This window comes from Trichocoleus sp. ST-U2, from assembly GCF_039961875.1.
In the GTDB taxonomy this organism is placed as follows: Bacteria; Cyanobacteriota; Cyanobacteriia; order Cyanobacteriales; family FACHB-T130; genus FACHB-T130.
This window is the reverse complement of the sequence record NZ_JAMPJY010000051.1, coordinates 1-40,807: the sequence shown is the minus strand read 5'-3', so window position 1 is coordinate 40,807 and position 40,807 is coordinate 1. Positions and strand designations below refer to the sequence as shown.

The 40,807-nt window shown below is 47.8% G+C and carries 33 protein-coding genes; 12 read left to right on the top strand and 21 right to left on the bottom strand.

Annotation, left to right across the window (positions count from 1 at the left end; translation table 11 throughout):
* Positions 1–112: 112 nt before the first annotated feature.
* The 4 genes from NC996_RS23985 to NC996_RS23970 form a co-directional block, all read right to left on the bottom strand.
* A complete protein-coding gene (locus NC996_RS23985) occupies positions 113–427 on the bottom strand; it encodes a patatin-like phospholipase family protein (RefSeq protein WP_190686183.1) in 315 nt (104 codons plus the stop codon).
* Between the two features lie 359 nt (positions 428–786).
* On the bottom strand, positions 787–945 hold the full coding sequence (locus NC996_RS23980) for a hypothetical protein (RefSeq protein WP_190431998.1): 159 nt from the start codon (positions 943–945) through the stop codon (positions 787–789).
* Positions 890–1,732: an SDR family oxidoreductase gene (locus NC996_RS23975; protein ID WP_190431996.1), complete on the bottom strand. Its 843-nt coding sequence runs from the start codon at positions 1,730–1,732 to the stop codon at positions 890–892. The genes NC996_RS23980 and NC996_RS23975 overlap by 56 nt, the downstream gene beginning before the upstream one ends.
* A gap of 203 nt (positions 1,733–1,935) precedes the next feature.
* A complete protein-coding gene (locus NC996_RS23970; protein ID WP_242037563.1) occupies positions 1,936–5,385 on the bottom strand; it encodes a lipoxygenase family protein in 3,450 nt (1,149 codons plus the stop codon).
* A gap of 793 nt (positions 5,386–6,178) precedes the next feature.
* Here NC996_RS23970 and NC996_RS23965 point away from each other — a divergent pair.
* A complete protein-coding gene (locus NC996_RS23965) occupies positions 6,179–7,594 on the top strand; it encodes an NB-ARC domain-containing protein (RefSeq protein WP_190686180.1) in 1,416 nt (471 codons plus the stop codon).
* Between the two features lie 10 nt (positions 7,595–7,604).
* Here the strand turns inward: NC996_RS23965 and NC996_RS23960 are convergent, their stop codons facing one another.
* The 6 genes from NC996_RS23960 to pstC all read right to left on the bottom strand — a co-directional run bounded on the left by NC996_RS23960 (position 7,605) and on the right by pstC (position 13,449).
* Complete coding sequence (locus NC996_RS23960) at positions 7,605–9,137, bottom strand: family 10 glycosylhydrolase (RefSeq protein WP_347277789.1); 1,533 nt, start codon at positions 9,135–9,137, stop codon at positions 7,605–7,607.
* Positions 9,138–9,407: 270 nt separating this feature from the next.
* A complete protein-coding gene (locus NC996_RS23955) occupies positions 9,408–9,542 on the bottom strand; it encodes a hypothetical protein (protein WP_277877665.1) in 135 nt (44 codons plus the stop codon).
* A gap of 135 nt (positions 9,543–9,677) precedes the next feature.
* Positions 9,678–10,079 carry a photosystem II protein Psb27 gene (gene psb27 / locus NC996_RS23950; RefSeq protein ID WP_190414987.1) on the bottom strand — a complete coding sequence of 134 codons (402 nt, stop codon included), beginning with the start codon at positions 10,077–10,079 and terminating at the stop codon, positions 9,678–9,680.
* A gap of 384 nt (positions 10,080–10,463) precedes the next feature.
* Entirely contained in the window at positions 10,464–11,270 is an 807-nt protein-coding gene (gene pstB / locus NC996_RS23945; RefSeq protein WP_190414986.1) for a phosphate ABC transporter ATP-binding protein PstB, read from the bottom strand.
* 230 nt (positions 11,271–11,500) lie between these two features.
* The gene (gene pstA, locus NC996_RS23940) at positions 11,501–12,403 is read right to left on the bottom strand and encodes a phosphate ABC transporter permease PstA (RefSeq protein WP_190432156.1); all 903 of its coding nucleotides are present in this window, start codon (positions 12,401–12,403) and stop codon (positions 11,501–11,503) included.
* Positions 12,404–12,531: 128 nt separating this feature from the next.
* Complete coding sequence (gene pstC / locus NC996_RS23935; protein ID WP_190415044.1) at positions 12,532–13,449, bottom strand: phosphate ABC transporter permease subunit PstC; 918 nt, start codon at positions 13,447–13,449, stop codon at positions 12,532–12,534.
* A gap of 299 nt (positions 13,450–13,748) precedes the next feature.
* On the opposite strand from pstC, the gene bioB reads away from it, so the two are divergent.
* From bioB to NC996_RS23915, 4 genes are all read left to right on the top strand, one after another.
* On the top strand, positions 13,749–14,834 hold the full coding sequence (gene bioB, locus NC996_RS23930) for a biotin synthase BioB (RefSeq protein ID WP_190686174.1): 1,086 nt from the start codon (positions 13,749–13,751) through the stop codon (positions 14,832–14,834).
* Between the two features lie 212 nt (positions 14,835–15,046).
* A complete protein-coding gene (locus NC996_RS23925; RefSeq protein ID WP_190414984.1) occupies positions 15,047–15,631 on the top strand; it encodes a biotin transporter BioY in 585 nt (194 codons plus the stop codon).
* A 133-nt stretch (positions 15,632–15,764) separates the two neighbouring features.
* Positions 15,765–16,268 (top strand): signal peptidase II, encoded by a 504-nt coding sequence (gene lspA, locus NC996_RS23920; protein WP_190686171.1) that lies wholly within the window; start codon positions 15,765–15,767, stop codon positions 16,266–16,268.
* 216 nt (positions 16,269–16,484) lie between these two features.
* The gene (locus NC996_RS23915; protein WP_190686168.1) at positions 16,485–18,734 is read left to right on the top strand and encodes a transglycosylase domain-containing protein; all 2,250 of its coding nucleotides are present in this window, start codon (positions 16,485–16,487) and stop codon (positions 18,732–18,734) included.
* Between the two features lie 84 nt (positions 18,735–18,818).
* On the opposite strand, the gene NC996_RS23910 is transcribed toward NC996_RS23915, so the two are convergent.
* Positions 18,819–19,418, bottom strand: coding sequence for a Uma2 family endonuclease (locus tag NC996_RS23910; RefSeq protein WP_190686163.1), 600 nt, complete (start codon positions 19,416–19,418; stop codon positions 18,819–18,821).
* A 517-nt stretch (positions 19,419–19,935) separates the two neighbouring features.
* Between NC996_RS23910 and NC996_RS23905 the strand changes: the two genes are divergently transcribed.
* Positions 19,936–20,409 (top strand): ATP-binding protein, encoded by a 474-nt coding sequence (locus tag NC996_RS23905; RefSeq protein WP_190686160.1) that lies wholly within the window; start codon positions 19,936–19,938, stop codon positions 20,407–20,409.
* Between the two features lie 122 nt (positions 20,410–20,531).
* Here the strand turns inward: NC996_RS23905 and NC996_RS23900 are convergent, their stop codons facing one another.
* The 3 genes from NC996_RS23900 to dapF form a co-directional block, all read right to left on the bottom strand.
* A complete protein-coding gene (locus NC996_RS23900) occupies positions 20,532–21,650 on the bottom strand; it encodes a hypothetical protein (RefSeq protein WP_190686156.1) in 1,119 nt (372 codons plus the stop codon).
* A 194-nt stretch (positions 21,651–21,844) separates the two neighbouring features.
* The gene (locus tag NC996_RS23895; RefSeq protein ID WP_190686153.1) at positions 21,845–22,615 is read right to left on the bottom strand and encodes a glutathione S-transferase family protein; all 771 of its coding nucleotides are present in this window, start codon (positions 22,613–22,615) and stop codon (positions 21,845–21,847) included.
* Between the two features lie 144 nt (positions 22,616–22,759).
* Positions 22,760–23,599: a diaminopimelate epimerase gene (gene dapF, locus NC996_RS23890; protein WP_190686151.1), complete on the bottom strand. Its 840-nt coding sequence runs from the start codon at positions 23,597–23,599 to the stop codon at positions 22,760–22,762.
* A 116-nt stretch (positions 23,600–23,715) separates the two neighbouring features.
* On the opposite strand from dapF, the gene NC996_RS23885 reads away from it, so the two are divergent.
* Entirely contained in the window at positions 23,716–23,928 is a 213-nt protein-coding gene (locus NC996_RS23885) for an RNA chaperone Hfq (RefSeq protein ID WP_190414975.1), read from the top strand.
* Between the two features lie 40 nt (positions 23,929–23,968).
* Here NC996_RS23885 and NC996_RS23880 read toward each other — a convergent pair whose 3' ends face one another.
* Entirely contained in the window at positions 23,969–26,311 is a 2,343-nt protein-coding gene (locus NC996_RS23880) for a cation:proton antiporter (RefSeq protein WP_190672149.1), read from the bottom strand.
* Positions 26,312–26,538: 227 nt separating this feature from the next.
* Here NC996_RS23880 and NC996_RS23875 point away from each other — a divergent pair, with 227 nt between their 5' ends.
* Positions 26,539–27,477 carry a M23 family metallopeptidase gene (locus NC996_RS23875; RefSeq protein WP_190426143.1) on the top strand — a complete coding sequence of 313 codons (939 nt, stop codon included), beginning with the start codon at positions 26,539–26,541 and terminating at the stop codon, positions 27,475–27,477.
* A gap of 497 nt (positions 27,478–27,974) precedes the next feature.
* Entirely contained in the window at positions 27,975–28,532 is a 558-nt protein-coding gene (locus NC996_RS23870; RefSeq protein WP_190414972.1) for a late competence development ComFB family protein, read from the top strand.
* A 74-nt stretch (positions 28,533–28,606) separates the two neighbouring features.
* On the opposite strand, the gene NC996_RS23865 is transcribed toward NC996_RS23870, so the two are convergent.
* Together NC996_RS23865 and NC996_RS23860 are read right to left on the bottom strand one after the other, a co-directional pair.
* Entirely contained in the window at positions 28,607–29,029 is a 423-nt protein-coding gene (locus NC996_RS23865; protein ID WP_348260029.1) for a L,D-transpeptidase, read from the bottom strand.
* Positions 29,030–29,380: 351 nt separating this feature from the next.
* The gene (locus tag NC996_RS23860; protein ID WP_190686148.1) at positions 29,381–31,345 is read right to left on the bottom strand and encodes a DUF1565 domain-containing protein; all 1,965 of its coding nucleotides are present in this window, start codon (positions 31,343–31,345) and stop codon (positions 29,381–29,383) included.
* Between the two features lie 565 nt (positions 31,346–31,910).
* On the opposite strand from NC996_RS23860, the gene NC996_RS23855 reads away from it, so the two are divergent.
* The 3 genes from NC996_RS23855 (at position 31,911) to NC996_RS23845 (ending at position 34,578) form a co-directional block, all read left to right on the top strand.
* Entirely contained in the window at positions 31,911–33,020 is a 1,110-nt protein-coding gene (locus NC996_RS23855) for a thiamine phosphate synthase (RefSeq protein WP_190686188.1), read from the top strand.
* Positions 33,013–33,234, top strand: coding sequence for a sulfur carrier protein ThiS (thiS, locus tag NC996_RS23850; RefSeq protein WP_190414969.1), 222 nt, complete (start codon positions 33,013–33,015; stop codon positions 33,232–33,234). The genes NC996_RS23855 and thiS overlap by 8 nt, the downstream gene beginning before the upstream one ends.
* Before the next feature lie 339 nt (positions 33,235–33,573).
* Positions 33,574–34,578: a DUF1517 domain-containing protein gene (locus tag NC996_RS23845; RefSeq protein ID WP_190414968.1), complete on the top strand. Its 1,005-nt coding sequence runs from the start codon at positions 33,574–33,576 to the stop codon at positions 34,576–34,578.
* A 335-nt stretch (positions 34,579–34,913) separates the two neighbouring features.
* On the opposite strand, the gene NC996_RS23840 is transcribed toward NC996_RS23845, so the two are convergent.
* From NC996_RS23840 to NC996_RS23825, 4 genes are all read right to left on the bottom strand, one after another.
* Positions 34,914–35,765, bottom strand: a complete 852-nt coding sequence (locus NC996_RS23840; RefSeq protein WP_190686145.1) for an ABC transporter permease — start codon at positions 35,763–35,765, stop codon at positions 34,914–34,916.
* 327 nt (positions 35,766–36,092) lie between these two features.
* Positions 36,093–37,853, bottom strand: coding sequence for a bifunctional serine/threonine-protein kinase/formylglycine-generating enzyme family protein (locus tag NC996_RS23835; RefSeq protein ID WP_190686142.1), 1,761 nt, complete (start codon positions 37,851–37,853; stop codon positions 36,093–36,095).
* 317 nt (positions 37,854–38,170) lie between these two features.
* Positions 38,171–39,031: an ABC transporter permease gene (locus tag NC996_RS23830; protein WP_190686185.1), complete on the bottom strand. Its 861-nt coding sequence runs from the start codon at positions 39,029–39,031 to the stop codon at positions 38,171–38,173.
* Positions 39,032–39,220: 189 nt separating this feature from the next.
* Positions 39,221–40,258, bottom strand: coding sequence for a spermidine/putrescine ABC transporter substrate-binding protein (locus NC996_RS23825; protein ID WP_190426070.1), 1,038 nt, complete (start codon positions 40,256–40,258; stop codon positions 39,221–39,223).
* Positions 40,259–40,807 lie beyond the last annotated feature (549 nt).

Genomic DNA, 40,807 nt, shown 5'->3' with positions numbered 1-40,807 from the left:
CGCTTTTATAGGCTTTTCTAGTCATAGCCGCAGTTTTAGGCAACATCCACTTATGGTATTGGCGGCATTGCTATCCACTCCCTGTCTTCAGATTTACTTTATAAATCAGCTCTTAATCGTACTTTGACCACAGTTGCCCGAGCAGCCAACGTTTACTAAACATTGTCTGAGCATCGTTATAAAAAATATCACGCAATTCTCGTGCTGACATTCCTTTAGCGAGTCCTGCGACTAAAATTGAGCCTGCACTCGTGCCGCCAATGAAGTCGAAGTAATCAGCCAAACACTTCCAAGGCGAATTAGGTTGGTTGCAGAGTATGTCTTCTAACTTAATTAGAATTTCAACCACAATTAGTCCACGAATACCGCCACCATCCATTGGCAGTAAGCGCTTGGGTCGTTTTAAATTCAATTTGTTCAAGGTCATTGCTTATTCCTTATTTAAGGATTTTTTTAAAAAGTCAAGTGAAAAAAAATAATATCCCACAGCTTTAAATTGCATATTTATTCGGTTATATTGGTGTTTTTAGAGCCATTAAATTATCAATTTTCAACGTTTTAACTGAGTCCTAAAAAATATTTTAAATTAAGTTTGTCTCGGCTTATACCTTGTCTCTTGTTGCTAAAAAGCATTTCCTCTTGAGCGGTAACTAAACATCACTTCTGGATGTTGGTAATTGAGAATAGGTAATGGGTCATTAAGGAAACCAATTACCTATTACTAGCCACTAAAAGGAGGATTGATTTTAACCACATTGCAGACCTGCTCTGGCTATGCCAGTCAGATTAAAGTTCGTTGAAGTTATCGTGTGACGGCGGCGCGATCGCAATTTCTACCAATAAGGGGACGAGGGGAGAATTGCGTCGCAGGTGGTGTTTGAAATCCTCGTCAAGGCAGGCGATCGCCTGAAAACTCGACCACCGAATCGCCCGTGGGATCGACATATTTGCTTGAGACAAGACCACGGATGAGGTCGGACGTCTGGTATCTGAAATGTGGCACATCGGCGGTGGCAGCTTCGGCAATGACTTTTGCAATATCGTCACCTGTCTGCCCTATTGTGGAAAAGACTTGCTCCGTTGCGGCGAGGTATGCATCGAGCATCTTACTATATGCTTCGGGAACGGGCCGCTGCAAATTTGCTCTAGTCTCTAGGACGGATGCGACGAACTCTGTGTTGATCGCGCCCGGTTCGATGAGGGACACAGAGATACCGAGGCGTTTAACAACGGGAGCAAGACTCTCCATAAAACCCTCGACCGCAAATTTAGCGGCGCAATACGCATCGTTGAATGGGTGCCCGATGAGACCGCCGACGCTGGTAACTGTAATGATTCGCCCCGAACCGGCAGAGCGCATCAGCGGTAGGACAGCTTGGGTGACACGCCAGACGCCGAAAAAATTGACATCCATTGTTTGATTTAGATCGTCAATCGATGTTTGCTCAAGGGTTCCTAGGTAGCCAGCGCCTGCATTATTGACAAGCACATCGATCCGACCGTAATCGCGGACAACAGAGTTTACGCACTCGTCAATGGAGGCTGCGTCCTGAACATCCAGTCTACGCACTTCGAGCGTAACATTTTCCGTCTTTGCTCGCGTTTCAAGAGGATTACGCTTTTCTAGGTTACGCATGGTCGCAACGACGGTGAAGCCTGACTGCGCTAGTAACACCGCCGTACTCAATCCGACGCCCGATGATGTGCCTGTGACGAGTGCGATTCGATTCATTATTTTCCTCCGTAAATCCGTAAGACTGCTGCCCGTTTCGTTTGCCGCCTAACTATTTAATTAAACTGACTAAGTCAAAACTGACTAAGTCAGTCTAACTTCCCCAATGGGGTTCGCCGTAGCTTTATAGCAGAATTTAGTAGTAGGTACAGAAGTATCTACTACTAAGTTGTTGTGGCAGTGTTGTACCAGTTCCCTAAGTCCTAAATATCAGTGCTGTAGGCAATCTGCTTGGGTGACAGGTAGGGATAGGGAATTTTACCTTCCTGTTCCAGCTTTTTGTTCCGTTCCTCAATCTCCACTGCTATCAGATTTAGCTTCGCCATAAAAATAGCGTGGATTGAGGAGAACCGATCGTTTGCTAACGGTAATTGGAACAGTAGATGCAAAGACGGGGTGGTGAGCAGGTAGGAGAAAGAAACTTCAAAGTGAGAAATTGTAATGCTCTGCAAAGCTTCCATCACGTATTCCATTGTGATATCGCCTTCAGTTTCAGGTACTGGCTTATCCAGAACGTTGGGTCGGTTGGGGATATACGCTAGGTATTCCTTTTGGGGGAAGTTGACTGCGGAATGTTGGGCACTGGCTAGAAAAATAATGTTGGTTAGAGTTTTCACCAACAGCTCCCGCGTTTCAATAGCAGCCGGAAAACCAGAAACAGCTCCACGCTCCGGATCGGCAGTTTCCTGCGCCCAAGCTTGGATAACTTTATCTGCTGCCACTGCGGCATCATCCTTATACACAGCCGCTACAATATTGCCGACATAGTCAGTAATTGCATTCCAAATCTTGAACCCATCGTCGCGGAAGTAGTAGTCTTCAACGCCGTCCGAACCCTTCTCATCAAATCCGCGTGATAATAGCTCTTGCGGGAAGCTCATACCAGAAAAGTCCCACTTCTTCAATGCCTTCAGCAATAGCTGCATCGCTCCCGCAGTGCCCGTGGCGAAGGTTTGATTAGTAAAGGGAGCAATGTAAGAAACCAAAGTTTGACGAGCAAAGTAGTTGATGCCGATGGTGTCTTCAAAGTGCGGCTTCAGCAGTTGACCAATTGGGTGATCTTTGGGAAAGGCGTTGTGATGGCTGATGGCAAAAGGTTCTATAACCAAGTGCGTGAAGCCCAAGTGGTAGATAAACTGGTGGTACTGGTTGTCAGCACAGACTGCATGAATCTTCGCTAGTAAATACTTGTTGGGATAGGGTGAGTTAGGAGTGTAAACCTCGTTTTTACGGTCTTTATGGCGCGTTAGTTGGATGCCGAGAATGTTCAGCCGCGACTTTCCATCTTCCAGTAGTTCCCGGTATACCAACACGAATGCGGGATAGAAAACTTTACTGCAAAGTTGAGGGATATCTTCTAGATATCCGTAATCCAGCAAGAACAAGCGTTTTTGGGCGATCAGCTCAGGGATAGTTTTCCCTTGCGCCGTCAGGTGTGCCATGTCTTTGGGGATAACACTTTCGTCTGTGCAGAGTGTAATGCACATCGGGTTAACCCCTTGGATTAGCTGGCGGCAGAATTCCACATCATCCTTCCAAATTTTTGGAAGGTTATATGGCTGGTCGATCCAGCCAGAGAAGAAGGCTGTCCACGGATCGCCGCCCTCCTTCTGGATCTTCTCTAGCCTTTGTAAAAATCCCACCTGTGAGTAGAGGTACTCAGAGGCACGCTGCGAAATTAATCCCAGTTTCTGTGGTGGTAGCACTTCTCCTGGCGGTAGACCTTTCACCATGCGTGGCAAGTCCTCCATTGCCACGTCAGGTGCATCTTTCCGACGAGGATACTTTTGATATTCATACTTTTGGTCTTCACCACCGGCATACTGCTGCACGATTTGCAAAACTTGCTGCTTAACCTCATCCAAAATCCCAGTCAGGAATGCGATCGCGTGTTGCTGCTGCATTTGTTTGGTGTCGGGCAGTTTTTCCCCTGAATCCAGCAACAGCCGCAAGGAAACGACAATCTCTCCACGCTCGGTACGCTGTAACGGTAGCGTTTTACGTGTTAATTGACCAGATTTCAACTCGTGCAAATCAACTTCGGCAGTACCCATAAACTCATCTTTGCCGAGGTTGGCGTCCCAAACGCTGAAACGCAGCTTGCCCTCAATGCTCACCAACTCAAAGGTGAACTTTTCATTCCACAAGGGGTTGCAAGTCTGCAAACAAGCCTTCGATTCTTGTGGCTTCGCCTCGTCAAGATCGATTACGACAAAAGGATCGGGATTAAACAAGCCAGTTTTGAGCAAATCTTTGCCACTAATCACTTCAATTTCCAGCTTGCCAATACTGGGATTAAAGTGCTTATCCAGAGATTTGATCGCTTCAGTGTAAGTTTTTTCCTGACCGCTAGTAATTTGTCCGGCAAATACGGGGCTGACTTCAGTTTCAGAAAACCAATGAATCACCGTCTCCGTCGGACTCTTGGCTGACATCTCGACAGTTGTGATAGCACTCGTGATGGGAAGACTAGGTTTAACTTCGACAAAGGAATATTTCAAGGTGTGCTTCTGGTCGTCGCGCATCTCCAGACGCTCTTTATATTCGCGCCCTGAGAGAGTCTTGAAGGAGCGTATCGCCCCAACTTCGTCTTTGCCTGGGGCATCCAATTTAACCCACTCATAAATAGGCCACCATTTCATAATCTCCTGACCAAAGGGTCTGAAGACCGCCCACACTTTGTCAATGGGGGCGCGAACGATACCTGTGACATTTGCGCGGCTAGTTTTTTGCTGGGTGTCTTTGCGAGTGTCAAATTGCGATTTGACCCACTCAAATCGCTGGTTGAACATCTTTTCAATGCTGGCTTTGAGTTGCTGGGCATCTTGCCCCTCTTCAGGGATGAAGATGTTCTCATAGTTCACTTTGGTGACTTCGGCATTCACCTCAGAAAGCTTGACTGTAGCCCTGTAGAGATTGATCGGCATCGAAGCACTTTTGGTCATTTCATAGGCTAAGGTTCGCTCTTCGTTCGAGCAAGACACGAGGCTCTCCTCGACAACTCCACCGTTCGGGAAGAGGATCTGCCGCTTATTGTCAGGCTCTATTTTCACCCCAGTGGCGTATTGCACCCACGAGACATCCTGCCAATTGCCAACGACAGCCCACAACTTATCTACGGGACAGTGGACATCAAACTCGAACGAACACTTGATTCCGTCTCTTCGGAGGATGAAATTAGTGACTTCAGGGATGCGCGTTGGCAGGAAGTTTTCCATAATCTTGAGTGCTTTTGCCCGATCTTCTCGGTTCTCGCTCCGCATCACGACTTCCATCGTCAGCGACACTTCTGGACCAGTCTCCGTGTCGTATACCCGCGCGGTAGCTTCGTAGAACGTGAACAGCACATTCGGCTCTGGTATGTCGATCTTCCAGACGTGGGTTTGATCGTCCTTGACGACCAGCCGTTCGCGAGTGATCCCACCCCCGAACTCGAATCGGATGATGGCTCCCACGCCATTTTCCGGTTTTCCATCCCCAGTTTCCAGTTCAGTATTTTCGTGTGCGCCGAGAACTTTCTGCAACGAGAGATAGTCATCGAACCCAGACCAAAACTGGTTTACCGAAATGGGTATCTTTTGGACGTTCGTTCGCGAGACGTGTTTGCCAAACTCCAGATCGTCTGTCGAATTTAAAGTACTTAGTGAGGTCATTGCGAATGTCTCCATAAATGAACGCGATGGACTGTTGATGAAAATAAAATTGCTAAATTAAGCTTTGTTGAGGTAGGTACACGACTTTTACTTAGCTGTGATTTGGTAAATTTTGCAAGTCTTACATACTGATTCCAGCGCTCCTCCCAGGGAGATTTAAGTATTTTTTACGGCTGGTTTTATTGTGGGGTTTAAAAGAGTAGATTTATCCGGTTCTTTTCTAACTCATGATTCTGGCGATTTGCCTAATGTCAACATAATCGTTTGCGAAAAAAGTATCCTACCCATGATTCATCGCGGATACTGGTACGCAAAAGAACTTGAGAGCTTGCCTCGGAAGAAAACCACAATCCCCAGCCAATCAATTCCTGAAAATCTTATCCAACAAAGTGTTCCTGCCTGAACGAGCAAAATTCATTGATGTTTTCATAAGTCAAGTTTGCCGCGTCCATCAAATATCAGCCACCGAAGTTTAGGATCTAAACAAAGAACTTAAATATTTCTGCCGATCAAGTTTTTGAAGCCAGACATGGTAAGCTTTTCATCCGAGAAAAAATTAAGAGGCTAACTTTGCGAAGTTACTTAAAATCGGAAAATTTATTAATCTTCGGATCGAACAGCCTATAGCTTTGCCATAATCGGGGTGATTAAATTCTCTGAGGTTCAGGAAATCTATATCCGAAGTTTGTAGCAGTCTATTTAGTGGGGTGGAACCTATTACCCACAGACCATATACACCGGGTTTTGCCTGCCCCACAGGTTGCTGTGTTTGTTAAACTCAGATATTTCTCTGATGAATTTACAACAACAAAAACGTAGGCGTGGTGTGATTCTCACGCCCCAAGGATTAAAGAAACTCCAGGCTGCAAAATCTGAAGCGGAAAGTTGCGAAAAATCTAACAATCGGTACACTCTGGAAGCGTTAAGCGATCGCACTGGCTTAGATCCAGATACCCTGATGAAGGTATTTGCTTGTGAAGCTGGGGTTGATAAGCGCACCCTAAGTCGCTGCTTCAGAGCTTTTAACCTCTTGTTGGAACAAAGTGATTACGATTTACCCGCTTCTAAGATTGAGACGGTTGCCGAGAGAGGAAGTGCAACGACGAAAGAAGGACGACAAGATTGGGGGGAGGCACCTGAGTATGGTGTTTTCTCCGGGCGCACAGAAGAACTGGCAACATTAACGCACTGGATTTTATCGGAACGCTGCCGATTGGTGACGCTGTTAGGAATCGGCGGAATCGGAAAAACCTGTTTGTCGGTGAAACTAGGCCATCAAATTCAAGATCGATTCGAGTTTGCGATCTGGCGAAGTCTACGCAATGCTCCGCCCATCAACGAGATGCTAGCAGAGCTAATCCGATTTCTATCAAATGAGCGGGAAACTGATTTACCGGCAACGGTAGACGGGAGAATTTCGCTACTGATTTGTTATTTAAAGCTTTCTCGCTGTCTATTGGTATTCGATAATGTTCAGACAGTTCTGCACGGGGGCGATTTGCCCAAGCCTTCCTTGCACTTTAGCACTGGACACTATCGCCAAGGCTATGAGGATTATGGTGAACTTTTGAAACGGTTAGGAGAAACACCCCATCAAAGTTGCTTGGTGCTAACAAGCCGGGAGAAGCCAAAAGGAATTGGATTACTGGAAGGAGAAACTTTACCCGTTCGAGTCCTGAAACTAAAAGGTTTGCAGGTAGCGCCAGTACAGGAAATATTGAGGGCTAAAAGTTCTTTATGGGGTTCGCCGAGCGATTGGAGCCAGCTAATTGAATATTATGCAGGAAATCCATTCGCATTAAAAATCGTCTCGACGACGATTCAAAAGTTATTCCACGGGAATATTTCTGATTTTTTAAGCCAAAAAATTACAGTGTTTGGTGAAATTCGCAATCTTTTAGAGCAACAATTTAAGCGGTTGTCCGAGACGGAAAAGATAATTATTAACTGCCTCGCCCTGAGTAACCAAATCCTTTCATTTTCACAATTGCGGGAGAAGATACCGCCCTCGATCTCACCGCAAAAACTGCTAGAAGCCTTGGAATCATTGGAAGAGCGATCGATAATCGAAAAAAAGGCTGCATTTTTCTTTTTGCAGCCGATGGTTATGGAATTTGTAAGCGACCAATTAATGGGAGAAAAAATTACCCAAGTGCCGCTGCGAATCGTGTCTAGCGACGAGTATCCCAGATTTGCGGCTAGGAGCTAAAAGCGCATCGCTAGTCGGCACCACAGAACTTGCGATCGCGGTCTACTTCCGGTTCTTGCCAGGAAAAGGCAAAATGGCTGATTGAATTGACTTGCGGTGCCCCAGCGCGGATCGCTTGCATCTGCTGTTCTAAGGACGGACGAGAATTGAACGACTTGCCCCAAGCCCCCGCAAGTACGGGTGAAACCTGAGTGCCGGGTGGCGCAAGACTTAAAACCCGCTCAACTTGCGGGACAATGCAGCTGGTGTTGCCGCAGGTTGCATAGGACATCGGATGCCATTCCATATAACTGGGAAACCGATCCCACGGTTGCACTCTTGAATCATACCCCCCTTGACCGACGGTTTGATTCCCCTCCGGGAAAAACACCGCCCCCGTACGGATTCTTTGTCGCTGGGCGGGGAGGCTGGCTAACGCCACAAAGTCTACAACGCCTTGAGCCGCATGGGCAACACTCAGTTGCCACAACTCCCATTGCAGCCGGGCTTGGCGCTGTGAGGCGGTTGCTTTCATTTCATCGGCAGCGGGGTTGCGTCCCTGCCAGAGGGGCGATCCCTCATCTGGGTAAAGTTTATCCACCCCTGCAACATCGCCAGCGCTAATGAATCCCTTGGTAATATATCGCTCGATCAGTTCTCGTCCCTTATTGTTGAGGGCGCGGTCATACAAAGCCTGTCGAGAACCATCTCCGTAAATCCATAAATCTTGGACTTTCGTTACCACCGAAGCGCTTCCTGACTGGCGGGGATACCGAATGTAATCAAACAGCACTCCATCGGGGCGGCGACGAACTACCTCTTGAACCAGCTGGTAATAGTCTCGTTTTGCTTGGGCGTTGTAAGGATCGATGAAGGCTTGAGAACCGTCCTCCGTGACTGACAAACTGGTTTTTCCCATACCATCGCGGGCTAGCGCTTGCTGTCGATCGGGTCGCTGGGAGTAGGAGTAGCCGAAGTTCATGGCGAACATCCACGCATATACTTGCATCCCCCGTTCGCGCCCTTTGTTAATCGCTTGTGCGAGCAAGTCCACTTTCTCAGCGCCTGGAGTTCTGATGACAGAAGGCCAGGGTGTGGAATTTTCTGCCTTAGGCAGTAGCACCTGACCGTCAGAAAAAACTTCGACATAGACCTGGTTATAGCCCCGGTTAACCAAGCGATCCATTAATTCATCTAGTGCCCCAGGACGGATGTCACAGGGATACAGGCGCAGCCAGATTGCCTGTACGCGGGGCCAAGTTTGCTGACGACACTGCTGCAAACTCTCTGCGTGTTTTTTCAAGAGCGTTCTGTAGCGACCTTGGGAATCCGAGTTTCCCTTCACGGCTGAAACACGCAAACTTTCTTTTTGGGCGATCGCATCTGCTGAAAGCTGGCAATATGCCTTTGTTTGAGCTAGAGCGGGTTGCGAACCCAAGTAAGGGTTGATAAGACTACTACTGGTCAGAACTGCTGCAACTAAACCGCGATAGACACGCTGCCAAGTTTGCGGCAATCTTAACGATGCCTGACCCACGAACTTCCTCCTAAACACCAATCTCATAGAACTGTTAGACATGTCTACCCATCAGACGAAAGGATGGAAGATAAGGTGTCATCCGAACCGATTTCGCTGGTTGAGCATCATATCAGCACTTGTCTGAGCACTTGTCAATTGACTCTATACACAGATTTACCCGCTTTTCCGGCAAATCTCTGCTTTTTAGTAGAAATAGGCACCCCTAAGATCGACGATACCAACTGCCACGTTTGTTGTCATTTGGGCTTTTCAAACCAAAGCCCAAACAGGATTTCAAGATTTTATCTTCTGAAATTAAAACAAAATGGCGTAATCTGTCATTGCTTTGTCTGCGGCGCTTGGTCTGTAGCGCTTTATCTGCGGCGCTTTGTCTGCGGCGATCGCATCCGCCGTCTGTGCTGCGTGTTGCAGCGGATGCGATCGCTCCACTGGTCACGGTAAATTCACTCCATCTGCCATCATCCCCAACCGGGTCTTAGAGCAGTGGACGCGATCTCCATAAAAGCGATTAGCGATTAGCCAGTGAATGAACAGCTAACAGCTAACAACTCGCCAGCTAGTTCTTCAAGCTTCTCGTCTCAAAGCTGCTTCCACCTGCTGGAACTCTTGCTCTAAGCGAGTCTTCAGTTTTTCCGGCAGCGGACGATTCGGATAAGAGCTGTAATGCCCTGCTATTGAATTCAATGCAGTTCGCATCGTCGTGTAAGAACTCAGCTTAGCGACAGAGCTATCCCGCCGATAGCGAGAGGCAAAATCGTTAATAATCTGACGCGCTTGTGACTGAGCTGCTGCCTTGTCTGCCGAACCCTCTGGCAATTCAATTGCTGTTCTCAAACCTTGCAACAAAGCCAAGGTATCTTGGCGGTAATCTCCACTCAGTCCTAGCGAGCTGCTGGAGGAACAGCCCATCAATCCCATCGTAACTACCAAAACCAGGGCTAGGAGACGTGACCAATAACGCTTCATAAGTATTTTTTTTACCAAACGAGATGGAAATGCAAAATCAGAGTTTATCCTATCTCGAATTGGAACCCTTAGAATTTTAGATTTTTAATTTTAGAGATAAGACGTTTGGTGTAAATAAACGTAGACTCTCGATGGTTCATAGTTTAGGAATTATGGTTTGTAGGAACAATCCATAAACTTTTACCCCCCGTTACATTTATTTGTGCCCCTATATTCCACTATTTTCATCCTTTTAACAGATGCGGAAAAAAATGGAAGTTCCTATTTTTTTGGCTTTGCTAAATCAAATAATCTGATAGGAATACTTCTGACAGGTATCCCACAACGAGTAAGGGCAGAAACCCTGCCCCTACCTTCTTTTAATCAATCGTTTTTCTGGAAAAGTTAACCGAAGCGACCGCTTACATATTCCTGTGTTGCTTGCTGCTGAGGACTTTGGAAGATAACCTCGGTGCGGTCGTACTCGACTAAATAACCAATACGACCTCCTTTTTCGGTTGGTTCGACATTGAAAAAGGCTGTCATATCAGATACTCGCGATGCCTGCTGCATATTGTGCGTCACGATCACGATGGTGTATTGCTCTTTGAGTTGGTGGAGCAAATCTTCAACTCGCAGCGTTGAAATGGGGTCGAGAGCGGAGCAGGGTTCATCCATCAGGATCACGTCTGGCTGAACAGCGATCGCTCTGGCAATACACAACCGCTGCTGCTGTCCCCCAGACAAAGATAAACCACTCGCTCGAAGTTTATCTTTCACTTCATCCCACAGAGCCGCTTGCCGCAAACTCCGCTCTACCAATTCATCCAAATCGCCCCGATATCCATTAATCCGGGCACCAAAGGTGATGTTGTCATAAATCGATTTAGGAAATGGGTTTGGTCTTTGGAACACCATCCCAATCCGTCGCCGCACCTCTACGGGATCGATTTCTGGAGCGTAAAGATCTTGACCGTGGTAAGTGACTTTGCCTTCTGCCCGAAAACTTTTAATTAAATCATTGAGGCGGTTATAGCAGCGCAACAAGGTACTTTTTCCACAACCCGAAGGTCCAATAAAAGCCGTAACCCGGTTTTTGGGAATATCTATCGAAATGTCTCGAAGTGCTAAAAAATTTCCGTAGTATACCTTTAGATTTTCTGTCTGTAAAACAGTCTCAGTTTGATTCTTGGTTTGAGAATTCGACAACATAAATAGTCAGATCGGTTTTTGGGTTTAACAGGCTAACAAAAACCCTGTAGGTTTTTGGGCAGATGATTGGGCGAAGGATTGTGTTGCTTGGGAAGTCAAGGAGATTACGGCTTCGTCCTTAAGGTTAAAAACAGCGTCTAGCATACTATTAAACCTCGGTATGTATTCATTGTTGCATTACTTTGTTTAAGTTTCCGTATCATAGCAACACATATTTGAACAATTGTTCATCAATAAACTCGACGAGCCGTTGCTAAACGAGAAATCATGCTGGTTATCAGAACCAGTAAAACTAGGATGAAAGAAGCCGCCCAAGCGAATTCTTGCTGATTTTTAAATGGAGACGTAGCGAAGTTGTAAACTAAAACCGCTAGGGAAGCCGTTGGTTCTTTTAATTGATTGTTCCAATTAGGCCAATATTGGGTGAAAAGGGAAGTAAATAATAGGGGTGCTGTTTCACCAGCAGCACGAGCAACTGCCAGCGTCGTTCCCGTCACAATTGCTGGGAGTGCTGCTGGCAAAATCACGCGAGACACCGTTTGAAAGTTAGTTGCTCCCAGTCCGACCGATGCTTGTCGGATTTCTTGCGGAACCAATCTTAGAGCTTCTTCGGTTGCCCGAATTACAATTGGCAACATCAAGATTGATAAAGCAAATCCTCCCGCCCATGCGGAATAAGTTCCCATTGTGAGAACGACGGCGGCATAAGCGAAGACGCCCACAATGATAGAGGGAACTCCACTCAGGACATTGGTGGCAAAGCGAATCCAGTAAGAAAACTTACCCGTATTACTAAACTCAGACAAATAAATGGCTGCCATGATGCCAAAGGGAATGCTAATCAGGGCAGCAATTCCAACCATGATGAGGGTTCCCAGAATGGCGTTGCCAAACCCGCCTCCGGGTACTAAGGGAGGGGGCGGCAGTTCCGTGAACGCACTCGCGTTCAGCTGGCTTATACCCTGGATAATTACGTAGGAAAGCACCGCCACCAAAGGCAGGATAGCCAGGACAGCACAAAGAAACGTTAGCGCCGTCATCACGATCCCAAACAGTGTCCGGGGGGAAGTAGGCGATCGCTTCAAACTACGACTGGGAAATCCGGAAACTGGTTGAGCCTGGGGTTTAGACATCATATTTGTGGTCGGTGGTCAGTGGTCGATTATGGAGGGGCGGCTTTCACCAGATATCTGCCAGTAGCTTTCCTATACTGATAAACCCGCCTGTGCAAGTCTGCTGTCATCTCAGAACAAGGAACGGATTAAATTCGCTGGACGCGCTCAATGAGTATCTGAGCCAAGATATTCACTAACAGCGTGAGGACAAATAGAATTAACGCAGCATACATTAGGGCTGCCACTTGCAGACCGCTTGCTTCTGCAAATTGGTTGGCGAGTAGGGAAGCAATCGTGTTGGACGGAGCCAAGATAGAAGGACTGATGTTGTTAGAATTCCCAATCAACATCGTTACAGCCATTGTTTCTCCCAAAGCTCGACCCAGTGCCAGCATCACTGCGCCCACAATTCCAGAGAAAGCGGACGGGAGTAGCACTTTGAGAATGGTCTCCCAACGAGTCGCTCCCAGCCCAACTGACGCCTGCCGCAAGTCTGGAGGTAACGAGATGAGGGCGTCACGAGAAAGGGCTGCGATAGTCGGCAATACCATAATGGCGAGGACGAGCGCTGCCGGGAGCAAGCCTGGGCCACGCAGCGGCGTGCTAAAAATGGGCAGCCAACCCAAAGATGCGTTAAGCCAGTTACCTACGACCTTCAAAAGGGGAATCAGAACAAAAATTCCCCACAAACCATAGACCACACTGGGGATCGCTGCTAGCAGTTCTACGAGGAAAACAATTACCACCTGAATTCGTGGCGGCAAATAATCTTCACTCAGAAAAAGAGCTACGCCAATCCCGACTGGCACGGCAATCAACAGGGCGATCGCTGAGCTAGCGATCGTGCCGTATAGTTGAGGCAGCGCTCCGTACTGATTGCGAACTGGGTCCCAATTGGTGGAGGTAATAAAGCCAAACCCAAATTCTGTAATCGCAGGCCAAGCTTTAATTGCAACTTGTACCGTTATCCAAATCAGGATTACAGCAACTGCAAACGCAAAAATTCGAGTTAGCCAAATAAAGCCCCGATCCATCGTCCGATCCCAATCGGAGCGGGGTTTCATAATTTTCTGCGAACCGGAGGTCACGGAACTCACGGGATTATTTTCCTCAGACACTGGTTAGTAAAAGCAATAAACGCTTGTATTCGTTGATGCAAGCTAGACCCGTACCATTTTTTTTACTCAGAATGCAATTTTTTCAATTGCCAGACATTCCAGCTTAGCAGGGGCAGTTTTGCTATTAGCCTACCGTCTAATCGTAAAGGATAGAGTAAAGGTCAGGTTAAGGTATGGCTTTAGTTGTCTGCAAACCAAGTGATAAAATGCCATCGTTTCAATAAATACGATCAAAAGGGCCGAACGTGGTTCAAGCATCGGTGTCAAACGTGGATGTTAACAGCAAGTCTCAGGAGTCACTGCGGCAATGGCTGCAAAACCTGACCTCTCGGATTATTGCTGGCGAGCGGATTGGGAGAGCTGAAGCGATCGCGCTGTCCCAAATTGAAGGTGAAGAAAATATTTTGCTGCTATGCGAAGCAGCCGACAAAGTCCGTCAAGCTTGTTGCGGAAACGTAGTCGATTTATGCAGCATTGTCAATGTAAAATCTGGCAATTGCTCGGAAAATTGCGGCTTCTGTTCCCAGTCTGCTCACCACCCCGGTCAAGACTCGCCAATCTATGGATTGAAATCCACCGAGGAGATTCTTGCCCAAGCCAAAGCAGCTGAAGCAGCCGGGGCAAAGCGGTTTTGTTTAGTTTCTCAAGGACGCGGCATTAAGTACAACAGCCCCAAATCGACGGAATTTGAACAAATTCTGGAAACGGTGAGCCGAATTATTGCCGAAACCCAGATTAAACCTTGCTGTGCGTTGGGAGAAGTGACGCCAGAACAAGCTCAGGCGCTAGCTGAGGCGGGGGTAACGCGGTACAACCATAATTTAGAGGCATCGGAGAACTTCTTCGATCAAATCGTGACAACTCATACTTGGCGCGATCGCGTCCAAACCATCCAAAATCTCAAAGCTGCGGGAATTCAAGCCTGCACGGGTGGAATCATGGGATTGGGCGAAAGCTGGGAAGACCGAGTGGATCTGGCGTTAGCGCTGCGGGAATTGGAAGTCGAATCCGTACCGCTGAATTTATTAAATCCTAGGGAAGGGACACCCCTAAGCGATCGCCCAAAAATCGATCCTTATGAAGCCCTCAAAGCGATCGCCATTTTCCGCCTCATCCTGCCCGAACAAATTCTGCGCTACGCTGGCGGACGGGAAGCCGTGATGGGAGAACTCCAAGCAATGGGCTTTCAAGCGGGAATGAATGCCATGCTGATTGGACACTACCTCACCACTATCGGGCAACCGCCAGAACAAGACCATGCTATGCTCGAATCCCTAGGGCTGACGGGCGGCGAAGCACCCATTCCCGGCGAATACACTGCTAAGGTATGAGTGCTTTAGGGGCGGGACTCCCCGCTCCTGGTGAGGGCTGAGGACTGAGGACTGAGGACTGAGGACTGAGGACTGAGGACTGAGGACTGAGGACTGAGGACTGAGGACTGAGGACTGAGGACTATTTCTCCCTCGCTCTTTGACGCTTCTGCTCTTTGACGCTTCTGCTTCTTTACTTCCCTGCTCTTTTACTCCCCTGCTTCTTTACCCTTGTGTTTGCTCCCACTGAACTACTGTGGGCCTTGATTGGCTTACTCCTGACGATTGGTGGTACGTTTCTGGAAGCGTATGTCCCCAGCCTTCCTTGGAATTGGTCTCAGCAAGGGATTCAAACTCACTCGCTGGGCGTGACCTATCAAATTGGTGCCGTGCTGCTAGTTGGCTGTATGGGCGGTAAAAATGCCGGGGCACTTTCTCAAATTGCTTACCTGGCCTTGGGTCTAACTCCTTGGTTTCCAGTCTTTTCCCAAGGCGGAGGTCTCGACTATCTCACAGAACCCAGCTTTGGCTACTTACTAGGCTTTATTCCGGGTGCGTGGATCTGTGGCTTAGTAGCTTTTAAAGCACCCCAGCGATTGGAGTCTTTATCCTTCAGCTGTATTTGTGGGTTGCTGGTCATCCATATCACTGGTTTGACTTATCTAATCGTGACCCATTTGTTAACCTTGGGAGCGGTATTACTGCCGTTATGGGAAGCAGTTTTGAAATACTCCGTCTATCCTTTACCAGCCCAAATGGCAATTGTTTGTGCAGTGACAGTCTTGGCTTATTTCTTACGCCAGCTAATGCTTTATTAAGTCGTTGGTTCGGTCATTAGTCAAGCGCTCGTTGGTCATGGGGTAGTGGGTTGATAGTCTACCGATACTGATTACTAAAGAACGATTGACTAATCACTCATCACGAATAACTAATGACTAATGAATAATTACAATGAATTTTAAAAATCACTATTTTTGGCTCGCCGCTTTCGTTAGTCTGATTCTGGATCGGGTAACTAAATATTGGGTGGTGCAGAATTTTGTCTATAAAGAAACGTGGGCGCTGTGGCCTAATGTATTTCACTTTACCTATGAATTGAACCCTGGGGCAGCTTTTAGCTGGTTTCAAGGCGAAGTTTGGTTGCCCTGGCTTTCTTTGGGGGTGAGTCTATTCTTAATCGGATTCGCTTTAGCAAACCCCCATTTGGAGCGTTGGGAACAATTAGGCTGTGGCTTTATCTTAGGTGGAGCGGTGGGCAATGGAATTGACCGATTTTTCAACAGTTGCGTTATCAATGACAGATTTTTCAACGGTTGCGTCGTTGATTTCTTGGATTTTCGGCTGATTCACTTTGCAGTATTTAATCTGGCAGATATGTTTATCAATGTAGGTATGGTGTGTTTGTTGATTGCCTGGTTTTGGAATCAACCTTCCTCATCTGGCAGACCACGCTGAAGAGATGAGGGCAGAGGAAGCAGAGGGAAGTGGACGAAAGCTGATTTTTCCGTTGATAATTAATTCCCTTCTTTAGTTTTAAAAAGAAGATTTGTTAAAACCTATCTTTGTAAGCTCTTTCTCTTTTTCACAACGCCTCCCTAGGCAAGCGATTAGAATATTTAGAATATTCAGTACAAACCTCTTGGTTGTCGCATTGAGCCTTTTGCCGCTGACATGACCTCACCCCAACAACCGCCTAAAACCATCCTGGGTCAACTAACTCAGGCAGTACAGACCATTCAAGCCAAGGTAAATTTCAATGCGCTGGCGCTGAAGCCTAATGCCAGAGTACCGGAATTGTGGGTGCAGGGTGCCGGTGCTGCGAAGGCAGAGGTTTATCCACTATTGGGCGATCGCTATTTACTGGGACGCAGTTCTAAATCTTGCGATATCGTGGTGCGGAACCCAGTTATCAGTCAGATTCATCTTTCATTAAACCGAGAAGGACGGCGCGGGCAGTCCTTTGTCATCAAGGATGAAAACTCTACCAATGGCATCTACCGAGGGAGACGGCGGCTCAATAGCCTCATACTACGCCACGGCGATATCCTCACCCTAGGACCACCGGAATTGGCGGATGCGGTTCGGCTTCAATACCACAATCCGCCCCCCTGGTACGTGCTGGCGACTCGTTACGCCCTCTATGGGGTGGGTGGACTGACCAGTTTATTGGCATTGTGGATTCTTTTTGAGTGGCGCAATATTCCGATTCGACCTTTGCCCGCTGGCGTACAAGGGCCAGTAGTAATTAATTCTGATGACGGAACGCCGTTACAGCGTCCCCGAACGATAGCGCACCGGGAATTGGGGCGATTATCAGATTTTTCCAAGTATCTGCCTCAAGCGGTGATTGCATCGGAAGACAGCCGCTATTACTGGCACTTCGGGGTCGATCCTGTTGGCACGCTGCGGGCGGTGGTGACGAATGTCAAGGGAGGCGGAATTCGTCAAGGCGGTAGCACGATTACGCAACAGTTGGCGCGGAGTTTGTTTCGGGAGTATGTGGGGACAGAAGATAGCGCGGGACGAAAAATCAAGGAAGCGATCGTCGCTCTGAAGCTGGAGACGTTCTACAGTAAGAACGAGATCATGCGGAATTATCTGAACCGCATCTACCTGGGTGTTGGCGCGAACGGGTTTGAGGACGCGGCTCAGTTTTATTTCGACAAATCTGCCAGAGACTTAAATATTTCTGAAGCGGCGACGCTGGTGGCGATTTTGCCAGCACCGAATAGTTTTAATCCGATTCGGGATTATAAAACGGCGATTGGACTGCGCGATCGCATTATCAACCGCATGGCAAATCTAGGGTTTATCAGTGCGGAAGAAGCTCAACGAGCAAGGCGATCGCGTATTGACGTTAGCCCCAAAGCCAGAGAAGCTTTAGCTAGCATCAAGGCACCCTATTTTTACAGCTACGTTTTCACCGAACTCCAATTCTTGTTGGGAGATCAACTGGCAAAAGAAGGCAATTTTTTTGTCGAAACCAATCTGGATCTAGAGACTCAACAAAAGGCGGAAACTGCCCTCCGCAACGGAGTTAATACCATTGGGGGAAGTTACAGGTTCTCTGAGGGAGCAATTGTCACCCTCGACTCCAGCAACGGGTCAATTCGCGCCTTGGTCGGTGGCACAGATTATCAAAAAAGTCAATTTAATCGCGCGACTCAAGCCAAGCGACAACCGGGTTCCACCTTCAAAATTTTTGCCTACGCCTCGGCACTTGAACAAGGTAACTCGCCGGGAAAGTTTTATTCTTGCGCCCCTATAGTATGGCAGAGTCAACGCTTTCGGGGGTGCGAAAGAGTTGGGGGTAGCGGGACGGATATGTACACCGCGCTTGCCCAGTCGGAGAATGCGATCGCGCTGCGGGTGGCGCAGGATGTTGGTTTAGATCGGGTGGTGGAGATGGCTCGACGACTGGGCATCACAACGCCGCTTAATCCGGTTCCCGGTTTGGTGTTGGGGCAAAGCGAAACCACTGTCTTGGAGATGACGGGGGCTTTCGGTGCCTTGGAAAATGGCGGCGTCTGGAATCGCGCCCATGCTATTCAGCGGATTCGGGACAGCAGCGATTGCAAAGATTTCAACAATCCGCAAACCTGCCGGGTGATTTACTCCTTCGAGGAGGAAGCAGGGGCAACGAAGCGGGTGCTGTCACAGGGAATCGCAGATACCATGACGAATATGCTTCGGGGCGCAGTGCGAGGGGGTACGGCACGGGCGGCGTCGATTGGATTCGGAGAGGTGGGGAAGACGGGCACCACGAATAGCGGCGTTGACTTGTGGTTTATTGGCTACGTTCCCAGTCAGGATCTCGTCACCGGCATTTGGCTGGGAAATGACGACAACACTCCAACGCGAGGAAGTAGCGGACAAGCTGCCCAAGTTTGGGCAAACTATATGCGGCAAGTGGTGCGTTAAGCTATGTTGCTAGATATTTTCACGGGTGCGATCGCTCTTTGAGATTGAGGAGAATGCGATCGCACTGCTACTGTAAAATATCTTTCAACCGATTTGTCTCATCCCATTAATAAACTCAGTTCTCGCTGCCAAAATATCAGACATTTGCACGCAGCGCACTAGCAAAGCAATATCTAAATCAGGCAAAAATTCACTTTTGGAAATTTGCTCATAATTATGTTCGCGCAGTCGATAAAGCACAAGCTGATTATTTTCCCAAAACCAGACTTCAGCAATTTTCAACCGCTTGTACTTTTCTAGTTTATCTATGCCACCGCTGGTAATAGTGACTTCAATTGCCAAATCCGGATGATCTTTCTTCTCCCCTAAATAGTAAGATTCATCCGGCTCAAATGAAACATCTTTGCTCTTGTCCCTGCGAGTTGCACTCCCTACAGGAATAAATTTAATTCCTTTTTCAAACAAGTAAAGTGCTATAAATATACCTAAAACACTCTTTATCTGTTCGTGGTCTTCGCCTAGTGTCATAAACTCCACACAGCCATCTAAATAAGTGATTCGCAAACCAGGCGCATCTGCGATTAATGATTCTATCGCCTCAAATTGCTCCCAAGTATAATAACCTGGTAAGGTGAATTGCTGTTCTTTAACAGTTGTTGTGGATTCTGAAACTTGTAATATCATGGGGGGATGCTCCACTAAAAATGAGTAGATATTCTCTATTCTAAAGATAGACAGAAGCTACCGAGCGAAGTTAATTTGAAGATTCAGTATTCGTGGGATGATTATTGGCGATCGCATACTGCTTGAGTATAGGTGACAGAGCGTAATTTTTTTTGTTGCACTATTAAGCAGCGCCAAGATAAAGATTGCAGCGAGTTTAGTATTTTTCTAGTCACAATATTATCCATTTTCACCATTTCAATGCGATGATTGTACGGATACCCATCGTCCCTCAAAATAAAGAGCGATCGCACTTAGGAGCAAATACCAAGCAGTGGGATGCTTGTAGGAGTATAGCTCGCCTTCTCCATTCAAATAAGAGGTGATGGTATTCGCTAGCTTTTCTATTTGTAAAAAAATCTCCTTTTTCAGGAGAAAGTTACCAAGTTTTAATTGCAAATTGCAATTACCATTACTTTAAAATTACCTTTGTTTTAAACCTTATGCTTAAATAATGACTATTGATAGGCTATTGTCTATGCAGTTAGTCATCTTTATCGGCTTGCAGGCTTCTGGGAAAAGTACCTTCTATCACACTCATTTTGCTGAAACGCATAAGCTGGTTAGCAAAGATTTGTTGCGGAACAACAAGAACCGCTCTAGAAGACAAACACAACTTATTAAAGAAGCACTTGAAACGGGGCAATCGGTTATTGTGGATAATACTAACCCAACCGTCGAAGAACGTGCGTCCCTCATTCAATTGGGCTGTATGTATGGAGCCGAAATTATCGGTTATTACTTTAAATCGTCGGTGAGTCAATGCCGGGAACGTAACCAGCAGCGCTTAGGTAAAAAACGGGTGCCAGATGTAGCAATTTACGCGACAATCAAAAAGCTACAACGCCCCTCTTATAATGAAGGCTTTCACCAACTGTTCTACGTGCGGATAGCTGGTGACTTCGCTTTTGAGGTTCGTGGGTGGACTGAAGATGAGGTTGCTGATGGATAGTGATACGTTTGAGAAACAAATGCGATCGCTGGCGATATCAATAGGCTGATCTAGCAGATGATGACTACCAGCAATCGGTTAAAAGTTACCAACTTATATTACGTGACAGCCTGTATTCGTAATTATGATACTTTAATTTCCCGAATCGCCCAGTCAATCACTTCTAGAAATTGCTTCGCTATCAACTCATCTTTCAGTTCAGACAACTGAATATACCATTGATAGGTATTAACAGAAATCGACTGACCTACGACTAATTTTAAGCGGTTGAGAAGTTCAGCCTTTTTGTCTTCCAAGTTAAATGGAGGCTCGTAGGCATAAATCTCAAGAGTGCCATCAGTCCATATTGTGAAAAACTTTCTGGTTTCTCCTTTGTAACTGATTATTCTGGGGATCAGAGACCCTTCAATTTTCCCTTTCCCCCAACTAACGTGCATTTTTTCACAATTGATCCAGTTGAAAACGTTTCTAGCAGCTTGAGCTACATCACTCCCTTTTTTTGCCTCTAATTCTTGAAAGAACAAAGACTCATTCCATTGCTTAGTCTCATAATTCAGTAGAGATTGCGTTGATTCCCCTGCTACTGTTTGACCAATAATTCTAGGAACAAGAGTTTTTAAACCTTGACCAACGTATTGGTTAATTTCAATTGCCAATATTTCCGCTGGATTCATTTGTTTATTTAAAAACTCCACGATACGTTGAAGTTCAGGAGGAATCTTGTCAGCAACAAAGACTAGACGGACTTTGCCAGCTTGCAGATTTGTCTTCACCTTTTCCCAAAACTCAGATGGCTTAGCATCAGCGCCTAGAAAATTGCTTAGGATCTGTTCAGAATCTTGACTTTTTATCTGACAATTAGCGTTAAATTGGGCAATGATTTTCTCAACAGGCCAATAAACCACTGCATTAGCAGCATAGTCGAGCATCTGTCCAACTACCTCTCGCCGGATGCGGGTGTCAGTGCTACGCTTAACTTCCACTAAGGTGGGAATTCCATCTTGGTCGAGAAATAAATGGTCGAGTGCCCATCGGTCGAAACCATTTTCTTCAGATGGCACGGGCATCTCTTCTGAAACTAACAACCAACGTCTCGGTGCAGCACTGTTGATCTGGTCGCCAGCCAACAAACTCGGATAGTCGGCTAGCAGTTTTTGCAGCAAAGCTTCCGAGTCATAGGGCTGTTCGATCATTTCAACCAGCTGACCCTTGTCTTGAATTAGGTAAATAGCGCCTGTCATCAAAATTCCCTTGGGTTGACCTAATTTAAGGTTCCCGTTTTCAAGGTTCGATGTTACATCGCGATTAGATTTTGCCTATGAACAGGCTGGTCTGTTTATGACTATGCGATTTCCAAGCAGCCGCCGGGTAGTTCAACCGTGAGGATGCGATCGCTTCCCACTTTCACTTTCCCACTCTCTGTTGCAATGAACCATTACCGCTGGCGTTCTTCACGGAACAGTCGCAAGATATAAGCTCCCGCCGAGGTTTCTCGTAACTCTTTAATTGCCACTGCAATCTCATCCGGCAACTCATCTAAGTGGGGCAGACTCGCCCCATACTCGGCAGGCAGTACAGCCGGAGCCGCGAGACAGGCAAATGTGAGGTCTGCTGCCGAAAAGCGATCGCCAACTAAGTAGGAACGTCCATCTGCCAACCGCGCCTTGACGTTCTCGAAGATGCGCTTAATCTTGTCATGGGCACTGGCTGACGATTCTGCCGTGATATTGTAGCCTCGCCGTGCCGCCTCGCGAATCAACGGAAAGACAATTGGAAATAACGCCCGCTCAATCGGGGGTACACCATCGCACCACAGCCTCCGCATCAATTGGCGGTCATCTAGCAGATAAAAGTACGCCCAAATACGGATACTGGGGCCGAGCTGCTTGTTGAACAAATCTTCGAGTTTTTTCACTTCGCGGCGGAGTTTGGGATCGGCTGGGTAAAATTTTTTACTTTCAGCCGTTATGCCATCTAGATACTGCAAGATGTCCGAAGAATCGCTCAAAGTACCCGCTTCCGTTACTAGAAGCGGAGTCGTTTGTCCGCCGCCATTTTTGCGGGTGGCTAGCCGATGAAAAAGCGGCATATGCCGTTCTTCAATGTAGGGAACCTCAAGCCGTTCTAATGCCCATCGTGCTTTTTCGCAGTAATGGCTGACGGAGATGGTGATGAGTCGGGGAGCCTTTTCTGGCGGCTTTTGCATTTTTGCTAGATCGCGCGATGTGCAACTTTACAGTGTAATTCCCGGCAATTGAGCGAGGGACTAGGGGAATCGAACCAACAGAGCTGTTCGGGTTTTGCTCCCCCAATCCCCATTTATCGGAAGGCTAAGAAAAAGCACATCGGATTATATCTGACCTGCGAATACACGCTCCGCTGGTCCTGTCATGTAAACTCGCTGGTCTATTTCCGACCATTCGATTTCCAAACAGCCGCCGGGTAATTCAACGGTGGCGATGCGATCGCTCTTTCCGGTCAAGACTCCAGCCACCACAGTTGCACAAGCACCCGTGCCGCACGCTAAAGTTATCCCCGCACCGCGTTCCCAGACCCGCATTTTCAGGTAATCCGGACGCACCACTTGAATAAACTCGGTGTTCGTCCGCTTGGGAAAAACGGGATGATGCTCGAACTGGGGGCCAATATTTTCTAAAGGAATCGCGGCAACATCCTCCACAAACGTGATGCAGTGAGGATTCCCCATGCTGACACAAATTACCAACCAAGTAGCATCAGCGACTTCTAAAGGTTGAGCGATTACTTTCTCGTTAGGGGCACCCAGCGTCGTGGGAATTTCTGCCGCCAGTAGTCCTGGCATTCCCATATCGACGGTGACTTTCCCATCCGGCTTGATGTGCGGTGTCATGACACCTGCCAGGGTATGAATCCGATATTGAGTTTCTTGAGTAGATTTTCCTTCTAAATCAGCGAGAAATTTGCCTAAACAGCGAATGCCATTGCCGCACATTTCCGGTTCGGAACCATCAGAGTTGAAAATCCGCATGGTGTAGTCGGTGCCGTCTTGTCCCGGCAGGGCAAAAATCACGCCGTCGGCACCAATGCCGAAGTGGCGATCGCAAAACTTGACCGCTTGTTCTGGCGTTACCTTGGGTTCTGATGAGGAACGATTGTCAATCAGAATGAAATCGTTTCCCAGTCCGTGATACTTAGTAAACTCGATTCCCATTTAGCAATCCTTCGATTCGCAATTTTCGATTAGCATAAACTATGGAATGGGTAATGGTTAATGGCAGTCCTTCAATCCTGAAATCTGGCAATTCGCATTAGGAAAAATCTTGCATTATGACAACTGAACTGGAAACAGGCTTACCAAGCACTCGTCTCGTCCAAACATTTGTGAAAGAGGGACAAAGGGTTGAACTGAAACTCCTCACGAACGATGTACTCGTTGGTAAACTGCGTTGGCAAGATCAGAACTGTATTTGTCTACAAGATGAATCGAATCAGCAAACGCTGGTTTGGCGACACGCGATCGCTTATGTGCAGCCAAAGTAATTAGGAATCGGGAATCGGGAATCTCTTCCCCAATGACCGATTACCTTGATTCGCCTGTTCGCTGATTATCAGAGGGAAGATGCTCTTGTATCGCTTCGCTTACTGGCAAGTTGAGCGTAGGGACTGGGAAAACCGGAGGCTCAGATTCGGGTGCCAACAACTGTTGCACCTGATTGAGGGGAAAACTGCCGCCGCATAAGAGCAGCTGATCGCCCGCTTGCAGCTCGGTATCGCCCCCCGGAAAGCGGATGAACTTGCCATCTCGCCGAATTGCTTGCACTTGCACCCCGTACTGGCGGCGAATATGCAGCTCAGAGAGAGGCTTACCGGCAACAGGGCTGGACTCTGGAACCTGCAACCACTGACAGGGAGCGGTTTGGCTTGGGATTGCCACTTCACCGTTTGCCAGTTGATTAAAAGCAGCTTGTTCGTTGGATTCTCCCACCACCAAGAGGCGATCGCCCACTTCCAGAGAAGTTTGCTTGTCTGGATAGTCCACTTCTTCCCCACCAGTTCGCCGAATTGCCATCAAAGTGACACCCGTCAATCGGCGCATATCCGTCTCCTGTAGCGTCATCCCAATCAGGGGAGAGTTGGGCGGGAGGGAATACCACTTGCTATTCATTTCAGCAGTGGCAATTTGTAAGTCATGAGCAATCTCCGAAGGCGATCGCTCTGGACGCAATGCCAGGTAATGGCTATTGCGAATTTGCTGCATTTCCTTCTGGATCTGCCATGTCGGCAATCCACTACCGGCTAATAGATGCGCCGCCAGTTCTAAACTAGCTTCAAACTCCGGTTGCACCACCTCTCGCGCCCCCAACTGATAAAGCAGTTCGATATCGTTGTTGTGGTTAGCGCGAACGACAATATCCAGATCTGGAGCCAATTCTAAAGCGCGTTTGAGGCAAAGGCGGGTACTCATCGGATCGGGAAGCGCGATCGCCATCCCCTTCGCCTTATCTACCCCCGCAGCTTCCAGTACGTGCAAACTCACCGCATTGCCATAAACATAAGAAACTTCTGCTTCTCTTAACTGCTGAATCCGGCTTTCCGACTGGTCAATCACTACCACTGGATAGTTATGCTCCTGCACCAGTTTGATCAGATTCCGTCCCACCCGTCCATAACCGCAGACCACCACATGATTTTGCAAAGGCGCATCTACCGCCACTTCCATCGGGTCATCCACCGGATCTAGATATGGCTTCAGCCAAGGCAACTCCAACAATTTTGGCACCAGCCGCATCACAAAAGGCGTCAGTACCAGCGTCACCGCAGTCGTGCCCAAAATCAGCAAGTAAACCCGCCGAGAAACCAGCCCCAAAGCTTGTCCTTCACTGGCTAGAACAAACGAAAATTCTCCAATTTGAGCTAAACCCAAACCAGCAATTACCGCAGTTTTCAGCGGATAGCCAAACGCTCTAACAATCGGCGTCACAATCAAAAACTTGCCGACAAAAACCAGTAAAACCAGCCCCAGAATTAACTCTAGGTTGTTCCACAGGAAAATCGGGTCGATGAGCATCCCAATCGCCGCAAAAAACAGTGCCGCAAACACATCCCGCAACGGCTCCACATAAGTCAGGGTTTGGTCGGCGTATTCCACCTCCGAAATCATTAACCCGGCGACAAATGCCCCCATTTCAATCGAAAGACCCAAAGCCTCCGTGAGCAACGCAATCCCCAAACACAGCGCCACCACGCCCAACAGAAACAACTCCCGGCTTTCCGTTCGAGCCAAGAGGCGCAGCAAGGGAGGAATCAGCCAGATGCCTGCTGCCACAGCCACAGCCGCAAATAACCCAATCTGTAACAGCGCTAAAGCCACAGCCTTGCCAATCGCTTCTGGCGGTTGATCCAGCGCTGGCAAGACAGCCAGCATCAACCCCAATGCCAAATCCTGTACCACCAAAATCCCCAGCATCACCTGAGCGTGAGGCGTCCCCGTCTCATTTCGCTCCATCAGACACTTAAAGACAATTGCGGTTGAAGACAAAGACAGAATTGCCCCCAGGAAGACACCCTTCGCTGGTAAGGTACCCCACGCTCCAGTGAGTCCACAGACTGCAACCGTGACTGCAATTGTCAGGGCAATCTGTAGTCCGCCTCCACCCAAGGCGATGCCTTTAACTTTTTTTAATTCCGCAAACGAAAACTCAACGCCCAAGGCGAACAACAAAAAGGCGACACCAAATTGAGCCAGGGTTTCTATCTGAACCAATTCTTTAATCAGTCCCAACCCCGCAGGCCCAACGACGATTCCGCCGACGATATAACCCAGTAAGGCAGGTTGCCGCAGCAGCGCTGATACCACTCCACCAACGGCTGCTGCTGCCAAAACAGATACTAAGTCAACAATCAGTCTAAAGTCTTCTTGCACAAGTTTGTTTTATGAGAACAAGTATAAAGGTATATAAACTTAGAATACAGAGTTTTATGGACTGTGCTAACGCCATTGCCTCAGGTTTCTATTGGGCAACTGGGATCAATTGAGGAAAGGCGGTGGAAACAGTCCAGGCAAGGTGATAGTCTATCCGCTAGTAATAAAGGTCATAGACAAGGTCATAGACGCTTTGTCAATTACTGGCTCGGAGAAAATTGCCTGTGATGTCGCTTAAGACTCTGCTTCAATCTCGCCATGACCGGCGGCTGGTTTCTACACTCTTGTCCAGTCAAAAGTCCAAAGCGAACCGTAAAAACAAAGAATTCTTTCTGTTGCCTTTTGCTTTTTTAGTTTCTACTGCTTTGCCTGTCAAAGCTTTGCAGGTACAGGTGGCACCCAACAATCCCCAGCTTGGGGATACGCTCTCGGTCGTGATTCAGACGGACTCTCCTGGTTCGCAGAGTCCCACGGTTTCTTTCAAACAGAAGACTTACCGGGCGTTTTCCCTCGGTCAAAATCGCTTTCGAGTCTTGCTACCGACAACGCCTTTAGACAAGCCGGGAACGCTACAAATTCGGGTTGCTGGTGATGGGGAAGTCAAAAACCTGTCGTTGCCATTGCGATCGCGCAATTTCCCGGTGCAACGGATTACCCTACCCCCCGGAAAAGCCGGACAATCAGCAACCCAATTTGAACTCAACCGCGTGGCAGCTTTTAAAAATTTGGTGACGCCGCAAAAGTTCTGGAATGGTCCTTTTCTCAAGCCGAACCGAGGTAGCATCACCAGTATTTACGGGGTTCGCCGTTACTACAATGGCAAGTTTGCGAATGACTACTACCATCGCGGGGTTGACTACGCGGGTGGGTATGGTTCGCCGGTAACAGCACCAGCATCGGGAAGAGTGGCGCTGGTGGGACGGGTTGCTCAGGGTTTCCGAGTTCACGGAAATGTAATTGGGGTAGATCACGGTCAAGGCGTCACCAGTATTTTTATGCACTTGAGCCGGATTGATGTCAAGGAAGGGGATTTTGTAAAAGCGGGACAGGTGATTGGGGCAATTGGTTCAACGGGAGCTTCAACGGGTCCTCACTTACATTGGGGATTGTATGTCAATAGTCTTGCCGTAGACCCAGTACCTTGGAGAACTCAAGGAGTTGAATGAGGTTTTTTGAAGTTTTGATGAATTTTTTTAGGTTTTAATGTATTTGGTGTTGTATTGAGGAAAGATTGTGGCAGGGTTGCCTCTCCGAAACGAGATTGCGAAGCATTTTTCAATGTCTTCGACTATCCCACCGGGAGCTAGTGTAGGCTTTTCCGAAGCGAAAGCTTTGCGGACGGGGATTGTAGATAGTCATCTGAGAAGCGTAAATGTTGAATAGCCTTTGGGAAAAATCCCGAAAATTCCCACTGTCAAAGCAATATTGTTAGTTCGCTAACCGACTGATGTTAAGCCTGCGTAGTTTTGCGTATTTTGAGGCGCTGGTTATGCCAGGATAGATGAGTGGGCATGGGCGAAAAGACATCAACGCAGGTTTCGGCTTCGTTGAGGGCGTATCAACACTCGAAAACGGGCACGCACTTTTAGGGAAGCGGTAATCCCTGCCTCGCTTTCCTAGCCAACCAAAACAGTTTGGATGGGGTATCCAGCAGGATTTTTAGATGAGTATTGAAAAAATTGTTGAACAAGCCCTGCAGGATGGTTATCTGACGCCAGCGATGGAAGCAGAGGTGGGGCGCATCTGTGACACGGCTTCTGAGCTTTCGATTGAAGAATACATGGCTCTAGACCGTCTGATGGGCGCACTGTTAACTGGGGAAGTGGTTGCAGTTCCTCGAAAACAGTTCATCAATGTCATGGAAGAGTTGGTGCTGACGGAAGCGATCGCTAGAGTCGCAGAAATTGAGGCAACCAGCGATCGCGTTCTAGATGTCGGCGATATTGCCGCCTACGCGCTCAATCGCTTGCCTCCGCTGTATGCCACGACGGAGGAAGGTGCTAGCTATCAGCGAATGCGGGCAAAAGATGAACTTCAAGAGCTGATTACCCAGCAAGTGAGCGAAGCGATCGCCCGGAATCTGGATCGTCCCGAATTTTTCCCAGAACGGCAAGCGCTCAGCAAAGCGAACGACAGCGACGTGTTCAAGCAGGTGAGTTCTTTACTCCAAACCTACGCACCCAGCTTTGAACCTCAATCCAGTAACCATAGCAACGAATAATGGAAGAGTTATAAATGATGAATTTTGAGTTTTGAGTGATTAATTCAGAACTCAAAACTCAAAACTTTTCCCTCCTACCTGCGAACCAGCACGAGTGTCCCTTTCGCGACCTGCTGATAAAGCATCCGAATATCTTGATTTCGCATTCGCAAGCAGCCGTGGGAGACTGCTTGCCCGATCAGGTGTTCTTCGTTGGTGCCGTGAAACCCAATTTGATGACGCCCATCCGACCAAAAACCAATCCAGCGATCGCCTAAGGGATTATCATTCGCCCCAGATGGGATAACTTCACCCGTAATCGGTTGACGCCACGCCGGATTTTGGTTCATTTGCAAAACTTGAAACGAACCCGTGGGCGTTTCCCAACCCAACTGCCCCACCGCCACGGGGTAACTGGCTTGCAGCCGATCGTCACGGTAAACATAAACCAGGCGATCGCTCAAATCGACAACGAGATGCGATTGCCAAGCGGATGCCGCCTGAGCGGTTTCTAGCACTGAATATTCCCGAGGGGCTGAGCGGCTATTTGAAGATCGATTTTTACTCCACAAGTCTCCAAGCTGCCAACTTGCCAACTTGCCGACCTGGCGCTGACTCCGAATCGGGGAATCCAAGCTGACGGTCGTCACCCTTGAAAAATTTGTCCGCCTAGAAACTGAGAACAACACCACCGCTGTTCCAAAACAAATTAGCATCAAGCTTCGAGAGAGCGACTCATCTCTTGGCATAGCGGTATGAGCTAAGAATGATTACGGGTCAAAATAACCAACTGTAGAACATTGGGTCGTGGGTAATCATCTGGGGTTAATGACAACCGACAATTAACCATCAACCCCTGACAAACAATATTAATTCCTTGACTCAATCGTGGCTGCTAAACCTTTCGTGTTGAGCATTTGCTGCATTTCCAAAGCGCGATCGCGGGTGCTAAAAGCTCCCGCCTGCATCACCGTCCGACCGTTGGAGCGTGTGCGGAAGGCATCGGGTGCAAGCGATCGCACTAAAGCCTCTTGGCGCGAATTCTGAGTATCCACCACAACCCGATAACGCAAACCTAGAGCTTGTTGACTACCCCCAGCTCGGCGGGGCACTCTCCCACTAGCCGCCCGACTGTTGCCGATATTCCCCAAAGGAACATCCGGACTTGGCACTGGCAGCAAATCTGAGGAGGCCGAAGCTTGGAGAGGCTCCTGGGGTGCCGCCCCAAAGTCCAGAGTCCGGGGTAGAACCGGCGACGGTTGAGACGGGGCGGATGACGGTAGCGCCGGTAATGTAGAAGCTGACGACGGTAGCGCTGGTAATGTCGTCGCTCTGGGCGACCGGGAAGTCGGCAACGGCGACCGAGCAACCGGAGGCGGCGCGGGAATTTCTAGGGGTGCAGTCTGGGGCACAGGCGATATCGGCAAGGGAGACGCTGTCGCTCTGGGCTGCTGGGGCGGCACCACCGGAGGCACCATCGGAGGCTGCAATGTTGGTAATCCGTAAGCTGACGTTCTTGCTGGCTGAGAGGTTGGGGCAGGCGGTTGAACGGAAATTTTAATCCCGGTGCTGTCAGTGGGTACCGATTGTACTGGAGTTAAAATCTCTGAGTTCGGGCGGTTAGAGAGGAGTGGCAAAGATTGAGAACTTCCACCATTCCTCGCTACTGGCTGAATCGGTGCCAGGGCTTCCTGTGGCGGCAGGGAAGCGGTGGGAAGCGGCTTCAGAAGCCCGCTGGCAATGGGAGCCTCTACAAGCGGGGTGGGGGGGATTGCCATGCCCGTCAGGTCAATGCGTCCTGCCGTTTTGGCAGTAATCTCATTCCCATAGGCAGGAATCTCCTGGCTTGAAGCCTTGGTGTTAATGTCCAATAGACCATTGGCACGAAAAATATTGCCGCCCGGTTCGCCAGCAGTTCCTAAATCAGGACGGGCTTGGGAAACTGCTACTAACCCGTAACGAGCGTTGTTTTCAATAATATTATTCCGGAGAACGGGTGTTGCCTTGGTTTCTACGACGACCCCATCTTTGTTGCCACTGATGCGATTGGCAATTAGCTGCGGGGCAGCATTATGACCGATACTAATGCCAAATCCCGTATTTTCAAACACGTTCTCCCGCACTTCCGGTCGGGAAGTCCCGTAAATCGTAATCCCATTGCCCCCGTTTTCATAGAAGTAGTTGTTGCGAATGGTGGGGGCACTATTGCCAGTGACGGCAACTCCATCGTGCTTACTTCCCGTAAAAGTGTTATCCGCCACCATCAGACTGGTGGATTCAATCCAAAGACCGTAACCTCGTGGATTCGGATTCGTCACAGTGACGCCCATCAGCCCTGCTTGATTTGCCCCAGCGATCGCGATATTTTGACCGCCAAAGAAACGACTGAGGAACTGACCGCCGCCGAGGATGACAATATTCTCCCCTTTGGTGCCGCGATCGCCCTGAATCGTTACACCGGCTTTGAGTCTTAAGGGAAAGGTTTCACCCGTTTCGGTGCTGTAGGTGCCGGGTGCCAGTACGATGGCGGTGTTCGGCTGAGCGACCTGCAAGGCATGAGTAATGGTTTGGAACGGTTCCTGCTCGTCTCCAGTGCCATTGCTGTCATTTCCCGCAGCGGGGTTGACATACAACCGATTCATTTGTGACATCTGCGTCTGCTCATCCGAGGGAACCTGAGCCACTGTCGGCTGTGCCTGGATTGCGGTAACGTCCAGCCAGGGGATTGCGATCGCAGTCACTAATCCTAAGAATATGCGACAGGTACGAACCGACGGACGGCATTTTCTGACTAGGGCATTCAATTGACGATTGTGGGGGCATTTCAAACTCACGGCTCTACTCCTCTCAAGTTGGCACTGCAATATCGGTAAAGGCTGATGGAAGAAAGCACCTAGTTTTAGTCTATGCACCCCTATTTTGGGATAGAGGCTACCCGTTTGTTTACATTTCTTACATTTCTAAAAAGACCCCAACCGCTAACAGCTCATCAACCTGAGCATCCTCTTCAAAGCGAGGAATTCGATGGGCATTCCAAAAGAAAATTCTGTGGGGGCATTCTTTGAATGATAATACTGCTGTTAAACGTTCTTAAATAGGTAGGTACAAAAAACTAGAAACCCGTAGGCTAAAGAATTGGGATAAGGACGCTACTTGCTCCTAACCCATAGACGAAATGTTACTGACTTAGTTCACATGACTTAGTTCACAATCCGCACGATATCAGCATTGTTCATTTTGCTCAACCTTGTTAATCCCCGCATTCTATTTTTTATTCAGTTGGATAAAATATATGGGGCAATTGAGAAAATTTGGTTGGTACGTGCTACCCTGTCACTTCACAGATTTCAGAAATTAGGAAACTAGACTGCTACGATGAAAAATAATGGAGTGGTTGCGATGGGCGAGAAACACAGCGTTCGAGAGCCAGTTGGGGACTTGCTCATACAAGCACAGCCAGCGGTTTGCCGCATTCTAGACGCCAATTTAGACCGAGCCAGAGAGGGCTTGCGGATTATCGAAGAATGGTGTCGCTTTGGCGTGAATAGCTCCCAATTAGTCAATGAATGCAAGCAAATGCGACAGGAGCTAGCCAAATGGCATGGCATGGAGCTTCGGGCTGCACGGGATACCCCAGGGGATGCGGGCACGGAGTTGACCCATCCTCAAGAACAACAGCGCTCTAGCATTCAGCAGCTGTTGCAAGTCAATTTTGCTCGTGTGGAAGAAGCCCTGCGGGTGCTGGAAGAATATAGCAAGCTTTATGACCCCGACCTCGGCTCGGCGGCAAAGCAATTACGCTATCGGGTGTATACGCTGGAGAGCAATTTGCTGGCTTACCGACGACATCAGGTGCTGTTGCGATCGCATCTATACCTCGTTACTTCTGCCTCAGAACAGCTATTTTCCATCGTTGAAGCCGCCCTGCAAGGGGGACTGACTCTGGTACAGTATCGCGAAAAAATTGCCGACGATTCTGTGCGAGTCGCCCACGCTTCCAAACTCCGCCAGCTATGCCATCAATACGGTGCCCTGTTTATCATGAACGACCGGGTGGATCTGGCTTTGGCAGTGAATGCCGATGGCGTGCATCTGGGACAACAAGATATCTCCATCGCCCTCGCCCGACAGTTGCTAGGGCCACAACGCCTGGTTGGTCGCTCCACCACGAACCCGGAAGAAATGCAGCGAGCTATCCAGGAGGGTGCTGACTATATTGGAGTTGGCCCCGTTTATGAAACTCCCACCAAAGTAGAGAAAGCTGCTGCTGGTCTGGATTATGTCCGCTATGCGGCTGAAAATGCCTCGATTCCCTGGTTTGCCATTGGGGGCATTGATGCGAATAACTTAAATGATGTGCTGGAGGCGGGAGCCGAACGAGTAGCAGCGGTTCGCGCCATCATGCAGGCAGATCAGCCGATGTTAATGACTCAGTATTTCCTCTCCCAGCTGAGTCGTCTGCAAACTCTCCGCGCTGTTGATGTTCGCGTTCCCCAATCTTATGTTTAGTCCGTCTGGTCAAATCACGCTGCAAGTGAATGGGGAACCCCGCACCTGCCCGCCCGACACTAAATTGCCCCAGTTGTTAGAGCATCTGGGGTTAAATCCTCGCCTAGTGGCGGTTGAGTACAACGGTGAGATTCTCCATCGACAGTTTTGGTCGCAAACGGAGATCAAAGAGGGGGACGCGATTGAAATCGTCACCATCGTCGGCGGCGGCTAATTGGAACCTCAGAGATGAAGATTGAACAAGGAATGGCTGAAGATAAATTCTCGGTTGTTTCTCGGAAAACAGCCACAAGATTTACTCCCCATACTGTACTTTTCATCTGTGGTTTCTAGTCCAGTTCCTGGGTAACGCACAGCGATTCGCGTTATCCCTCATCCGTCATCCTTTCGAGTACGGATTCCCCGTGAGGAAATCCGCCCCGCATTGATCCCGCGCCAGTCGGGTGGAGGCGATACATTAAAGATGTAGCTCGGATCGCTCGATAGTTAGGAAGATGCTAGGAGTTGCTGCCAGCCGCTACAGTTTTAATCAGATTGAATAGGCACAGTATGTATGCGTAATAAACTGCTTTCAGCAATTAAACCCCTTTTGAAATCTTTGTTCGTCTTTGGTCTGATCCTTACCCTGACGCTAGGTCATGCTGACGGAGCCTTAGCAGCTCGCTCAGGCGGTCGAATTGGAGGGGGTTCCTTTAGAGCGCCCAGCCGCAGCTATTCGCCTCCTAGCCGCACCTACGCGCCACCATCCGGCGGATATTATCCGGCTCCTTATCCTGGGGGTGGATTTGGGGGTGGATTTGGGTTCCCGTTGCTATTTCCCTTCTTTGGCATCGGGGGCGGATTTGGCGGTCTGTTTACAATTTTGATTTTCCTGGGAATCGCTAACTTCTTGGTTTCCAGCTTCCGCCGCGTTGGTGTTGGCGACGCAGGTGAAGCCGATTCTCTGGGCTACGGCAATCCCAAAGTTTCTGTGGCAGAGGTGCAAGTGGGTCTTTTGGCAGAAGCTCGCAGCTTGCAAGGAGAATTAGACGAGTTGGCACGTACATCTGATATGAGTTCCGCCATCGGTCGTGCCCAAGTGCTTCAGGAAAGTACCCTAGCTTTGCTACGTCACCCGGAATACTGGGTGTATGGGGCAGCAGAATCTCAGCAAACAGCGTTACAAGCCGCAGAAGCCAAGTTTAATCAGCTAGCTCTGGGTGAACGCAGCAAAGTCACCGAAGAGACTCTCTCGAACGTCAATAATCAGCTCAAGGCAGCAACGCCCAAAGCATCTTTACCGGCGGGATCTGAGGAAGCTGGCAAGCTGGCAAATCAGATGATGGCAGAAGGCCCTAGTGAATACATTATTGTGACGATTTTGGTGGGTGCCGAAGGTAATCTGCAACTACCGAAAATCAACAGCACTGACGATTTGCGTCAAGCCTTGCGTCAGATTGGTGGCATCGGGAGCGATCGCCTACTTGCAGTAGAAATTCTCTGGGCACCTCAGGCAGAAGGCGACACGCTTACCTCTGATGATTTGCTGGCTGAGTATCCCAATCTCAAACTTGTTTAACCCTCAACGGATACGGGCACTCTTGCTATGCGCCCCTATCTATTTCTCCTGAAAAGGAGGCTGATTACCAGCCTCCTTTTTCAATTTTGACGGCGGCTCAATAGGAGCCATTTATAATTTACTGTTTTCCCTTGAGCTAGTATTATTAGTATTAATTAAATAATGAAAATCTGTGCATTTTTTTAAAGCAAATTAACTTCCCATACAGGAAGAATTAAATTTAAGTTCATTGAATAATTTTAGCAACAAATAGCTTAACTTATGACAATTTTTTGTTCATTGTTAAATTTTAAAATCCCGAAATAAGATGCAGCGACATCTCTACAAATTCAAAGCTATTTAAAGCGTTTTTGTTCGCTGCGGTAGCGGAGCAATTCAGCAACAAAAGCGACAAAACCTGACACAATCATCAGCATGACGCTGAGAGCGTTGATATCCGGTTTGACCCCAGTGCGGATGCGGCTAAAGATTTCTAGGGGTAATGTTGTAGCACCCGTACCGGCAGTGAAGCTAGCAATGAGAAAGTCGTCCATGCTGAGGACAAAAGCTAACAGGCAACCGGAAATAATTGCTGGCATTAATTCTGGAAGCAACACCTGGATAAAAGCTTGTACTGGCGTCGCTCCTAAATCGAGGGCGGCTTCTTCTAAATGGGGGTTTAAGCCGCTAATTCGAGAAGAAACTACCAAGGCGACGTAGGCAAGACAAAAGACGACATGAGCTGCCACAATTGTCCACAAGCTCAACGGCATACCAATAACGGCTAAAAATACCAGAGTGGCAACAGCGATCGCAATATCGGGAATAATCAGCGGCAGGTAAGAAACGCCGCGATACAAGGTTTTCCCCGGAAAGGTATAACGGGCTAAACCAACTGCCATTATGGTGCCTAAGACGGCAGCGATCGCTACTGCACACAAAGCCACGGTTAAGCTATTTTGCAGCGCCGTCAGGACGCGGGTGTCCTGAAACAGCTTCAGATACCATTTGAAGGTGAATCCCTCCCAACCGGCGCTATAGGTAGATTCGTTAAAACTATAAAACGTCAGTACCAGAATGGGCAGGTACATATAAAAGAACATCAGCAGTGTGAAAATAACCTGCCAAGAAATACGAGGTTTATCCTGGGACTTCAACATAATCTCTAAAGGGATTTCCTCCTGCTGATGGCTGACGGTGCCTGTCATTCAATTTCACCATTTGTCGGATTTGCGATGCTGAACAGAGCAGCCACTTCGCTACACGCTCTATGCCAACTTTCTTCACTTTACTGGATGCGATTGAATCTTTGGAAGAGTGCGATCGCGTCTTAAGTGTATCGCCTCCGTAAAATTTTATGCTTTTGTATTATTTTATACTTCTTTTTCGTAGATTAGGGCTATTCTTATAGAATGGAAATCTGTGTGTTCAGGTAAATTGATTTTTACGAACCGCGAAGACGCACTAGCAAAGCCATGCGCGTTAGCACTATAGAGTGCCAAGGAAGAGGGGAAGAGAGGAAAGGACTAAGGAGTCTATGCAGAGGCAGTAACCACTCGAAATCCAAAGTACCTGCTGTTGCTGTCCGGCTGATTCCTGCCACGAACCGCACTGCGACAGTCCCAGGGATCGTTGATACACGAACCACTGCGAAGCAGCCGGAACGAATTATCTCCTTCTGACTCCCAGGCATTCCCATCATTAGGCGCACCTTTGTAACTAGGATGCCAAATATCAGCACACCATTCCCAAACGTTTCCGTGCATATCGTATAGTCCAAAGGCGTTGGGTAGAAAACTCCCCACTTCTGTCGTTTGTAGACGATATTTCCCCTTTGGTTCAGAGGCGTAAGTAGAATTTCCGTCGTAGTTTGCTAAATTTGTAGTAATTGTGTCGCCAACGTGAAAAGGTGTAGTTGTTCCTGCACGACAAGCATATTCCCATTGGGTTTCGCTGGGCAAACGGTAACTCTTTCCAGTTTTTTTCGACAGACGCGCACAAAATTCAACTGTGTCGTGCCATGATACATTTTCTACAGGTCGATTTGTACCTTTGAAGTAGGAAGGATCTGGTTGTATATCCCTGTTAATTTTTGGCAGGTTTGCTACGGCTTTCCACTGCGCTTGTGTAACTGTAAATTTCCCCATGAAAAAGGGTGCTACAGTTACTTGATGTTGCGGACTTTCATTACTGTTGCGTTTCTTCTCCATGTCTGGAGAACCCATCAGGAAAGTACCACCTGGAATTTCTACCATTTCTAGTGTCATTCCCCTGTCTAAGTCTTCAGAGAAATATTTTGCTTGCATTCGGCAGCGGTTAGTTTCCATTCCCTGTGCGTTTACTGTCACCACATCAAAATCAAACGTTTTTAGCGGTGAAGCTTGGGGAATATTTAGAATTGTTGGCGCTACAGATAACTTTTGCGGAGTTATTGCCTTTATTACGTCTTCGGCTGATTGATATCGCCGTTTCGCACCTCTTTGTATCATCTTATCTAAGATGCTACGCAATTCGTCGCTTAAAGGATTTGGCAAGTAACTCTGCCAAACCCAAGTATCCTCGTCAGTATCAAATAATTCTAAAGGCTCAACGTTAGTTAGCAAATGAATGCAGGTGACACCCAAACTATATAAATCGCTGGCAAAAACTCCTTTCCCGACTGCTTGTTCTGGTGCAATATATCGAAAATCACCAATTACTGTTCCAGTTCTGGCTAATGCGGTTCCCGTCGCAAATTTAGCTGCACCAAAATCTACTAACACCAGTTGGTTATCAACCTGACGACGAATAATATTTTCTGGCTTAATATCCCGGTGAATTACCTGCTTACCATGCACAAATTCTAATACGCGCAGCAAGTCTGTCAGCAAGGTGCGAATTTCAGTTTCATTGAAAACACCTTTTTGTTCTAATATATGGGCTAAATTTTGTCCGTTAATAAACTGTTGCACCAAATATTGACGGTTCTCTTCCTCAAAATGGGCTAACAATTCCGGAATCTGCGGATGATTCCCTAATTCTTCTAGCCGTACAGCTTCTTGATGAAATAATTCTGCTGCTTTATTAGCTGTATTTGTGCCTTGTTGAATCGGGAAAAATTGCTTAATTACACAAGCTGGTTTAGAAGGTTTCGCTTCATCAATTGCCCGAAAAGTCCTACCAAACCCACCTTGTCCCAGCGGTGCCAAAGTCCGGTAACGCCCTAAAAGTACCAGCTTCGTCCCGCAGTTTTTACAAAATTTGTCATTGTGGGAGTTTTGACACTTCTGACAGGCGGGATTTAAGCAATAACTCATAAATAATTGGAAACTTGATTTAGCGTAGATTGGGTTAAGGTAAGGAAATCCAACCCCTCTAAACAATTTGATGAGGTTCGTTCCTCAACCCAACTTACAGTTATTCCATACAGTGAATTAGTCAGCGCTTACTGACCAATCAATCATTATTAAATTCAAAAAATACTTTATATGGGCGCACAGATTCCCATTATATAAAACTAGCACTTGCGCCAATACTTGTCTAGTACCTATGGCAAATATTTAACAGAAATTTTAGAGATTTTCTGAAAATAATGGTGCGTTACGCTATCGCCAACGCACCTTCTATATAAGCCTTATTTTTGCGGTGTGCTATCGCCGTATTTAATTAAAAGCGCGATCGCTACACTCACGGCAAAAATTAAAACCATACTCAAAGACGAGCCAAATCCCCAATTTTGAGTTGCACCCAAAAACTGGTTATAAATCAAGCGGGATATGGTCATGCTGGAGGCACCGCCCAGCAATTCCGGATCGACAAAATCCCCTAAAGTGCTAATAAATACAAGCAAAGAACCAGCCGCAATTCCTGGTAGCGTTTGCGGGACAGTCACTTTCCAAAAAGTGTCAATTGGATTTGCCCCCAAATCGGCAGAGGCCTCCAACAACCGCCGATCCAGTTTTTCTACAGAGGCGTAAAGAATTAACACCATGTAGGGCAAATAACTGTAACCCATCCCAATAAATACGGCTGAACTCTGGTTCAGCAACTCCAAAGCTGGAAGTCCTAAAGTCGTTAACATCGTGTTCAGGACACCCGTAGGACGCAAGATTGTAATCCAGGCGTAAGAACGCAGCAGCGATGATGTCCATAAAGGCAAGACAAAGCCTAGTAGCAGCAAATTTCGCCACTGTTTTGGTGCCATTTGACCAATCCAGTAAGCAACTGGGAATCCTAGTAAAAGACAAACGATTGTAGTGCCAATTGCAAAAAATAGCGATCGCCCGATCACCTGCAAATAGACGGGCTGAAATACCAGCGCATAGTTATCGAACCCGCTGGGATTCACCACATCCCCAGGTCGGATTCCTGGTACTAGACTCAGCTGAAAAATCACCAGCGTTGGCAGCACTAGCAACAAACCCAACCAGATACCAGCCGGACCCAGCAGCGCCATTGGTTCCAACCACTTCAAGCCGGGGCGTCTGCTGCCCATTAGCACTGGCGATTCGATTCCATCAGAGGGAGTGGGATTGGGGATAGAGGGAGGAGACGTTGGGGTAGACACGACAGAAAAAAGTTTTGAGTTTTGAGTTTTGAGTTTTGAGTTATTAATGAAAGATGATTGATATGAAGTATCAATTGTTGCTTCGATTCATCATTCAAAACTCAAGATTATTTAATGTTAGCTGCTCGTCAATCGAGTCCAATAGGATTCATAAACTTCGGCAACTTTTCCAAGCGGCGCAACGCCTTCGCATTGGGCAAGTACCGCCTCTGGGGGAAATAAAATTTGATTGTTACGGATTTCATCAGGTAGCTGATTGTAGCCAGCTTGATTGGGTGTCGCGAAACTTAAACGTTCGCAAATCTGAGCGGCGACATCAGGTTGCAACATAAAGTTAATCCAGGCATAAGCTCCTTCTGGATTGGGAGCTGTTATCGGAACGACCAGTGTGTCAGTCCACACCGAAGAACCACTCCGAGGAATTAGATATTGTAAGTTTTTATTTTCTGGAATAATTTCATTGGCATCGGATGAAAATCCCATTGCCAGCAGCAAATCCCCAGTTAAAATTTGAGTTCTCCAGGCATCAGAGGTGAAAGAAGCGAGGGCCGGTTTGAGCGCCATTAACTTTTCATACGCCTGTTTAATCTGCTGCGGGTCTTTTGAGTTGTAAGAGTACCCCAGCATTTTCAACACCGCACCCATTACTTCCCGAACATCATTCAGCAAGGTCATCCTGCGAGAAAGTGCCTGCTGATTGTCCCAGAGATAATTCCAATCTGCTGGTGGTTGCTTCAGCTTCTGGGTGTTGTAAATGAGACCCGTTGTTCCCCAGCTCAGGGGTATGCTGTAGCGGTTTTCTGGGTCATAGACGGGATTCTGGAAGCGGGGAAACAACCGATCCAAACCTACGACGCGGGAGCGATCGATTTCACTGAGCAAGCCCAGTTCCACCATCTTCCTCACCGTATAGTCAGATGGGTAAATAATGCTGTAGTCCCCGCCTCCCAACGCTTGAATCCTGGCTAGCATCGCTTCGTTGGAATCATAGACATCAGCAATGACCTTGATTCCAGTCTCTTTGGTAAAGCGTTTTAACAAATCCTCATCGGTATAGCCAGCCCAAGTGTAGAGATACAATAACTTGTTGTTGGATGCATCAGAGTTGGCGGGTGCCGAGCGCACTTGGGCAAGCGTCCAGCCGCAACCAGACATTGCCAGTCCGAGGGTAGCAGCAGCTGACGTTTGTAAAAACCTACGTCGTGTTGAGTGTTGTGGGTTCGTCCGTTGAGCAGTTGGAGGCACGGGATTCAGCAAAGTTGCACGTCAATCGTCAAAATTTAGAAGAGGAAATTAAAAACTATCAAGGTGATTTTTTAGTTTTAATTTTTAATTTTTAATTTCTCTTTAACAGTATCTTACAGATTGCTCTATAGGGAGCGGTTCACCTAGTTCGGGGGTCAGTATTTTGACAGGCAAACATTAGATTTATAGAGGTTTCTCAAATTTCCAGTCGTCATCCTGACTTTGAGGAGATAGCCCCGGAGTGATTGAATCGGTCGCTGAGTCAATTTGTCAAGTTCTGGGGGAAAGGAGCGCAAAATCAGTGCAGCAAAGGGCTGGCAGTCATCGATGGGAATGAATACTTTTTGGCGTTGCTGAAATTGTAATGAACTAAGCTGATAGAAAAACTGTTCGATACTTCAAGTAGTGAAGGAGCAAACGGAGCGAACACTTCAGCATCTCAAGTGATTTGGAGTAGCA

Coding starts and splice junctions, on each gene's coding strand:
- NC996_RS23985 (WP_190686183.1), bottom strand. CDS start 427: ATGACCTTGAACAAATTGAATTTAAAACGACCCAAGCGCTTACTGCCA.
- NC996_RS23980 (WP_190431998.1), bottom strand. CDS start 945: ATGTCGATCCCACGGGCGATTCGGTGGTCGAGTTTTCAGGCGATCGCC.
- NC996_RS23975 (WP_190431996.1), bottom strand. CDS start 1,732: ATGAATCGAATCGCACTCGTCACAGGCACATCATCGGGCGTCGGATTG.
- NC996_RS23970 (WP_242037563.1), bottom strand. CDS start 5,385: ATGACCTCACTAAGTACTTTAAATTCGACAGACGATCTGGAGTTTGGC.
- NC996_RS23965 (WP_190686180.1), top strand. CDS start 6,179: ATGAATTTACAACAACAAAAACGTAGGCGTGGTGTGATTCTCACGCCC.
- NC996_RS23960 (WP_347277789.1), bottom strand. CDS start 9,137: ATGAGATTGGTGTTTAGGAGGAAGTTCGTGGGTCAGGCATCGTTAAGA.
- psb27 (WP_190414987.1), bottom strand. CDS start 10,079: ATGAAGCGTTATTGGTCACGTCTCCTAGCCCTGGTTTTGGTAGTTACG.
- pstB (WP_190414986.1), bottom strand. CDS start 11,270: ATGTTGTCGAATTCTCAAACCAAGAATCAAACTGAGACTGTTTTACAG.
- pstA (WP_190432156.1), bottom strand. CDS start 12,403: ATGTCTAAACCCCAGGCTCAACCAGTTTCCGGATTTCCCAGTCGTAGT.
- pstC (WP_190415044.1), bottom strand. CDS start 13,449: ATGAAACCCCGCTCCGATTGGGATCGGACGATGGATCGGGGCTTTATT.
- lspA (WP_190686171.1), top strand. CDS start 15,765: ATGAATTTTAAAAATCACTATTTTTGGCTCGCCGCTTTCGTTAGTCTG.
- NC996_RS23915 (WP_190686168.1), top strand. CDS start 16,485: ATGACCTCACCCCAACAACCGCCTAAAACCATCCTGGGTCAACTAACT.
- NC996_RS23910 (WP_190686163.1), bottom strand. CDS start 19,418: ATGATATTACAAGTTTCAGAATCCACAACAACTGTTAAAGAACAGCAA.
- NC996_RS23905 (WP_190686160.1), top strand. CDS start 19,936: ATGCAGTTAGTCATCTTTATCGGCTTGCAGGCTTCTGGGAAAAGTACC.
- NC996_RS23900 (WP_190686156.1), bottom strand. CDS start 21,650: ATGACAGGCGCTATTTACCTAATTCAAGACAAGGGTCAGCTGGTTGAA.
- NC996_RS23895 (WP_190686153.1), bottom strand. CDS start 22,615: ATGCAAAAGCCGCCAGAAAAGGCTCCCCGACTCATCACCATCTCCGTC.
- dapF (WP_190686151.1), bottom strand. CDS start 23,599: ATGGGAATCGAGTTTACTAAGTATCACGGACTGGGAAACGATTTCATT.
- NC996_RS23885 (WP_190414975.1), top strand. CDS start 23,716: ATGACAACTGAACTGGAAACAGGCTTACCAAGCACTCGTCTCGTCCAA.
- NC996_RS23875 (WP_190426143.1), top strand. CDS start 26,539: ATGTCGCTTAAGACTCTGCTTCAATCTCGCCATGACCGGCGGCTGGTT.
- NC996_RS23870 (WP_190414972.1), top strand. CDS start 27,975: ATGAGTATTGAAAAAATTGTTGAACAAGCCCTGCAGGATGGTTATCTG.
- NC996_RS23855 (WP_190686188.1), top strand. CDS start 31,911: ATGGGCGAGAAACACAGCGTTCGAGAGCCAGTTGGGGACTTGCTCATA.
- thiS (WP_190414969.1), top strand. CDS start 33,013: ATGTTTAGTCCGTCTGGTCAAATCACGCTGCAAGTGAATGGGGAACCC.
- NC996_RS23845 (WP_190414968.1), top strand. CDS start 33,574: ATGCGTAATAAACTGCTTTCAGCAATTAAACCCCTTTTGAAATCTTTG.
- NC996_RS23840 (WP_190686145.1), bottom strand. CDS start 35,765: ATGACAGGCACCGTCAGCCATCAGCAGGAGGAAATCCCTTTAGAGATT.
- NC996_RS23835 (WP_190686142.1), bottom strand. CDS start 37,853: ATGAGTTATTGCTTAAATCCCGCCTGTCAGAAGTGTCAAAACTCCCAC.
- NC996_RS23830 (WP_190686185.1), bottom strand. CDS start 39,031: ATGGGCAGCAGACGCCCCGGCTTGAAGTGGTTGGAACCAATGGCGCTG.
- NC996_RS23825 (WP_190426070.1), bottom strand. CDS start 40,258: ATGTCTGGTTGCGGCTGGACGCTTGCCCAAGTGCGCTCGGCACCCGCC.